This is a genomic window from Bradyrhizobium sp. MI1.7 (genome assembly GCF_055811795.1).
In genome coordinates, this window is record NZ_JBVVPO010000028.1 from 44,640 (window position 1) to 89,690 (window position 45,051).

Genomic DNA, 45,051 nt, shown 5'->3' on the forward strand with positions numbered 1-45,051 from the left:
CGCGCCAAAAAAACCCCCCCCGGGGGGGGGGGGGGGCGCCGCCCGCCCCCCCCCCCCCACGGGTGAGGGGTCTCTCTCCTCAACGTAGATTTAACGTGCGGATAGAGACCCCTCATCCGGCGCTTCGCGCCACCTTCTCCCACAAGGGGAGAAGGAAGTAAGCGCTAATTATTCGCGCTGGCGGAATCGTCCATCGCCTTGAACGCTTCCTCCAGCTGCAGGGAGATCGGCACGTTCAGGCGTTCGCCGGTGGGCAGCCGCGCGGTGAACCATTTGTTGTAGAGTGGAACGAGATCGCGATTGGAGCCGAGCTTGCGGAAGGTGCGGTCGACCACCGCCGTCAGCTGAGGCTCACCCTTCCTGAACATGATGCCGTAGGGGTCATAGGACAGGTAATCGCCGGTGACGCGGAACTTGTCCTGCGCCTTGTGGCGCGCGATCAGGCCGGAGAGCAGGATGTCGTCGGTCGCGAACGCATCGGCCTTGCCGTCGACGAGCATCTGGTACGACTGCTCGTGATCCGGCGACGTGACGATGTTGAGGCCGAGCGAAAGCTTCTTGTCGGCCGCCTGGATCGCCTGCTCGTTGGTGGTGCCCTTCGTCACCACCACGGTCTTGCCCTTCAGATCGGTCAACGACTGGACCTTTGACGCCTTCGGCACCATCAGCTTGGTGCCGGCGACGAACATCAAAGGCGAGAACGCGACGCGCTTGCCACGCTCGGCATTGGCCGTGGTCGAACCGCATTCCAGGTCGATCTTGTTCTGGAGCACGGCGTCGATGCGGTCGTCCGAGGTGACCTTGACGTAGTCGATCTTCAGATCGGGATCGTCGACCTCGACGCCGATCTCCTCGACGATGGCCTCGCAGAGTTCGAGGCTGTAGCCGATCGGGCGGCCTGACTGGTCGAGGAAGGAGAACGGCGGCGAGCTTTCGCGATAGCCGAGCCGCACGGTGTGCCTGTTCTTGATGGCCGACAGCGTCGGGCTAAGCCCTTCGCTGCCGCCGGTCTGGGCGGAGGCGCCGGTTGCCAGCAGGCACGCCGCCAGCAACAGGCCACCCGATATCGCCGTTGAAAGGCGCATGATGCACTCCCGTCAATGGCCGGCCATCGCGGGCAGTTCGCCCGGAACCATGTCCGGCGTCGTCGCTTCGCCGGGTCCGAGCTCGTGCTCGGGCCCGAGCTCACCTTCCCACTTCGCGACCACGGCGGTCGCGAGCGAATTGCCGATGACATTGGTGGCGCTGCGTCCCATGTCGAGGAACGTGTCAATGCCCATGATCATCAGCAGGCCTGCCTCGGGGATGCCGAACTGCGACAGCGTCGAGGCGATCACCACGAGGGATGCGCGCGGTACGCCGGCAACGCCCTTGGAGGTGATCATCAACGTCGCGAGCATCGCCAGCTGCGTCGCGAGCGACATCTCGATGTGGTAGGTCTGCGCGATGAAGATGCTCGCGAAGGTGCAGTACATCATCGTGCCGTCGAGATTGAAGGAGTAACCGAGCGGCAGCACGAAGCTCGAGATCCGCGACGACGCGCCGAACTTGGTCAGCCCCTCCAGCGTCTTCGGATAGGCCGCTTCCGAGCTCGCGGTGGAGAACGCGATCATCAGGGGTTCGCGGATCAGCTTCAGCAGATGGCTGTATCGCGGCCCGATCACCATAAAGCCGACGATCATCAGGATGACCCACAGGATCCCAAGCGCGAGATAGAAGCCACCCATGAAGACGATGAGCTTCCACAGCACGCCGAGGCCGTTCTTGGCGACAGTGGCCGTGATGGCGGCCCATACCGCGAGCGGGGCGAACAGCATCACATAGCTCGTCACCTTGAGCATGATGTGAGCGACGTCGTCGATCATTGCCAGGATCGGCTTCGACCGTTCGGGCATCGAGCCCATCGCCACCGAGAAGAACACGGCGAAGATCACGATCTGCAGGATCTCGTTCTGCGCCATGGCGTCGGCGATCGAGGTCGGGATCAGATGGGTCAGGAATTTTTCGATCGAGAAGGCCGAGACCGGCAAGCCGGTCGATTGCCCCGCCTGCGGCAGCGTGCCGGGGAAGTTCGCGCCGGGCTGGAGCAGATTGACCATGACGAGGCCGAGCAGCAGCGACACGAAGGACGCGCTGACGAACCAGCCCATGGTCTTGGCGAAGATGCGCCCGAGCCGCGAGCCGCTGCCCATATGCGCGATGCCACCGACCAGCGTCGCAAACACCAGCGGCGCGATGATCATCTTGATCAAGCGCAGGAACATCATGGCGATCAGGTTGATGGAGGAAGCCCATTCGGCTCTGGTGTCAGGCAGGAAGTTGAAGATCGCCGCCCCCATGACGATGCCCAGCACCATCGCGGCCAGAATGTATTGCGTAAACTTGTTCGACATCGCTTACCCCCACCTACACCGGCGCTTCATGATGTCGCAGATATGACGACGACGCAACACGCTTGGCGTGCTCGCGCGATGGCCTGATGTTCCCGTTGCGAAACGGGTCGGCGCGATCTAGCCTTCATGCAGCGCACAACGAATGCGGCTTGCACGTTTTCTTTGCGGCGGCTGCATCCATAATCGTCAAGCAAACGAAGAGGAAACGCCATGAGCAGCAGCATCAATCGCCAGATTCTTCTGGTCGAAAAGCCCAGCGGCAAGCTCGGTGCCGAGCACTTCAAGATGGTCGAGGGTGCGATGCCGGAGCCGAAGGACGGCGAGGCCTTGCTGCAGGTGCGTTACATCTCGCTCGACGCCGCCAACCGCGCCTGGATGCATGGCGCGACCTATCGCTCCGCGGTCGAGGCCAACAGCGTGATGGCCGGCGGCGGCATCGCTGAGGTCGTCAGCTCGAAGGCGCCGGGGCTGGCTGCCGGCGACATCGTGTTCGGCGACACCGGCTGGCAGGAGTTTGCCGCGGTGCCGGCAAAGCATCTCACGAAAATGCCGAAGCTCGAACCGATGACGCATCTGCTCAGCGTGTTCGGCATCGCCGGCCTCACCGCCTATTTCGGCCTGCTGGAGATCGGCAAGCCCAAAGAGGGCGAGACCGTCGTGGTGTCCGCGGCGGCCGGCTCCGTCGGCTCGATCGTCGGGCAGATCGCCAAGATCAGGGGATGTCGCGTGGTCGGCATCGCCGGCGGCGCAGACAAGTGCAACTGGCTGACCTCCGAGCTCGGCTTCGATGCCGCCGTCGACTACAAGGACGGCGCGGTGTTCAAGGCCCTGCGCGCGGCGGCGCCAAAAGGCATCGACGTCTATTTCGACAATGTCGGCGGCGACATTCTGGAAGCCTGCCTGCCGCAGATGAACAATTACGGCCGCATCGCCTGCTGCGGCGCGATCTCGCAATATGACGGCGCACCTGCCGCGCACGGCCCGCGCGGCGTGCCCGGCCTGATCGTGGTGAAGCGGCTCGTCATGCAGGGCTTCATCGTGATGGACTACATGAAGGAGAGCCAGCGCGCGCTCGCCGACCTCCAGGGCTGGGTCGCATCCGGCAAGCTGAAGGTGCAGGAGGACATCATCGACGGATTGGAGAATACGCCGAAGGCGCTGATCGGATTGCTGGCGGGAGAGAACCGCGGCAAGCGCATGGTCAAGCTCTGACGCCGTATTGTTTGAGCATGATCTCCGCGCCAACGCGTTCCGCGTTTGTCGCGAGGGAAAGCCGCGGCACACTTTTCCGGATCATGCTCTGGTTACGTCGCAATTGCGCCCGTATAATCTACTTGCGGTAGAGGCCGAGGCAGCCAATGATGCTGCACGCGGCATCACCCGCAATGATTGCTTGCATTACATTTAAAAATCGTCGGCGTGACCGACAGGGCAGGGAATTTACCCAAATGTTCAACACGTTGAAACACGCGTCAACGCGTCGCGCGCTGCTGGCGGCAACGCTCTTCGCAACTGCAACAGGCGCATTCGCGCAAGCGCCGACCGAGGCTCAGAAGAGCGCCATCCGTTCCGCATGCCGCTCGGACTTCATGGCACACTGCGCGAGCGTCACGCCCGGTGGCGCGGAGGCGTATCAATGTCTCCAGAAGAACATGTCCAGCCTGTCATCGGGATGCCAGACCGCGGTTCGCGCGGTCGAGCCCGCTGCGGCGCCGAAGACTGAAGCTGCGCCCGCCAAATCTGAACCGGCAAAGACCGAAGCGGCCCCCGCCGCCGGGGCGAAGCCCGCCGCCGCAGCCGCTCCGAAAGCGGCAGCGTCAAAGCAGCCGAGCAGCACGCAGATTGCCGCGGTCAAGAGCGCGTGCCGCGCCGATTATCCCAAGGTGTGCGCCAGCGTGCCGCCGGGCGGCGCCCCCGCCCTCGAATGCCTCGAGAAGAACAAGGCCAAGGTTTCGCCGGCCTGTGAGAAGGCGGTGAGCGCCGCAACCGGTGGCGGCAGCGCTGCTGCGACAGCAGCACCTGCGGGCGCAGCTCCTGCGGCAGCAGCACCGGCGGCGGCGCCGGCCGTGATCGTTCTGCGCCCGCTACGGCCGCGCGAAGAACTGTTCATCGTGCGCTCGGCCTGCGGTGCCGACATCCGCACGCTCTGCGCCGGCGTCGCGCCGGGCGGGGGCCGCATCGTGCAATGCATCTCCAGCAATGCCGCATCACTGTCGCCCGCCTGCAAGGAAGTGCTGGCGCCATTCGCGGCGCGATAAGCGGCGCGGGATTGCGCGCCAAGCGCGCGACCACGATCGGGCGCGCGCGAATGAATTTTCGCGCGCCGGCCGCGACAAACCCTTTGCAAGTAACCGATTTCGATCACGACAAGACCGGGAGAAAGACATGCGTTCATTTCTGCTTATTGCTGCCGCGCTCCTCGCCTTCGGCGCGAGCATGACCTTTGAGTCTACCGATGCCAACGCGGTGGTGTGCGCCCGGGGCGTCTACCGCGCCGGCTGTGCCGGGCCGAATGCGGCCGTCGTGGTGCGCAAGCCGGTTCCCGCGGTCCGCTGTACCAGGGTGCTGGTGAACGGCGTCTACGTGAAGCGCTGCGTCTGACCCCGGATGGCCAAGCCCGCGCGGTTTGGTTATGGTTCGCAACGTCACTGCTTCGGACACGCGCCAGACGCGTGTCCGGGAGTAAGCTTCGGCGCGCCTCGCCTTCGATAATTCCGCTGGCGTGGAAAGCCGGAGCACATTAGTCTACCCCTAGATAGTAAGTATACTGTCAATTAGGGAGGCAGACGTTGCGGATCGCCGTGATTGGCGGGGGGCCCGGTGGGCTCTATTTCGCCTATCTCTGGAAGAAGCGTCATCCCGAGGATCAAGTCGACCTGTTCGAACAGAACCCGGCCGACGCGACCTGGGGCTTTGGCGTCGTGTTCTCCGATCAGGCCCTGGAATTCCTGCGCGCCGACGACCCCGAAACGGTCGATGCGATCGCGCCGCATATGGAGAGCTGGGAGAACATCACGCTGAACCTTCACGGCGACAGCGTCGCCATCGACGGCGTCGGCTTCTCCTCGATCGGCAGGCTGGAGCTCCTGCAGTTCCTCCAGCAGCGCGCGCTCGACGCCGGCGTCACGCCGCGCTTCGACACGCAGATCCACGCCATCGACCAGCTCAACGGCCACGACCTGATCGTCGCGGCCGACGGGCTGAATTCGCTGGTGCGGCGCGCCTATGAGGGCGATTTCGGCACGTCGCTGTCCTACTCCTCCAACAAGTTCGTCTGGTACGGGACCTCGAAACGCTTCGACACGCTGTCGCAGACCTTCGTGAAGACGGACCGCGGCGCCTTCAATGCCCATCACTATCGCTACTCCCCGACCATGAGCACCTTCCTGGTCGAATGCGACCACGCGACATGGCAGGCCTATGGCTTCGCCTACAAGGATGCCGAGCAGTGCAAGGGCGTCTGCGAGGAGGTCTTTGCCGACACGCTGGGCGGCCACTGCCTGGTCTCCAACAAGTCGGTCTGGCGCAACTTTCCCTGGGTCTGGAACGAGCACTGGTCGTTCAAGAACATGGTGCTGCTCGGCGACGCCCTGCACTCGGCGCATTTCTCCATCGGCTCGGGGACGCGGCTCGCGATCGAGGACGCCATTGCGCTGGTCAAGGCGCTGGAGTCGGATGCGCATCTGTCGACCGCGCTGCACCGTTATCAGGCCGCGCGAAAACCGGTGGTGCAGAAGCTCGTCAATGCCGCGCGCACCTCGGCCTTCTGGTACGAGCACTTCGCCCAGCACATGCAGCTCGGCCTGATGGACTTCGCCTACAGCTACATCACCCGCTCCGGCCGTATCGACGACCCCCGGCTGCGCGCGATGTCGCCCGCCTTCATGACGCGCTACGAGGCCGAGAAGAACGGCGGAGATGCCGCATGAGCAGCGAGATCCGCGACCAGGTGCCCGCTGACGGCCCGGGCGCCCGTGAAATCGGCTTTGCCATTCCGCAAACCTACAATGCCAGCCGCGTGCTGTTCGACCAGCTCGCCAAGGGCCGCGGCGACAAGCCTGCGCTGATCGGACCCGCGGGGACCCGCAGCTATTCCGAGCTTTGCGCGGAAACTTGCCGCTGGGGCAACGGTTTCGCGTCGCTTGGCCTGAAGCGCGGCGACCGCGTGCTGCTGTTCCTCGACGATACCCCGGCCTATCCGGCCGCATTCTTCGGCGCGGTGCGCGCCGGCTTCGTGCCGCTCCTGATCAACACGCTGACGCCGCCGGACCTGCTGCAATTCTATCTCGCCGATTCCGGCGCCGCGGTCGCGGTGGCGGATGCCGAATTCGCGACGCGCTTCGATGCGGAGGCCTGCGCGGCGACCTGCCTGCGCACGCTGATCGTCGTCAACGGCGACGCGCGCGGCCACGCCGCGCCTGCTGCGATCGCGGCGCCAGGCTGGCTCGCGCAGTTCCCGGCCGAGCTCGCGGAAGCGGACACCCATCGCGACGAGATGGCGTTCTGGATGTACTCCTCCGGCTCGACCGGCCGGCCCAAGGGCATCGTGCATCTCCAGCACGACATGGCCTACAGCGATGCCGCCTTTGCGCAGAACGTGCTGAAGCTGACGCCCGGCGACATCTGCTTCTCGGTGCCGAAGATCTTCTTCGCCTACGGTTTCGGCAACTCCGTCACCTTCCCGTTCTCCGCGGGTGCCGCGACGCTGCTGCTGCCGGGCCAGCCGAAGCCTGCATCGATCTTTGCCGCGATCGAGCAATACAAGCCGACGGTCTTCTTCGGCCTGCCGACGCTGTACACCTCACTGACCAAGGCGGAGGGGGCAGACAAGACCAACTTCTCGTCGCTGCGCATGTCGCTTTCGGCGGCCGAGGTCCTGTCTGCGGACGTCTTCAACGGCTGGAAGACGCTCACCGGCCTCGAAATCGTCGAAGGCCTCGGCTCGACCGAGGTGCTGCACATCTACCTCTCCAACCGCCCCGAACAGAAGAAGCTCGGCGCCGCCGGCCTGCGCGTGCCAGGCTACGAGGTCGCACTGCGCGACAAGGACGGCCGCGACGTCGCCGACGACGAGGAAGGCATCTTGTGGGTGCGCGGCGGTTCCAACACGCCGCTGTACTGGAACCGGCCGGACAAATCCGCCGAGACCATCCGCGAGGGCGGCTGGATCTACACCGGCGACCGTTTCGTGCGCGATGCCGACGGCTTCCACTTCTTCCGCGGCCGTGCCGACGACCTCATCAAGATCTCAGGCCAGTGGGTCTACCCGCTCGAAGTCGAGCTGTGCCTCGCCGACCACCCCGACATCCGCGAATGCGCCGTGTTCGCCGCCGAGCTGCCGGACCGGCGCATGACGCTGAAGGCGGTCGTGGTGATGAACAACCGCGCGACCGATCAGAATGAGGCGACGCGGCGGCTGCAGGATTACGTCAAGGGCAAGCTGCTTCCCTACAAGTATCCGCGCGAGGTGATCTTCATCGACGAGCTGCCGAAGACGGGGACTGGGAAGATTGACCGGCAGGCGTTGTTGCGGATGTAGCAATCCCAAACTCGCTGTCATCGCCCGCGAATGCAGGCGATCCAGTATTCCGAGGCGGTTGTGATTGAACCGAGAAGCCGCGGCGTACTGGATTCCCCGCTTTCGCGGGGAATGACAGCGGAGATAAAGGCGACAGCGTCACCGCATCCGCCGACCATCCCGCTCACCCCGCCTTCCCCATATGCTCCAGCGCGTCCTCCGCGCGCAGCGGCACGCGCGAGGCCTCGTTGTTGAGGTCGACGAGCTGCACCAAAAGCCCCATCAGCGCCTTGCGGTCGGCGGGTTTCAGCGGCTCCAGCATCCGCGCCTGGGCGCGCTCGACGGCGGGGATGATCTCGCGCAGGATCGCGGCGCCCGATTTCGTCAGATAGAGCAGCTTGATCCGCTTGTCTTCGGGTGCCGGCTTGCGTTCGATAAAATCCTTGGCCTGCAGCCGCTCGATCACGCTGCCGAGGGTCGAGCGGTCGAAGGCGATCACCGCCGACAGCCGTGTCGCGTCGATGCCGGGGTGGGTGTGAATCGCGATCAGCGCCGCATATTGCACCGGCGTGAGATCGAACGCCTTGCACTCCTCCATGAAGATCGAGACTGCGATCTGCTGCATGCGCCGGAACAGATAGCCCGGCGCGGCATAGACCGCGTCGATCGTGATCGGAGGGGCGGGCTTACTCGGCATCGGGCTGCTTCTCCGGCGCGGCGTTTGCGAAGGCCGGCAGCGCCTTTGCCGCAGCCTCCGCCTTCAGCAGCCGCGGATAGGTCGACACATCGACGCCGAAGCGGCGGGCATTGGCGAGCTGCGGCACCAGGCAGAGATCGGCGAGCGTCGGCGCATCGCCGAAGCAGAACGGCCCCGGCTCGTCCCTGATCAGCGTCTCGCAGGCCGACAGCCCCTCGCGGTTGACCCACGCCGCCCAGTCCTGGACCTTCTCCTCGGCGAGCCCAAGCTCGCGCAGCCGCGCCAGCACCTTCAAATTCTGCACCGGGTGGGTGTCGCAGGCGATCGCCAGCGCGAACGCCCTCACCTTCGCGCGCCGCAGCGGATCCTTCGGCAGCAGCGGCGGATTGGGATGCGTCTCGTCGAGCCATTCGATGATGGCGACCGATTGGGTCAGCACCGCTCCCGCATCGTTCTCCAGCGTCGGCACCAGCCCTTGCGGATTGATGGCGAGATAGGCGGGCGCACATTGCTCGCCCTTGCGAAGATGATGCGGCAGGTGCTGGGCGCCGAGGCCCTTGAGGTTCAGCGCGATCCGCACCCGATAGGCGGCGCTGGAGCGGAAATAGCCGTGCAGCTTCATCGGAACCCTCCCTGTATTTTGTTCGTCATTCCGGGGCGACGCGTTAGCGTCGAGCCCGGAATCCATAACCACGATCGGGAGTATGGATTCAGGCCTCGCGCCTTTCGGCGCGCCCCGGAATGACAGCGGCTTTGTAGGCCGTTCGTCACGTTGACGCTACCTAGATCGTCAGTATACTGTCAATCAACAAAACGAACGGGAGCCGCACCATGGAAGCCGTGACCAAGACGCCGGAACGCGAGGCCTTCTACAAGAAGATTGACGGCGAAAACCTCACCGCGCTGTGGACGGTGATGAGCGATTTGATCACGCCGGAGCCGAGGAGCGCCTGCCGGCCGCATCTGTGGAAATTCGACGTCATCCGCGACTACATGACGGAAGCAGGCCGACTGATCACGGCCAAGGAAGCCGAGCGGCGCGTGCTGGTGCTGGAGAACCCCGGCCTGCGCGGCCAGTCGAAAATCACGACCTCGCTCTATGCCGGCGTGCAGATGGTGGTGCCCGGCGACGTCGCGCCCGCACACCGCCACAGCCAGTCGGCGCTGCGCTTCGTGCTCGAAGGCAAGGGCGCTCACACCGCGGTCGACGGCGAGCGCACGCGATGGAGCCCGGCGATTTCATCATCACGCCGTCGATGACCTGGCACGATCATTCCAACGAGACCGACCAGCCGATGTTCTGGCTCGACGGCCTCGACATCCCGCTGGTGCAGTTCTTCGACTGCTCCTTTGCGGAAGGTTCCAAGGACGACCAGCAGAGGATCACAAAGCCCGCCGGCGACAGCTTTGCGCGCTACGGCCACAATCTGCTACCGGTCGACGTGAAGCGATCGTCCAAGACCTCTCCGATCTTCAGCTATCCCTATGCCTACACCCGCGAGGCGCTGGAGAAGGCACGCGCGAGCCAGGAGTGGGACGCCTGCCACGGATTGAAGCTGAAATTCAGCAATCCCGAGACCGGCGATTTCGCAATGCCGACCATCGGCACCTTCATCCAGTTGCTGCCGAAGGGTTTCAAGACCGCACGCTACCGCGCGACCGATGCGACGGTGTTCTGTCCGATCGAGGGCAAAGGACGCAGCCGGATTGGCGATGCCGTTTTCGAATGGGGCCCGCGCGATCTGTTCGTGGTGCCGAGCTGGCAGTGGGTGACGCACGAAGCCGAAGACGACGCCGTGCTGTTCAGCTTCTCGGATCGCCCGGTGCAGCAGAAGCTGGATCTGTTTCGGGAAGATCGCGGGAATGCGTGAGCCGCCGGTTTCGTAGGGTGGGCAAAGGCGCCCTTGCGCCGTGCCCACCACACTTCAGCGACTGATGAAGAGATGGTGGGTACGCTTACGCTTTGCCCACCCTGCAGTCGCGCGGGTTGCGGCTACCGCCAGTGCAGCAACCGCGTCTCCAGCCAGCCGATCACCTTCCCCACCACAAGCCCGAACACCGACAGGATCACCACGCCCGCGAGCAGCTGGTCCGTCTGCATCAGATTGCCGGCCTGAAGCACGAAGGCGCCGATGCCATACTGGGCGCCGATCATCTCGGCACTGACGACGAGCAGCAGTGCGACAGACGCGGTGATGCGGAAGCCGGCGAGGATGGCGGGCAGCGCGCCGGGCCAGATCACCTTGCGCACGATGGTGGCGAAGGGAACGTTGAAACTCTGCGCCATGCGGATGAGGTTGCGCGGCACCGCATCGACGCCGCTATAGACCGAGATTGCGGTCGAGAAGAACACGCCGAGCGCAATGGTCGCGATCTTCGGCTCTTCGCCGATGCCGAGCCAGAGAATGAGCAATGGCAGAAGTGCGATCTTCGGGATCGGGAACAGCGCCGAGATGAAGGTGATGCCGACGCTGCGCGCAAGCCGCGACAGGCCGATGGCGAAGCCGACCGCGACGCCGGCCGCCGTTCCCAGCACCCAGCCGACGCCGATGCGCAGGATCGAGGCCGACAGATGCTGCCACAGCGCGCCTGACATCGCGAGCTCGTAGATCGCGCGCGCGATCGCAGCCGGCGCCGGCAGGAACAGCGGATTGACGAGCCCGGCGCTGCCGGCCGCCTGCCAGATCGCGATGACGAGGGCGAGCGCGATCCAGCCGCCGAAGCGGCTGCTGGCGGGCACGAAGCCGGCGCCGCGAAAACGGACGCGCCGCGTCGTGTCGTCCTTCGCAGACGTCCCCGCGCGATCAAGCATGCTGGACCTCGCGCTCGGCGTCGATCGCCTCGTTGCGGATCAGCGACCAGATCTGGTTCTGAAGCGCCAGCAGCTTTTCACGCGCAGCGATCTCGCCGCGCTCGGTGCGCGTCATCGGTACGGCCACGACTTCGCGAATACGGCCCGGCCGCCGCGACAGCACCACGATGCGGTCGGCGAGCCGTGCGGCTTCCTCGAGATTGTGGGTGACATAGACTGCGCCCATGCCGCCATCGGCGAGCAGGCGGACGAAGTCTTCCATCAAAAGTTCGCGGGTCTGCGAATCCAGCGCCGACAGCGGCTCGTCCATCAGCAGGATGGCGGGCTTGACCGCAAGCGCGCGCGAAATGCCGACGCGCTGGCGCATGCCGCCGGAAAGCTGCTTCGGATAGGTTGTGCGAAAATCGGTCAAGCCGGTGCGGCGCAGGGCATCGTCGACCAGCGCGCGGCGCTGCACGGCCGAGAGCTGGGTATGCAGCAGCGGGAATTCGACATTCTCCTCCACCGTCGCCCAGGGCAGCAGCGCGAAATCCTGGAACACGAAGGTCAGCGGATTGAGACTGTCCGCCGGCGGCGATCCGCGCAGCTCGGGCGCGCCCGACGATGGCTGCAACAGTCCGCCGAGAATCGACAGCAGCGTGCTTTTGCCACATCCCGAAGGCCCGACGATCGCCACCACCTCGCCGGCACCGACGGTGAAGGAAACGTCGTCGAGCACGGCGAGGTCACCGAAGCGATGGCTGATGTGGTTGGCGATCAGGTCCATAAGCTGCGTTCTACTCTCAATCCGCCTTCACAAAATCCTTGGCAATGATCGTGTTCACATCAAAGCCCTTGTCCGCGAATCCCTGCTCTTGGAGCCATTTGATCTGGTTGTCGACGTTCTTGACGTCCAGCTTGCCGTCGGGATCGATATAGGCGCAATTGCCGACCACCTGCTCGACCGGCAAATTGGTGTATTTGGCGATGATCTCCAGCAGCGGCCTGGTCTTGTCGTTGATGGGGGCGACGCCGTCCTTCATGGCTGCGAGGATGACGTCGTGATATTCGCGGTCGGCTTTCGCGAGCACGCCGAGAAATTTCGTCACCAGCACCTTGTTGGTCAGCGTCTTCGGCGAAGCGAACACTGCGCCGAGCTGCCACGGCGTCTCGTCGCCGACCCATCCCAAAAACTTCGCGCCGCCTTCGTCCATCAGCTTTCGCGCGGTGGAGATCGGCAGCAGCGCCGCATCGACCGTCTCGCCCTTCAAGGCGGCGGCCGCGTTCGACAGCGATTGCAGCGGCACGATCTTCACGTCGGCGAGCTTGAAACCGTATTTGTCGGCGAGCAGCCCCAGCGAATAGTGGAAGGACGAGCCAACCTGCGTCACGGCTACGCGCTTGCCCGCGAGGTCCTTCGGCGTCTTCAGCCCGGCGGCATAGGCGTTGTTGCTGGCGAAATAGCCGATCAGGGGATAACCGGCCTTCTCTCGGCTCATGCCGCCGATCACTTTCAGCGTGCCCTTGCCGGCGAGATTGTAGAGACCGGCGGTGAATGCGGTGACGCCGAAATCGACGTCGCCCGATGTGGTCGCCACCGCGATCGGCTGCGCCGCATCGAAGAACTTCAGCTCGACGTCGAGACCGGCCTCGCGGAAATAGCCCTTGTCCTGCGCAATGAAGACGGGCGCGGACGACGACAGGCGGAGCACGCCGACCCTGGCCTTCAGCGCGTCTTCGGCCCGGGCCGTGCCCATCGCTGTGATCGCCATCAGGCCAGCCAGTGCGAGCCGCGCAATCCCGATCATTCCGTCTCCTCCGTCGTCGTTCTCTCGGTCGTAATGTTACAACCGTCACAAACCTTCAGGCACGGGCTGGTCCCGCCCGATGAAGGCGCCCTGTTGTTTCAACGTTTCCTGTAATTTTTCAATGGGGATATCGCGCGGGATGCGGTTTCCTGAGAGCGCGAGCGCCGCGGCGGAACCGGCGGCCTCCCCCATCACGAAACAGGCACCGGACACCCGCGCCGCCGACTGGCCCTCATGGGTCATCGAGGCGCAGCGGCCGGCGACGAGGAGATTGTCGACGCCCTCGGGCACCAGCATCCGGTAAGGCAGCTCGTTATAGCCGCGCGATTCCGGGATTGGCGGGAACGTGAAGACGACGTCGCCGGGAACATGGGCCTCGATCGGCCAGCCATTGACGCCGATGGAATCCGCGAACGAGGCGCAGCCGAGCACATCCTCGCCGCTGAGCTGGTAGCCGCCCTTGATGCGGCGGGTCTCGCGGATACCGAGCTGCGGCGGCAAATCGACGATGTAGGACTTTTCGAAGCCCGGCACGGTGCTGCGCAGGAACTCGAATGCGGCCAGCGCCTGCTTGCGGCCCTCGATCTCGCCGCGGGTGAGGTCGTCGGGCTCGATGCCGTTGATGGCATGGCCGTCCTCACGCGCCACTTGGGTGAAATTCACCCGCCATTCGATGCCTGATTTCTGCGGCCGCACGATTGCGCTCTTGCGCGGGAATGTGTGGGTGCCGGCGGCGATCGCCTTCTCCATCAATTGCGGGATGGTGCGCCAGGCATCGCCAGCCTTCTCGGGATCGATGCCGTTGAGGCGGAGCATCATCGAGGGGTACATCGGATGGCCGTGCTCGTCACCGAGCTCGAAGGGCGCCCCGGCCCAGACCGCGAGGTCGCCGTCGCCGGAGCAGTCGATAAAGATCTCGGCGCGGACGGCCTGCCGTCCGGCCTTGGTCTCGACCATCAGCGCATCGATGCGGCAGTTGTCGCCCATCACGACGCCGGCACCGAGCGCATGGAAGAGGATGTGCACCTTGTGGCTGGCGAGCAGCTCGTCGGCCGCGATCTTGTAGGCCGCGGTGTCATAGGCCTGGGCGAAGACCTTGCCGAGGATCAGGTGCGGTGCGTTGAGGCCGTTCAAATGATCGATCCGCGCCAGCAGATCGGACGCCATGCCCTGTACCAGCCGGTGGGCCTGGCCGTAGACATTGCCATGCAGGCCGCAGAAATTGGTGACGCCGGCAGCCGTGCCCATGCCGCCGAGGAAGCCGTAGCGCTCGATCAGCAGCGTCTTTCGTCCCGCGCGCGCCGCTGACGCCGCCGCCACGATGCCGGCGGGTCCGCCGCCGAGAACGACGACTTCATATTCGCCGTAGAGCGGCACCTGGCGTGCCGGTTCTTCGATCATCATGGCCCGCATGCGCGTCCGCTCCCAAAATCTCTTGCTTGAAGCCGACTATGAATTAACGCAGGGCGAGCTACAATCCACCAAAATACGCGATCAGCTTTCTCGAATCGAGAAAGGTCGACATGGACATCCTGGTGAACCTTCAGGCCTTCCTCGCCACCGCGGATACGGCCGGATTCTCCGCCGCCGCGCGCAAGCTCAATGTCTCGACCTCGGTCGTGGCCAAGCGCGTCACGCAACTGGAGGCGCGGATCGGCGCGCCGCTGTTCCATCGCTCGACCCGGCAATTACGCCTGACGGAAGCCGGCCAGCGCTATGTGCATCGCGCCCGCAGTGTCGTCGCCGATGCCACCGACCTGCTCTCGCGGATGGGCGAGAAGGGACACGATCTCGTCGATCACCTCCGCATCAAGGCGCCGACCTCGCTCACCGTGGCGCGCCTTGCCGACGCCTTCAGCGCCTTCCAGACGCAGAACCCGCGATTGAAACTCGAGATCGTGCTGATCGACCGCCCGGTCGATCCCGTCACCGAAGGCTTTGACATCGCCATCGGCGCCTTCCCTCATTCCTTCGGCGGTGTGGTCGACGAGCCGCTGTGTCCGCTGAAGCGGCTGCTCTGCGCCTCACCGGCCTATTTGAAGAAGCACGGCGCGCCAAAGCACCCGCGCGACCTTGTCGACCATCGCTGCCTCAGCTTCCTGCCGACGGGACCGGAGTGGATCTTCGACGGCCCGCGCGGGCGCATCAGCATCCAGGTCAGCCCGCTGCTCTCCTCCAACGAGGGCCATGTGCTGGCGCGCAGCGCGATCGCCGGCAACGGCATCGCGCTGATCTCCCATTATCTCGTGGCGGATGCCCTGCGCGACGGTACGCTCAAGCCGGTGCTGCGCGACTTTCCAATTCCCGAGCTGTGGGTCAAGGCCGCGATCCCCGAGCGGCGGCGCAACGCCGCCGCGGTGCAGGCGCTCTTGCGCGAATTGAAGAGCGCGCTGCTACCGGTGCTGTAAGGCCGCCTCGTTCGCCCCCGTGGCGTCCCCGGTTTTCCCGGGGTTCAGGCCGCCGAGCGGATGGTGTGGAGGAAATCGTCGACGTTCGACCTCATCGAATCCGCCTGCTGCTTCAGGGCGGCTGCGACCGTCAGGGCGGCTTCGGCGCCGGCGTCGGTCTCGCCTGCCACGGCGCGCACCTGCCCGATTTCCTGCGTCACCGCCGAGGTGCCGTTGGCCGCCTCTTCGACGTTGCGCGCGATTTCGCCCGTGGCCGCGCCCTGCTCTTCGACGGCCGCGGCAATCGCCGTGGCGATGTCGGCCATTTCCTTGACGGTGGAGCCGAACTGCCTGATCGCCTGAACCGATTGGCCGGTCGCACTCTGGATCGTCGCGATCTGGCTGGCGATCTGCTCGGTCGCCTGCGCCGTTTGGGTGGCGAGACTCTTGACCTCGCTGGCGACGATCGCGAAGCCCCGGCCGGCGTCGCCGGCGCGCGCCGCTTCGATGGTCGCGTTCAGCGCCAGCAAATTGGTCTGGCTGGCGATGGCCTGAATCAGCTGAATGATGGTGCCGATCTTCTCAGCCGCATCCGACAGCCCATGCATCAATTCTGAGGTGCGGTTGGTCTCGTCGGTCGCCCTGTTCGAGACCGCGACGGAGCGGTGCACCTGGCTCGAGATTTCACGGATCGAGGCCGCGAGTTGCTGGGTGGCGGAGGCGACGGTCTGCACATTCATCGATGCCTGCTCGGCGCGGGTCGCGACCGCTTCGGCGAGCCCGCGTCCGCGTTCGGCGACCTTTGCCAACTCCTCGGCGCTGCGCCCCATGTCGTCGGCACGGCCGCCGACACCGGAAATGACTCCCTGCATGCCCTGCTCGAAGCGGCCGGCAAGATCCGACATCATGCGGGCGCGGTCAGCCTCGCTGGCTTCGCGCTGTGCCGTCGCCTCGCCTTCCATGCGGCGAACCGCCAGCGCGTTTTCGCGGAACACCTCGACGGCGCGCGCCATGCGGCCGATTTCGTCGCGCGAGTCGCCGCCGGGGATCGGCTCATCGAGCTCGCCCGCCGCCAGCGATTGCATCCGGTCGGTCATGCTGCGAATCGGACCGGACACGCTGGCGCCGATCAACCACGCCAGCACCGCTCCCAGCAGCAGCGCGCCGGTCGCGGTCGCGATGACGGTCTGCTTGGTCTGATCGACCGCTGCCGCGGTCTTGTCGCCCTGCTCGGCGCGCACAGTGCCGAGCTTCGCGTTGATCTTGTTGACGTGGTCGTCGATGGCCGCACTGGCCTTCTTCAATTCGGCCTGCCTGGCGCGCAGATCGGCGGCCACCTTGATGACCTCGTCCAGCGCGGCCGCGTCGGCAGTGATCGCGGTCTTGAGCGCGGCGACCAGCGCCTTCAGTTTGGCGTCGTTCGCCCCCGCCAGCTCAGCCTCGGTGTCCGCGATCGCCAGCTGGGCGTAGGACAAGGCCTGCTTGGCGTCGTCGGCATCGCCCGTCGACAAAGTGGAGCCATAGCGCATCACGGTGATCCGCAGTGCGTCAACGACGCCGGCCAGACGCATCGGGTTGACCAGCCGTTCCGCGTCTTCGGACCGGTTGGCGAGCGCAACCTGAATGCCGCTGACATTGAGGCCGGCGGCTGCACCCTGGGCGTCGGTTTTCGTGGTCGCGGCGCGCAGCCGATCCGCCGCCTCCGCTGCCGCGGTGAACGACGAGCGATAGGTTTCCAGCGCGGTCTTGACCGGGCCGATGCCTTCCGCGATCGCTTGCAGCTTGCCGAACTGCCGGTCGACCTGATCGGCCAGTTTGCCGACGCCGTCGATCGCCTTGGCCGCGGCATCCTTGTCGCCGACATTCCAGGTTCGGATGAATTTCTCGACCGCCGAGTTCGCCTCCAGAAGCGCGGCCCGCGCCTGTGACATGCCGGCGTCGCCGGCAGCGCTGGTCACGAGCTCATTGACCGTTCCGCCGATCCGCTCGACCTGGACCATGGCGAAGCCCCCGAGCAGGACCAGAAAGCTGAGAACCAGCGCGAAGCCGCCGAACACGCGCGGACGAACGCCGACGCGGGACATCATGTGCGATAATTTCATGGCAAATCCGAAATTCTTCAACGGGTGGAGCGGATGGCGGCGAGCAGATCCTTGCCGAACCGCTTCTCGAATTCCTGATCGAGCGGTTTGACCGCGTCGACGAACGGCTGGCGATCGAATGTCTCGATGACGTCCATGCCGCCGCTACGCACCTGCTCGAGCGACGCGGCATCGAGCTTCGCCTGCCAGGTCGCCTCCGCTCCCTCCTTCGCCAGCGCGATCAGCATGGCCTGGTCGGCCGGCGGAAGCTGTTCGAACATGGCACGGTTGGCGACGAATGCGATCGGCGCGAAGAAGTGACCGGTCAGCGTGAGGTATTTCTGGACTTCGTAGAGCCGGGAGCCGGCGATGGTCGGCACCGGATTTTCCTGCCCATCGAGCCGGCCGTCCTTCAGCGCGGTATAGACCAGCGGAAATTCCATCGGGACCACTTCGGCGCCGAGCGCCTTGAACGTCATCTGGTAGATCTCGTTCGGAATGACGCGAATCTTGAGCCCTTTGATATCCTCGGGCGAGCGAACCGGCCGTTTGGAATTCGTGACGTTGCGAAATCCCTGTCGGCCGATCGCCAGCAGCGTCAGCCCCTTGTCGGCGAATTTAGTGGCGATCGCCGCGCCGGCCGGACCTTGCGCCACGGCCTTCGCGTGGGCTGTGTCGCGGAACAGGAAGGGAATGTCGAACACGCCAAGTTCGGGGACGACCGAACTGACCACAGACCCCGACAGCACCGCCATATCGACCGAGCCGGCCCGGGTCGCCGCCAGGATGGCGTTCTCGCTGCCGAGCGCGTTGGTGGCCCGCTCGTCGATCACGATGCGCTTGCCGGCCGACGCCACCAGCTTCTGGCGAAACTCATCGGCTCCGATTTGCTGCGGGCTCCCCAGCTGGGAATTGAACGCCAGAGAGATCAATCGCGGTGAAGCGGCAGCCGATTGCAGAACCAGCAGCCCCGCCGCCGCGGCGACGATCGATCCGGCTTTCCAAAGTCCCAAAACTTGTCTGTGCATTCGACACCATGGCGTGACAATTGTCGTAACCCTAATGGCGGGGAATGATTGAACCCTTAAGGAAGGCCCCGCGGAATTACGGAGATTCGCCTCGATCCGCCGCCGACGAGATTTGGGACAGAGGTCCGATGCAGATGGTATCGGATTGCTATGTGATAATGAGTGGTTCGGGGGAATGACGATGGGATCAAGGATAAACGTGGCCGCCGCCATCGCGATCGGCATCATGGGCGGTACGGCCCCGGCCCGCGCCGAGGTCGCGCAATGCCGGCTCATACAGGCCAAGCCGGAGCGCGAAGCGTGTTACCAACGTCAGGAAGCCGCGCTGGCCGCCAAGCGCAAGCCGGAGCCGAGCGCGGAAAGCAAGACGCTCGAATCGATGCGCCAGATGCGGCAGGACGACGATGCCGTCTATCGCAGCATCAACAACATCTGCCGCGGCTGCTGAGATCGCAACCGAGCTCAAGGCGCCTAACGTTCCGACTGATTTCGATAGATCAGTGAGATCACGAAGGCCTCGATCGACCTGCTGCCGGGAGGCAATGGCGGGAACGGTTGTGCCTGCCTAAGGGTATTGAGCGCCGCCTCATCCAGCATGGCCGAGCCTGAGCTGGTTTTCACGCTGCTCGCCGCGAGCAATCCCCAGCGGGTGATGCTGAATGCAAGCTCCGCCACCCCTTCGACCCTGTCGCTGACGGCCTGCCGCGGATAGGACTTTTCGATTTGCAGCCGCGCAACCAACATGCGGCCGTATTCATCGATGGATTTCACACCTGCGCCCTTCGCCGCGCGCACATTGTCACGCGCCAGCGTGCTGCGGCCGTCGCTCGGGTCACGCTTGAGCAACCGGTCATAGTCCGCGATCGCGAGATCGAATGCCTTTTTCCGGCTGTAAGCCCATGCGCGATCCGCATAGGCGTCCCCGGAACGAGGATCGAGCTTGATCGCCCGTGTCATGTCGGCGATCCCAGCATCGAACTGTCGCAGCAAAACGTATCTCCGCCCCCGGGACAACAGGCGCGATGGCGCCGGATCAAGCCGGAGCGCCGCATCGAAATCCTTGAACGCGGCGTCATCTTCGAGACGGTACCAGTGCAGGAAACCGCGATGCATGAAGGCGTCAGCATTCCCCGGATGATTTGCAATCGCTTCGTCGAAATCGGTCAAGGCATGTGCGAAGTCGTCCTTGTCAAAATAGGCATCGGCGCGGCGGGCCAGCAGTCGGGATCGGCTCTCCTTGTTCTTCTCCTGATCGAGCAGTCTTGTGCAGATCTCGATGCGTATGTTGGAGGCAACCTTCTCGTCATTGCAGACGACGCTGTCATCGGAGCTTGCATGACCGGGCCAGATTGCGACGAGCAACGGCAGTGCAAGAATGAACTTCCGACGCATGACCTCTCAGCCCCCACACTCTCGATAGTGGTGGCCATCCAGCACATCGCCGGAGCAAAATCTACCCTTGGTTGCTCCAACGCCCCGCGCGCTTTTCGGCGAACGACGCTAGGCCCTCCGCCGCCTCCGCGCTCTGACGCTTGACCGAATGCAGGTGCACGAGCCGCTTGTACGCGGCATCGTCCACCGCCATCCCGCCAAACGAGCTCTCCAGCGCGAGCCGCTTGGTCTCGGCCATCGCCTCCGGTCCGTTGGCAAGGAGCTGCTCGACCACCTTGGCGCCGGCAGCCTCCAGCTCGGCGAGCGGGACGACCTCGTGGACGAGGCCGATGCGGCGGGCGTCTTCGGCGCCGAAGCGTTCGCCTGTCAGCGCGTAACGGCGGACTTGCCGTACACTAATGGCATCGCAAAGCTGCGGGATGATGATCGCGGCGGTCAGCCCCCAGCGCACCTCCGTGATCGAAAACAGCGCATTGTCCGCCGCGATCACGACGTCGCAAGCGGCAATCACGCCGGTGCCGCCGCCAAAACAGCCGCCCTGTACCAGCGCGATGGTCGGGATTGGCAAGGTATTGAGCCGCTGCACGGCCTCGAAGGTCGCCCGCGACGCCGCCTCGTTCGCCTCAGCCGATTGCGGCCGCACGCCGTTGATCCATTTGAGGTCGGCGCCGGCCTGGAAATGCTTGCCATTGCCCCGGAGCACGACGACGCGAAGGTTGGACTTCCTGCCGAGATCGTCCATGGCCGCGAGCACGCCTGCGATCAATGCGCCGTCATAGGCATTGTTCACTTCAGGCCGGTTCAACGTGACGGTCGCAACCCCACGCTCATCGAGGGTCCACAGGACGGGGTTGGCAGTCATCGGCGATCCTCCGGTCATCTTGTTTGCCGCCCACTATGGCTGAGGCAACTCATCCCGATCCATATCTTTCCGGCGTAGGGCGGCCGCGTCCATCGCATGGCGGCTTGTGTCATGCTGCTGCCGGGCGACATCACGGGATCAGGGACGGGACATCACACCATGCGCATCTGCATTTTCGGCGCGGGCGCCGTCGGCAGCCATATCGCGGTCAGGCTGGCCCGCGCCGGCCATGAGGTCTCGTGCGTGATGCGCGGCGCCCATCTGGAGGCGGTCCGCGCCAATGGCCTGAAGCTGCGCGTCGGCGATTCCGAGGTCACCGCCAAGGTGAACGCCTCCGGCGATGCGGCCCAGCTCGGCCCGCAGGACGTCGTGATCAGCACGCTCAAGGCGACCGCGCTGACGGGCCTGGTCGCCAGCATAAAACCGCTGCTCCATGACGACACCGCGATCGTCTTTGCGCAGAACGGTATTCCCTGGTGGTACGGCATCGGCCTGCCGCCGCGGCATCCGACGCCGCCCGACATTTCCTTCCTCGACCCCGGCGGGCGCTTGCGCGCTTGCATCCCGAAAGAGCGGATCGTCGGCGGCGTCGTCTTCTCCTCCAACGAGGTGACCGCGCCCGGTGTGGTGCAGAACCTGACGCCGGACCGCAACCGCCTGCTGATCGGCGAATGCGACGACCGCAATTGCGAGCGCATCACCAGGCTTCGCGGCGTTCTCAACGATGCTCGGCTGGAATCGCCGCCGGTGGCGGAGATCCGCGAGGCGATCTGGTCAAAGCTCCTGACCAACATGTCACTGTCGGTGCTGTGCCTGCTCACCGGCCAGACCGCGCGCGGAGTGCGCGACGACCCGGCCTTTGCCGAGGTCATTCCGCGCATGCTGAACGAGGCTAACGACATCGCGCAGCACTTCATCCCCGAGGTCAAGCGCGTGACGCGCAGCGGCCCCGCCCCCAACCACAAGCCGTCGCTGCTCCAGGATTACGAGCTCGGCCGCGCCATGGAGATCGACGTGCTGGTGAAGGCGCCCGCCGCCTTCGCCCGCACCGCCGGCCTGTCGACGCCGACGCTCGACCTGATCGCCACGCTCGCGATCCAGAAGGCGCGGGACAAGGGGCTTTATTCCGCTTGAGCCTTAAGCGAGCTCATCGATCCAGGCCGCCAGCGTATCGAGCACCTCTGTGAGGGCCTCTTCATTCGTCCGGCCGGACTTCTTCAGCACCGCGAAGGAATGATCGCCGCCGGCGACCTCGTGCAGCGTCGCCTTCGGGCCGAGCTGCGCGATCACGGGCTTGAGGAGGCCGAGATCGGCAAGCCCGTCACGCGTGCCTTGCAGGAACAGCATCGGGATCTCGACATGGACCAGGTGCTCGGCGCGCTCCGTCGACGGCTTTTTGTCGGCGTGCAGGGGAAAGCCGAGGAAGGCGAGCCCTTTGACGTCAGGTAGCGGCGCCTTGGACTGCGCCTGCGAGGTCATGCGCCCGCCGAACGACTTTCCGCCGGCAACGAGCTTCAAGCCGGGGCAGAGCCGCGCTGCCTCCTCGACGGCCGCACGGATGGCGGCATGCGCGACCGCAGGCTGATCGGGACGCCCCAGCCTCTTCTCCATGTAGGGGAAATTGAAGCGAAGCGTCGCAATGCCTCGACCGGCGAGCCCCTCCGCAATCTTGTCCATCGATGCATGGCGCATGTCGGTACCGGCGCCGTGCGCAAGGACGTAGCAGGCGCGCGCATTGTCCGGCTGCGTCAGGATCGCCGAGACCGTGCCGATGCGCTCGATGTCGAGCTTGAGCTCCTGCATTTTGACAGCCAAGATCAGACACCCCGACAGACGCGTTTTCCGGCCGCCTTGGTAGCGTCACCGGCGCAGCCTGAAAACACAATAATTGCCGCCGCCGACCAGCCTACCAAGGCCGGAAAGCCGCATTGACCGAGGTGACCATGTCCTACCGCTCCTCCTGGATGACCGAAGAGCTCGAAATCTTCCGCGACCAGTTCCGGAAATATCTGGCCAAGGATCTGGCGCCGCATGCCGAGAAATGGCGCGAGCAGAAGATGGTCGACCGCTTCGCCTGGCGCGGGCTCGGCGAGATGGGCGCCCTGCTGGCGAGCGTGCCGGAGGAATATGGCGGCCTCGGCGCCACCTTCGCCTATGACGCCGCCGTGCTCGACGATCTCGAAAGCACGGTGCCGGAGCTCACCACCGGCGTCTCCGTGCACAGCGCCATCGTCGCGCACTACATCCTCAACTACGGCTCGGAGGAGCAAAGGAAGCGCTGGCTGCCGAAGATGGCTTCCGGCGAGATGGTCGGTGCCATCGCCATGACCGAGCCCGGCACCGGCTCGGACCTGCAGGCCGTCAAGACCACCGCGAAGAAGCAGGGCAATTCCTACGTCATCAACGGCCAGAAGACTTTTATTACCAACGGCCAGGCCGCCGATCTCGTCGTCGTGGTCGCGCGCACCGGCGATGTGGGTGCCAAGGGCATTTCGCTGATCGTGGTCGAGACCGCGGGCGCGGACGGCTACAAGCGCGGGCGCAACCTCGACAAGATCGGCCTGCATGCCTCCGACACGTCAGAACTGTTCTTCGACAACGTCACGGTGCCGCCGGAAAACCTGCTCGGCAAGGAGGAAGGCCAGGGTTTTGTCCAGCTGATGCAGCAATTGCCGCAGGAGCGCCTCGCGCTTGCGGTTGGCGCGGTCGCCTCGATGGAGCGCGCGGTCAAGCTCACCACCGAATACACCAAGGAACGGAAGGCGTTCGGCAAGCCGCTGATGGATTTCCAGAACACCGCCTTCACGCTCGCCGAGCGCAAGACCGAAGCGATGATTGCGCGCGTCTTCGTCGACTGGTGCATTGAGCGCCTCGTCGCCGGGGATCTCGACACCGTCACGGCGTCGATGGCGAAATACTGGTGCTCGGACAAGCAGGTCCAGACCGCCGACGAATGCCTCCAGCTGTTCGGCGGCTACGGTTACATGCAGGAATACCCGATCTCCCGCATCTTCATCGATTCCCGCATCCAGAAGATCTATGGCGGCACCAACGAGATCATGAAGCTGCTGATCGCGAGGTCGCTGTAGCTCTGTTCATCGCGCACGCCAATCGCGTGGGCGGCAGCCGAAGCGCTGCTTGAAGCGCCGCGCGAAGTGGGAGAGATCGGAGAACCCCCAGTCGAAGGCGATAGCGCCGATCGCGCGGCCGCCCGATGCCGGATCCTTCAGGTCGGCCGCCGCGCCCACGAGGCGGCGATCGATCACGTAGTCCGAAAATGTCGTGCCGGAGCGTTCGAACAGCTTGTGGACATAGCGCTCGCTGATGCCGACGGAGCCGGCGACCGCCGCGACCGTCAGTCCCGGCTCGCGCAGCCGCTCGTGAATGGCGCGGCGCAGCGCCAGCACGGTCGCGTCTGCAAAGCTTGCGGCTTCCGCCGTCTGCGCCCGCGAGCGGCGCGACAGGCTGAGCGCAACGAGATCGAGCAGCACGTCGAACAGCCGAATGCTGTCCTCTTCCGCCATCCGCAATGCGCCGGCGTTGAGGGAGCGCGCGGTCTCGACGATGAGGTGACCGACATGGGGATCGTCGGAGACGCGCTCGGCCCTGAAATCGAACGACGGCGGCAGCCGGTCGCGCAGGGCGCGCGACGGCACCCAGAACGAAGCGACCCCCAGCATCGGACCGCGATCGTGCAGCAGCGTCACCTCGCGGTCGCTGTCGACGATGCCGACCTGGCCGCGCGACAGGCTGACCTCGCTGTCGCCCTGGAGCATGCGGCAGCGCCCGGCCAGCTTGAAGTTGAGATAGAAGCAGCTCTCGGTCGATGCTGCGATATCGGCGCGCGAGCGATTGACGGTATGCTCGGGAAACATCACCCGGTTGATTGCGCCGGCGCCGAGCCCGATCGTCTCCACCTTCGCAGGGAAGCGCGACGTCGTCGCCGATTCCGGCGTCAGGTTCATGAATGCCTGGCAGATCGCCTCGCGGTAATAGGAAAACTGCTCGTCCGGCCGCGTCACTGCGGTGTTCCAGACGACGTGCCGCGGCCGGCTTGTGACCTGCTCCATCAGTTCGCTCCGAGACCAATCCGGTTCAGCGCCAGCCAAGCGGAAAATGGCCGGCCGGTTCACACTTCGCACAACAAGAATTGTCCGCTGCGCCTCGCGAGCGCCGCAAAGGACCCACGTCATGCCGATCTAACCACACCCTCGGGAGCAGCTACAACATGTCGACCTACGTTCTCGTCCATGGCGCCTGGCACACCGGTGCCGAGTTCGAACCCGTCGCGGCCCCGATCCGCGCCGCCGGCCACAAGGTCTATACGCCGACAATCAAGGGCAATCGCCCCGGCGATGCCAAGACGACCGGGCTGAAGGACGCGATCCAGTCGATCGCCGACTATCTCGCCGAAAACAATCTGAAGGACATCGTCCTGCTCGGCCATTCCTATGGCGGCATGATCATCACCGGCGTCGCCGACCTCGCGCCCGAGCGCATTCGCCGCCTGGTGTATTGGAATGCCTTCGTGCCCAACAACGGCGAATGCCTCAACGACATGGTGCCGCCGCACTTTATCGGGCTGTTCGAAGCGATCGCGGCCGAACGCGGCGACAGCTCTGTGGTGTTGCCCTTCCCGATCTGGCGCGAAGCCTTCATCAACGATGCCGATCTCGAGACCGCGCAGCGCGCCTATGACGTGCTCAACCCGCATCCGTTCGCGACTTTCACCGACAAGATCGCGCTCAAGACCAATCCGGCGGAGATGCCGCTGGCAAAGTCCTACATCAACTGCACCGAGGACGTCGCGATGCCGCACAGCCATCCCTGGCATCCGCGGCTCTCGGAGAAGCTCGGCCTGTTCCGTCTGGTGCAGGTGCCGGGAAGCCACGAGCTGTGCTTCTCCGATCCGGCGCGGCTGGCCAAGGCGATCATGGAGGCGGGGCGCGACTGACGCGCGTCCGTCAAGAGCGCGACGACTTTCGACGATTGCTCCTACCGCCGGCTTCGGCGGCACAGCCCTTGCTTGTCCGCTAACGAATCCAGATCGGTAGAAGCAACCCCTGCTTGTCACGTGTGGCTCCCCGCCATACGCTGCCCGTGTTCGGCAACCGCCATCTGGTTTCGTTTTGCGTCAAGTCAGGAGAAGCGAATGGTTCACGTCTCGCGACGGAAACTGCTTCAGCTTGCGGCTGTTGCGCCATCGGCACTTCCTCTGGCCTGGACGTCGGTTGTATCTGCCGCGACCGGAAAGAAGACCCTGAGCGCGGTGATGCAATCGGACCTTCGCGTCACCGACCCTGGCTTCACGACAGCCATCATCACCCGCGACCATGGCTACATGGTCTACGATACGCTGCTCGGCATCGATTCCAGCTTCAAGGTGCAGCCGCAGATGGCCGACTGGACAGTGTCCGCGGACAAGCTGACCTACACCTTCACCTTGCGCGACGGCCTGAAGTGGCATGACGGTGCACCGGTGACGGCCGAGGATTGCGTGGCCTCCCTGAAGCGCTGGGGTACGAGCGTCGACGGCATGGCGCGCAAGCTGATGGACTTCACGGCCGGTATCGAAGCCGCGGACGCCAAAACAATCGTCTTCAAGCTGAAGGAGCCCTATGGCCTGGTGCTGGAGACGATCGCCAAGCCATCGTCGGTCTGCGCCTTCATGATGCCCAAGCGGCTTGCTGAAACCCCGATCACCAAGCAGATTCCCGAGCAGATCGGCTCCGGCCCGTTCAGATTCGTCGCGGCCGAATTCCAGCCCGGCGTGAAGGCCGTCTACGAAAAGAACACCGACTATGTGCCGCGCAAGGAGCCGGCCGAATGGACCTCGGGCGGCAAGGTGGCCAAGGTTGACCGGGTCGAGTGGATCACGATGCCGGACGCGCAGACCGCGCTCAACGCGCTGCAGTCAGGCGATGTCGATTTCGTCGAGACGCCGCCATTCGACATGCTGCCCGCGCTCGAGTCCAATCCGGACATCAACGTATCCATCCTGAACAAGTTCGGCTTCCAGTCGTTCGGCCGGATGAATTTTCTGCATCCGCCATTCGACAATGTGAAGATCCGCCGCGCCGCGATGCTGGCGATCAACCAGAAGGACGTGCTCGACGCGCAGATCGGCAATCCCAAATACTACAAGCTGTGCGGCGCGTTCTTCATCTGCGACACGCCGCTCGCCAGCGACGCCGGCGGCGAGACCCTGATAAAGGGCAACGGCATGGCGGACGCCAGGAAGGCGTTGGCCGAGGCCGGTTATGACGGCACGCCCGTGGTGATCCTGGCGCCGACCGATCAGATCCTGCTGAAGGCGCAGCCGGTCGTGGTCGCACAGCTGTTGCGCGACGCCGGCTTCAAGGTCGATCTGCAGGCGATGGACTGGCAGACCGTGGTCACCCGCCGGGCAATCCAGAAGCCGCCGAAGGAAGGTGGCTGGAACATGTTCTTTACCTACCAGGGCGCCGCCGACTCCTTGAACCCGCTGGTCAACGTCCCGATGGTCGGCAAGGGCACGAGTGGCGGCTGGTACGGCTGGTCCGAGGACCCCAAGCTCGAGGAGTTGCGCGATTCCTTTGCCCGCGCGACCTCGCCCGAGGAGCGCAAGAAGATCGCGCTTGAGGTGCAGAAGGAAGCCTACGACCAGGTGATCTACGTCCCGCTCGGCCAGTTCCAGGCGCCGAGCGCCTGGCGCAAATCGCTCACCGGCGTGATCGACGGCCCGGCGACGCCGATGTTCTGGAATGTAGACAAGAACGAGTAGCTTCCTCTCCCCGTTCTCACGGGAAGAGGCAAAGCCCTAATTCGGATGCCACCAGCGGCCGCCGATCACGACGCCCTCGGAGACGATCTTGCGATCCCCGATCAGGTGCTCGCCGACGACGTCCTCATAGTCGAACTGGCCCTGCCTGACCGTAACAAGCGTGGCGTCGCCGACGCTACCGGGCTTGAGGCTGCCGAGCTCGGGACGCCGCAGCGCCATGGCCGCGTTCACCGTCGAGGCGGCGACGACGTCCGACAGCTCCATGCCCATGCACAGGAATTTCGACATGGTCGTGACCTGGTCGAACGCCGGGCCGTCGATGCAGAGCTGATGGATGTCGGAAGAGATCGTGTCGGGATAGAAGCCGTTGGCGAGCATCGCGCGCGCGGTCTTGAAGGCGAACGAGCCCTTGCCGTGGCCGATATCGAACAGCACGCCGCGCTCGCGCGCGTCCAGCACCGCCCTCTTCACTGTGCCTTGCGCGGTCGCCGGCGTGTTGGGGAAGGGGCGGAACGCATGGGTCAGCACGTCGCCCGGACGCAGGCGGCCCAGCACCTCCTCGTAGCTCGGCGGCGGATGGTCGATATGCGCCATCAGCGGCATGCCGACCTCGTTCGCGACCTCGAGCGCGATGTCGAGCGGCACGATCCCCGACGTGCCCGAGGAGTGCAGCCCCACGCGCACCTTGATGCCGACGATGAGGTCGCGGTTGGCATCGGCCACCTTGGCCGCCTCGATCGGGTTCATCAGCCGCAACTCCTCGCTCTCGCCGACCATGATCCGGTGCGAGAAGCCGAAGATGCCGGCATGCGAGACGTGCAGATAGGCGAGGATGCGGACCTGGCTCGGCTCGATCACATGCTTGCGGAAGCCCGCGAAATTGCCGGGACCGGCACTGCCGGTATCGACCGCAGTGGTGACGCCGGAGAGGCGGCAGAATTCCTCGGCATCGATGCCGAGCGAGGTGCCGCCCCAATAGACATGGGTGTGCAGATCGATCAACCCCGGCGTCACGATGTAACGCGAGACGTCGCGCACATCGGTGCCCGGATCGGCCTTGAGCCCGGTCCCGACGGCGGCGACCTTGCCGCCGGCAAAGGCGATGTCCGTCACGGCATCGAGCTTCTGGGACGGGTCGACCACACGGCCGCCGCGCAGGATCAAGTCGAAAGGCATTGTTGTCTCCGGATGGGGTAGCGAGGCGTGGCCGGCACGTCGGCAAGGCCAGGAAGGACGTCTTTCGCTTCTAGCAAATTTTGCGCCGACGAGCGTGGCAAACTGCGACGATTGCCCATGACAAAATGGCGATCCCGGGACGACTCGAACTTTCAACCCATGTTTTACGAAACCGCTCTCAGGTCAACAATATCAGCGGCCTGTTCGCTCGGATTCCGGCTTCACGTGCGAAGCTGAAACATCCGCGGCCTATTGAAAAGACGGCGAGCGCGCATCCGGCAAACATGGAGTCGTCGGCAGGTCTCGGGCCAATGAGTGTCCGGCAAAGGTCGAGACGTGGCCGACATCATGTAGCTGGAGAAAAAACGATGGAACGACTGAAATTGCTTGGCGTGATCGCTCTTTGCGCAACCTTGGCGCCGGGAGCGGCCGCCTCTGCGCGCGGCGGCGGACATGGGGGCGGTGGACATGGGGCGGTGGCGGACATTTCGGAGGCGGCGGCGGATTTCACGGTGGTGGGCACTTCGGAGGCGGCGGAGGCTTCCACGGCGGAGTTGGTCACTTCCGGGCCGCCGGCGGCTTCCATGCGCCACGTCCCGTCGCGGCCGGCGCCGGCTTCCATGGCGGTCAATTCCATCATGCCGGATTCCGGCATCGCTACCGCCACGCATTTGCTTACGGCGGGGGTCTTGGCCTTGGCGGCGCCTTAGCGCTGGGCGCCTATTCGGGCTGGCCTTACTATGGCGGCTACGACGACGGCTACTACGGCGATTACGACGACTCCGCTGATGGCTCGTCCTATTGCGAACAAAAATATCGGTCGTACGACCCGGCTTCGGGAACGTATCTCGGCTACGATGGCAAGCGACACCCCTGCCCATAGCTCGATGTGGTGATGTCTTCGAGCCGTGCTCGCCGGCACCTTGGGAATCCCTGAGATCGCTGACGACGCACGGCTCGAATTGCCGGCGCGTTGCTGTTGCCAGTCTCCCCAAAGCAATATGGTTGTGACGAATGTCGTTGGGAGGCTGCTGATCAATCAGCTCATGATGCGTAGCGTTGCGAAACCACCACGCTCCGCCCCTGGCGGCATCAAGCTAAGTCATCGAAAAGCTGGCGATCCCGGCATGACTCGAACATGCGACCTACGGTTTAGGAAACCGCCGCTCTATCCGGCTGAGCTACGGGACCGCGGAACCCGCTGGTATGGGTTCGATCCCGTCATAGCAGAGCAAAATGCGGTTCGCCAGCCGCAAGGCGGGCCGGATCATCGTCAACCTGAACGGGGCGGCTATACAATCGCTTCCAGGCCCCTCTCGGCGGAGCAGCTCACATGATCGAAAGCATCAGTGCCATCACGCTCGGCACGCATGACATGGGGCGCGCCGTGCACTTCTACCGTTCGCTGGGGTTCGAGCTCCTGTATGGCGGCGAAGCCGCCGCATTCACCAGCTTTCGCGCCGGCACCGGCTATCTCAACCTGACGGCGCAGCCGGACGACAAGCGCTGGTCCTGGTGGGGCCGCATCATCTTCTACGTCGCCGATGTCGACGGGACCTACGAGCGCGCACGCGCCGCCGGATGGCAGCCGTCGACCACGCCGCGCGATGCAGAATGGGGTGAGCGCTACTTCCATCTCACCGACCCCGACGGCCATGAGCTCAGTTTCGCGCGGCCGTTGTCCTGACCGAATAAGTCACATCCGCTGACGTTCCCAACGCGCAGTAGCGCTGTCTCAGCCGCCGTGGCAAGCTCGGCGCGGTTGCCTCAAGCGAGAATTGGATCTGGGTTCTAACCAGGGAGGACGACCATGGTAACCTATGTCGTGCTGGGAAGCTTCACTGATCAGGGAGTCCGCAACGTCAAGGACTCGCCGAAGCGGGCCGACGCCTTCAAGGAGATGGCCAAAACGTTCGGCGTGACCGTGAAAGAGATCGTCTGGACGCAGGGACGATATGACGTTGTAACCGTTCTCGAGGCTCCAGATGAGGCTGCCGCGATGTCGCTCAGCCTTAGTCTCAGCGCACTCGGCAATGTCCGCACCGAAACGCTGCGCGCGTTTTCGGCGGCAGATATGACAAAGATCGTCGGCAAGATGCTCTGACGCTCAAGCCCGCGCGAGCGCACTGGACCCGGGATGGCAATCCCGGGAATAGGCCTCTCATGCCCTGATATTGTTCTCGCGCACCACCTTGCCCCAATAGGCGACCTGCTTGTCGAAGAAGCTCTTGAAGGCGGCGCCGTCCTGGAGCAGCAGCGTCATCTGCTGGGTCTCCTTGAGCTGGGCGGCGGTCGCGGGCTCGCTCAGGATCTCCCTGGACGCCGTCGCCATGGCCGCGACGATATCCGGCGGCGTGCCCGCGGGCGCGAAAACGCCCCACCACGCCAGCGTCTCAAAGTCCGGAAAGCCGGCCTCGATCGCGGTCGGCGTATCCGGTAAGCCCGGCAGCCGCTCGCGGCCGAGTTGCAGGATCGGCCGCAGCATGTTGGTGCCGAGTTGGGCCGAGACCAGCGCCGCCGATCCCGCGATCAGATCGACATGGCCGCCGAGCACGTCGTTCATCGCCGGGCCGCCGCCGCGATAGGGCACGTGCATGATCTCGACGCCGGCCTTGGTGCCGAGCACCGTCATGGCGAGATGGCCGAGCGTGCCGATGCCGACGGAGGCATATTTCACCGCGCCGGGCGTCGCCTTGCAGGCGGCGACCACGTCGGCAAAGCTCTTGTAGGGACGGCCGGCGCCGTCGGCGATCACGTAGGGCGCGGTGCCCACCAGCAGCACCGGCATCAGCTCGCGCTCGACATCGACCGGCGGCTTGTCGAGGATGGACGGGATCACCGCGTGGGAATCGAAGGTGACCAGGAACGTCGAGCCGTCCGGCGGGCTCTTGGCAACCTGCGCCGCGCCGAGCGCGCCGGCGGCGCCCGACTTGTTCTCGACCACGACGATGCGGTTGAGTTTTGTCTGTAGATTGGCCTGCAACAGCCGCGCCATCGCATCGGTCGATCCGCCCGGCGGAAACGGCACCACCAGAGTAATCTTGCCGGCCTGCGCCACCGCTGGCGCGATTGCGAGAATAGCGGGCGCTGCCAGCAGCGTGCGTCGTGTGATCGTCATAGTCCCCTCCCCTTTGGTTTTGCGCCTGGCTTTTTGCTCTTTGGCGCTTAAGTCGTGCCGAAGCCCGACCCCGCTTTTTTGTATTCTGGCCGTGGTGGACTGAAAATGTCCAGCACGCGGGCCCCATCGGGGCCGGCGCGCATCGTGTGCGGCACATTGCCGGGCGTGCGCCAGAAATCGCCCTTCTTTACCGGAATTTCCTCATCGCCCTGGACGCGGATGGCGGAGCCGTCGAGCAGCACGCCCCATTGCTCCTCGGGATGATGATGCAGCGTGCCCTGCGCATGCGGGGCCAGCGTCACCACCGACAGCATCGCCTGCTCGCCGGAAAAGATGCGCGTGGTCACCCCCGCCGCGAGCTCGCGGAAGAGGCCATCGCTGGGATCGTCGATGTTGTGAAATTCGTCCTTCTGGCTCAAGCCGCCCTCCCCTTCATTCTGATCCGATCAGGATTTGCCATAGGAGCCCTGGTAGCGGCCCTCGCGGATCGCCTTCATGGTCTCCTCCTCACGCGCGACCTGGGCGCGGACGGCTTCCAGCAGCGCCGCGGCGCCGGCGGCGGGGAACGACACCACGCCGTCCTCATCGCCGACGACGATGTCGCCGGGCGAGATGACGCTGCCGCCGATCGTAACAGGCACGTTGATCTCGCCGGGGCCGTTCTTGTAGGGGCCGCGATGGATCACCGCGCGGGCGTAGCAGGGAAAGTCGTCAGCGGCGAAGGCCGCGACATCTCGGATCGCGCCGTCGATGACATAGCCTTCGGCTTTGCGCCACTGCGCGATGTTCTTCATGATCTCGCCGACCAGCGCGCGCGTCTCGTCGCCACCGCCATCGACCACGATGACGTCGCCGGGACCGACCAGTTCAAGTGCGCGGTGGATGGCGAGATTGTCGCCGGGGCGGGTGCGCACGGTGAAGGCCGTCCCCACCAGCTTGCCGCCGCGATGATAGGGTTTCAGCCCGACCGCGCCCGGCAACCGGGCGAGATTGTCTGAAATGACCGAGGTCGGCGCGCCGCGAAAACCCTCGATGATCTCGGCCGGCGGCCTCGGCACGCTGTTCGCTGCGATGGTGATCGTCATGTCTCAATCCTTCTGTATTCTTCTTATTCGGCGTGCGCCCGCGCCTTCGCCGGCCGAATCCGGAAGGCGCGCCCTTCCTTCATCCACGCCGCGCGCTCGTCGCGCAACAGGGTGCGGCGAACTTTTCCGGAATCATCGCGCGGCGGGGCGCTGACGATCTCGAAACTCTCGGGGTGCTTGTAGCGGCTCAGCCTGTCTTTCAAGAAGTCCGCCATGCCGTCGGCGATGGCCTGGCCGTCCGCGCCAGGTTCGGGCTCGACGATGGCATGCACGCGCTGGCCCAATTCCGGATCGGGCAATCCCACCACCACGCAGGACCGCACACCGGGGCATTCGGAGACCGCGGCCTCGACCTCGGCCGGATAGATGTTGGCGCCGCCGCGCAGCACCATGTCGGCGAGACGGTCGCCGAGATAGAGATAGCCTTCGGCGTCCAGCCGGCCGATGTCGCCGAGCGACTCCCAGCCGTCCGCGCGGCGCTTCGGCTCGGCGCCGAGATAATGATAGGTGGCATCCCTGCCGTCATTGTTGAGGAAATAGATCTCGCCGGTCTCGCCGGGCGCGACGTCGTTGCCGTCCTTGCCGACGATGCGCAAGCGCGCCATCTCCCCGATCTTGCCGACCGAGCCCTTGTGGGTCAGCCATTCCGTGCCTGATATGATGCAGGAGCCCTGGCGCTCGGTGCCGCCATAGAGCTCCCAGACGCGCTCAGGGCCGAGCCAGGCGATCCAGTTCTCCTTCAGCCAGGGCGGCATCGGAGCCGCCATGTGGAAGACGGTCTGAAGGCTCGACATGTCGTAAGAGTTCCGCACGTTCTCCGGCAGCGCCCAGATTCGGTGCATCATGGTCGGCACGAAATTGACCCATTGCACGCGCTCGCGTGCGATCTGCCGCAACGTCTCCTCGGCGTCGAACTTGACGAGGCCGGTAAGCTGGCCGCCGGTGAACAGCGCGTAGTGCGACACGATGAACGGCGCATTGTGGTAGAGCGGACCGGGATTGAGCAGCGAAACCCCGAATGGAATGTTGAGCGGCGGCGCGGCGACGGTGTCGGTCACGGCCGGCTGATGATCGAGGATCACTTTCGGCCGGCCGGTCGAGCCGCCGCTGGTCATGGCTTTCCAGTAGCGAGCCACCGGCGGATCGAGCGGCTCGTCCGAAAAACCTTCCGGCACGAAATCCGCCGGCAGGCGGTTCGGCGCGTTCCAGTCGGCCTCGCCGCCGACCACCAGCGCGGGCTTCAGGATGTCGAGCACCGCGGCGGCTTCGCCGCGCGGCAGCCGCCACGACAGTGACGTCGGCGTCGCTCCGCACTTCCAGACCGCAAACGAGGTCTCGAAGAACGCGTTGCCGTTAGGCAAACCGATTGCGACAAAGTCGCCGGGCTTGACGCCCTTGGCCATGAACGCCCGTGCGCGCCGATTGGCGCCGCGTTCGAGCTCGTCCCATGTCAGCGTATCCTGCCCGTGACGGACGGCGATCGTGCCTTGCGGTTTGCGTTGAGCGTACCAGCGAGGCACGTCGGACAGGGGCAGCAGCATCAGGTGTTTCCACTTCGTCTTCTTGGCGTCGTCTCAGGATGAGGCGTCGCGAGACGAAGTGTAACAGCCGGAGCCAACGCTTCAAGGGATCTGCCTTCAAGGGATCTGGCTTCAAGGCATCTGCCTTCAAGAGATCTGCCTTCAAGACGTCCGCATCAGCGCTCCGCCCCGCAGCCCGGAATATCGAACAGCGCTGCGAGGCCGCATTTCGAGGTCAGCATCTTGTCGCCGTCGTGGCCGACCCCGGCGACGTCCCAGACCCGGTGATTGGGCGTGCCGCGGTCGCGCTTGGCCATCGCATCCGCATAAGCGTGGCCGCGGGCGTAGCGCGTGGGACCTTGCGCCTCGGCCATGCAGCTCTTGTCCAGCGCAGAATGCTTCGGATTGGTGTCGAGCGTGCCGAGCAGATAGATCACCTCGCGCTCGACATAGCGCTGCTCCAGCGCTACCGGCGTTGCGTTCGCAAGATAGGGCGGACGCCCGTCCATGCCGTATTTCCAATTGTTGTAGCCCGGGCAGGATGCGGCGATCGCCGGCACGGGCCGCGTGTTGCTGAAATAAGCGTAGGAGGAGGGATTGGCGACAACGTAGCGGACATCGATATGCTGGCGCGACAGCGCCGCCTCGCCTTTGCCGGCGATGGCATAGCGTTGCGCGACCTGGCCACCGCCGGAATGGCCGGCGACGACGACCTGCTTCAGATTCGGGAAGATGCGCCGGTCCGAGAGTTTTACGAGGATCGCATCGAGCGCATCGAAGGACGACACCGGATTCGGCGCCAGCGCGGCGTCGCCGCCCTCCCATCCCTCCAGCGACCAGCGCAACGTATCCGCGGGCAGCCTGTGCGCGTCGATATCGATCTCCGCCAGAAACTGCGGGACGATCATGAGCGCGCTCTTGCCGTCGTCGCCCGCGGCAACCTGCGCAGTATGGGCCGACATGTAATATTCGTCGGCATTGCGCAGGCGTCCGTGCAGCACGATGATGGCGCGCGAGATCGCCGGCAGCGGCAGCGACCAGTCGCTGGAGAGATAGAGCGGCAGCATTCCCTGGCCGCCGACCGAAAGCCGCGCGTCGGCGATCGCCCTCACCGGCTTGCGGTTGGGCGCTTCTTCGTCCGCCGCGAACGCATAGCTGGAAATGAACGCCAATGTGATTGCGGCGAGGCGGGCCAACGCTCTCATGACGGATATTCCCCTTCGAATTCAAACCAATAAAGTCTAAGCCGATCATGTGCCGCGCGGCTGTGACTCCCGCGCCACGTCAAGCAAAAAATGTCAGCATTGCAGCCATGAAATTCCCGAGTTCCACGGGTGACAAGCCGGCGATAAAGGGGCAAAAATCGGACCCGACTCAGTTCGGGTTGAGTTTTGCAAGGAATGCTCTCGTAGAATGTCGGACGTAGTTGCATCGCGTCGTGCGGCGCTAGTCGTTGCCGCAGCAGGATTTCTTCTGCTGACGCCGTTGCATGCCCACGCCCAATGGTGGAAGCGCGCGCCGGTCGATTTCGAGGAATGCGCCGACGCCGCCGAGAAGGCCGCGAACAAGACCGAGAAGACGGCTGCGCTTGCCGATTGCAACGCCAAGTTCGCGGGCCGCCGCAAGCCAGGCGGCGGCTATTCCTATTACGATTTCCTCCAGGACCGCACCTTCGACATCGCAGGTCCCAATCCGACGCCGGAGGAGCAGAAGAGGATCGACGAATCCTACACCTCCTACCTCGCCAATCAGCGCCGCAGCAATGAAGCCGCCCAAGCCGCCGCGCGTCAGCAGCGCGAGCAGCAGGAACAAGCGCGGCAACAGCAGGTCGCACTGCGAACCGAGGTCGAGCGCGTGTCCGTCCCGGTCGCGCGCGTGCCTGTCCCGGTCGAGCGGCCGAAGGTGCAGCAGTCCGTCAGCCCGCGACCGAAGGGCGCGCCCTGCACCAAGGGCTCGTTCTCCTGCGAATGGCCGCGGCTATCGGAAAGCTTGAGCGATCTGAAGAAGCTGTTCACCCCCGCGCCAAGCAAGCCGGCGAAGAAGGGGTAAGCTCATCGCGCGGCAAACTCCGCTGTCGTCCCGGACAAGCGGAGCGCTGATCCGGGACGACAGCGAGCGTGTGGCGTCAGTTCGGCTGCTTCTTCTTGCCGCGCTTCGGTTTGACCACCGGCGCACGCGTGGGCTCTGTTGTCGTTGGCGAATTGCCCAACTGCGACCTGCTCTCTTGCAACCGCCTGTCATAGCCGGGCGAGCTCACGACCGTTGGCGGCCTTGCGTAGGCCAGCGTCGACGTGCCGCAGAGCGCGGCCAGCGCGAGCCCAATCATCAAACAACGCCTCATCGTTGCTCCTCCCGCCGCCCGGCTCGCACTCAGGCCGCTCCGCGGATCTGCTGCGGCGTCAGCCGCGGCGGACCATTGCCTGCCGTCTCGGCCTGCTTGATCAGCGCAACAATACGGCGCATCAGCGGCACGTCGACGTTGTTCTGCTCGGCGAGCGCGATGACTGCGCCCTGGAGATAGTCGATCTCGGTCTTGCGGCCCTGCTTCAGGTCCTGCCACATCGAGGAGCGCGCCTCGGGATCGATCTTCATCGTGCGCCCCAGGATCGCATTGAAGATCACATCAGGCAGCCTCAGCAGGGTCGGCGTCCACCTCAGCGGGATCGGCGTCGCCGAGACCGGCGTGATGCCGGCGGCCTTCATCGCAGTCACGCCTTCGGCCATCTGGTCGGCGAACAGTCTTCGCCAGTCGCGGTTCGCCAGTTGCGCGGCGAGCGGCATGTCGGACAGCGCACTGAGCGCATTGTTCAAATTGATGATCAGCTTGCCCCATTGCACGCCGGTGATGTCGCGGCTTGCGCGCATGGCGAGGCCGGGCACCGACAGCGCTACGGCCGTATTCGCCTCATCCGCGCCGACATGGATGTCGCCGGACGTCGAGCGGTGGAAGCGTCCCTCGCCCATCGCGATCACGTTGAACGGCACCATGCCGGCGAGCACGTGCCGGCCGCCGAGCCGCTCGCGCAGAACCGCGACATTGCCGACGCCGTTCTGCAGGGAGACGATGACGGCGTCCTGCGGCGCGTGCCGGGCAATCTGGTCCGCGACATCGGCGGTGTCGGCGCTCTTCACCGTGACCAGCACGATGCCGGCGTTGTGAAAGATCGCGGGATCCTCCGACAGCGCCAGCTGGCCCGCGCCGAGCTTCTGCTCGGAGCCGTCGAAATCGGTCAGCCGCAGGCCGAACCGCTCGATCTCGGTTTTGACCCGCGGCCGCACCAGCAGCGCGACGCGGCGCCCTCCGGCCGCCAGCTGGCCTCCGACGAAACAGCCGATGGCGCCCGCGCCGGCCACCACGATCGGTCGATACGCAACCACCTGACCTTGCTCCCTTGAATGACCTGCCCTCGATAGCAGAGGCAACGCCGGCTGCCCATTGGTTGCGGTGCATTCGCCTTGTAACCGTCATGAGAGCCTCATATGTTTTTGCCCCGGGGGCTGTCACCGGCGAGAACTCGCCGACGAGAACGCCAAAGGAGAGCACCATGGGTCTACTCGACGTCCTCAACGGCATGCAGAACGGCCCCCGCGGCCCGAGCACGCCCAGCTCTGAGCAATCCTCCGGCGGCATGTCGCCAATGACCATGGCGCTGCTCGGCCTGATCGCCTGGAAGGCCTTCAAGCATCTGACGGCTGGCCAGCCCGACGCGGCGCCGGCGCCGCAGCAGCGCTCGCCGCTGCCGCCTCCGACGCCTGTCAATACGGGCAGCAGCGCTGTTCCCGGCGGCCCCGGTGGTAGCGGCGGCCTCAGCGATCTGCTCAAGGGTGGCCTCGGCGGCCTGCTCGCGGGCGGCGCGGCCGGCAGCGTGCTCAGCGGCGGCCTCGGCGATCTCCTCAACCAGCTCCAGCAGGGTGGCCACGGCGAGACCGCGAGCACCTGGGTCGGCAAGGGCGAGAACAAGGCGATCGCGCCCGGCGATCTCGCCAGCGCCCTCGGCGCCGACCAGATCCAAAGCCTGTCCGCCCAGAGCGGCCTGTCGCGCGACGAGCTGCTCTCCGGCCTCAGCCAGTATCTGCCACAGGTGATCGACCACCTGACGCCGGACGGACGGCTGCCGACCGAGAACGAGCTCTCGGGCAGACTTTAATCGAACTTTGATCTACGCATTCTCGGGAAGGGGAGCACTGACATGAGCATGGGCGGCCTGTTGTGGATCATCGTCGTCGGCTTCATCGCCGGCCTCATCGCGCGCTGGCTGGCGCCGGGACCGAACAACCCGAGCGGCTTTATCCTCACCACCATCCTCGGCATCGCCGGTGCGTTTCTTGCGACCTTCATCGGACAGGCGATCGGGCACTACAGCCCAGACCAGGGCGCCGGCTTCATCATGGCCACGATCGGCGCGGTGGTGGTGCTGTTCATCTGGCACCGGCTGGTCGCGAGCGGCGTGATAAAAGGGTAGTGGTGCCGGACGTCGGGCACGACGCCGCCCTCGCACTCCATCATCGCGAGGAGCCCTTGCGACGAAGCAATCCAGACTGTCCGCGCGGACGCTCTCTGGATTGCTTCGCTTCGCTCGCAATGACGAATTAAGTTATCAGATGCATCCCCGCATCCATCCGCACGACCTCGCCGGTCATGTTGCTCGACGCCGGCGTTGCCAGGAAGCAGACGAGCTGCGCGATGTCATTGGCGGATGAAGCGACCTTCAGCGGCACCTTCGCCACCACGCTGTCGCGCACCTGCTTGGCGCCGGCCTCGCCGCGGCCCTTGGTGAACCAGGGCGTGTCGATATAGCCGGGGCACACCGTGTTGACGCGGATCAGCGGCGCCAGTGCACGGGACAGCGACAACGTCATCGTGTTGAGCGCGCCCTTGCTCGCAGCATAGGCGATCGACGAGCCGACGCCGCTGATGCCGGCAACCGAGGACACGTTGACCACGGCGGACGGCCGTTCCGAAGCCTTCGCGCCGGCCTCGAGCAGGCTGCGTGCTGCGCGCACCATCTGGAACGGGCCGATCGTGTTGACGCCGTACAAGCGCTGGAAATCTTCAGCCGACAATCCATCGAGATCGGCATGCGCAACATGCTTGGTGATGCCGGCATTGTTGACGAGCACGTCGAGCCGGCCCCAGCCGCTGGCTGCCGCAACGATCTTGCGGCAATCGTCATCTTTTGAAACGTCGCCCTGCGCGACCAGCACTTCCGCCGCCCCCGCCTTGCGGCAGAGTTCGGCCGTGGCCTCGGCTTCCTTCTGGCTCGAGGAATAGTTGATGACGAGCCGCGCCCCGCTCCGCGCGAGAATTTCCGCAGTCGCTGCACCAAGTCCGGATGCGGACCCCGTCACGATTGCGCACAAGCCATCTTTTGCCATCCGGATTTCCTTCCCCTTGATTGAATACAAGCCTTAAGCAGCTGGCCCTGTTTAGCGAGTTTGCCGCGCCCTGCAAATCGACCAAACTCCGCTAAGCGGAATTAGTCCATAGCAGCTCTTGCGCCCATGCCGGAGCCGCAGATGGGCCTGCGGTCAACGCTTGTCAGGGCCATGGCTTTTTCGGATCATCGGGCGCAAGAAGAGACCGCGCGCCGCGCCGACCGGACGGAACGCGCCAATGGCAAAACACGGGGAACGCTGTGGCGGAGAGTGACAATATCGTCGTCGAGACCGCGGAGAAAATCTTCGCCGATCTCGCCGATCCGCAGACCATCAACAACGACAAGAAGGGTTCGTGGCAGGCGCCGCTGTGGCAGGCGCTGAGCGAAGCCGGCTTGCCATTGTCCTGGGTGCCTGACGATCTCGGCGGCTCCGGCGCCAGCCTTGCCGACGGTTTTGCGCTGCTGAACGCCGCCGGCCGCTTCGCAGTCGCGGTTCCTCTGGCCGAGACCATGCTGGCGGGCTGGCTGCTTGCGCAGGCGAAAATCGCCTCACCGGAAGGTGAGATGACGGTGCTGCCGGCCTCGCCGAAGGATCGCATTACCCTCGATGCCGACGGCGCGCTCTCCGGCCGCGCCCGCGGCGTGCCCTTTGCCAAGGCGGCGAAGCACTTTGCGGTGCTGGCGCACGGCAAGGATGGTATCTCGATTGCCTTGGTCGAAGCGAGCAAGGGCCGGATCGAATCCGGACTCAACGTCGGCTACGACCACAGCGATACCGTGACGCTCGACAAGGTCCAGCCCGTCACCGTCAAGCCCGCGAAGGGCTTTGACCAGACCACGCTCATGCTGATGGGCGGCGTCGCGCGCAGCCTTCAGATCGCGGGCGCGCTGGAAGCGATGCTCGACATCTCCGTGCGCTATTCCAACGAGCGCGTCGCGTTCGAGAAGAAGATCTCGAAGTTTCAGGCCGTGCAGCACAACCTCGCCCGTCTCGCCGGCGAATCCGCCGCGGCGCTTGCGGCCGCGACGTCGGCGGCCGACGCCATCGCGAACGCAAAGTCATTCGACGACGAGGTCTATCTCGAGGCTGCCTCGGCAAAGATCCGCTGCGCGGAAGCCGCGGAAAAAGGCGGCGCCATCGCGCATCAGGTGCACGGCGCCATCGGCTTCACCAGCGAGCACATCCTGCACCGCTTTTCGCTGCGGGCTCTGGCCTGGCGCGATGATTTCGGTTCGGAGAGCCATTGGGCCGTCGAGCTCGGCAAGCTGGTGGCAAACCGCGGCGCCGACGAATTGTGGCCGCTCGTGGCTTCGCGCTGATCAGAGGACGAGACAACAATGACCGCTGCCCTCCGTTTCGATCCGATCCGCCTGCCCGAGAAGTGCGAGCAATTGCGCAAGGAAGTGCGCGCCTTCCTCGCCGAGGAAATCGCGGCCGGCACCTTCGATCCGCACAAGCCCAACCGCGAAGACACCGACGCGCCGGAATTCTCCCGCCGGGTCGGCGCCAAGGGCTGGCTCGGCATGACCTGGCCGAAAAAATATGGCGGCCAGGAGCGCTCCTTCCTCGAGCGCTACGTGGTGACCGAGGAAATGCGCGTCGCCAACGCGCCGACGCGGCGTTTCTTCGTCGCCGACCGCCAGAGCGGGCCGGTGCTGATCAAATACGCGCCCGAGCATATCAAGATGGATATCCTGCCGCGCATCTGCCGCGGCGAGATCTGCTTTGCCATCGGCATGAGCGAGCCGAACTCCGGCTCCGACCTGTTCGCGGCCAAGACGCGCGCGACCAAGACCGACGGCGGCTACCTCATCAACGGCACAAAGATCTGGACCTCGTCGGCGCACATCGCCGACTACATGATCGCGATCTTCCGGACCTCGCAGCCGACCAAGGAAAACCGCCGTCACGGCCTGACGCAGTTTCTGGTCAAGATGAAGCAGCCGGGCATCCAGGTGAACCCGATCGGCCAGATCACCGGCCAGTACGAGTTCAACGAGGTCGTCTTCACCGATTTCTTCGTGCCCGATGATCACGTGCTCGGCGAAGTCGACGGCGCCTGGAAGCAGGCGACGAGCGAGCTCGCCTATGAGCGTTCGGGCCCTGAGCGTTTCCTCGAGACCTATTATGTGTTGACCGAGCTGGTGCGCGCGGTCGGCCCCAACCCGGATACCCGCAGCGCCGAAGGCATCGGCCGTCTCGTGGCGCAGCTCCACACCATGCGGCGCATGTCGGTCTCGGTTGCGGGCATGCTGCAGGCCGGCAAGGAGCCGGTGGTGGAAGCCTCCATCGTCAAGGACATCGGCACGGTCTGGGAGCAGCAGCTTCCGCACCGCGTGCGCGATCTCGCCGCCTTCGTCGAGGAGACCGCGACCAACCGCGAGACGCTGGAGCGGCAACTCGACTTCGCCATCAAGACCGCACCGAAACTCACCATCCAGGGCGGCACCACCGAGGTGCTGCGCGGCATCATCGCGCGCGGACTTGGCCTGCGCTAGTCGCGCGGACTTGGTTTGCGCTAATTCAATCGAGGATCGTCATGAGCACCTATAAAGATATCGGCGTCGAAAAAGTTGGCCACGTCGGCACCATCGAGATCCGCCGCCCGCCGCTGAACTTCTTCGATATCTCGCTGATCAACCAGATCGCGGATGCACTCGACGAGTTCGATCGCGACATCGAGATCCGCGCATCCGTGCTGTCGGCACAAGGCAAGGCATTCTGTGCCGGCGCCAATTTCGGCGATCCGGCGCGCCAGGCGCAGGAAGCGCGCGAGGCCGAGAAGAAGGGCGACCCGGCCGACAACCTCGGCCCGATCAACCATCTCTACATCCAGGCCGTGCGTATCTTCCGCGCCAAGAAGCCGATCGTCGCGGCCGTGCAGGGCGCAGCCATCGGCGGCGGGCTCGGTCTCGCAGTGTCGGCCGACTTCCGCGTCACCTGCCCGGAAGCGCGCTTCTCCGCCAATTTCACGAAGCTCGGTTTCCATCCCGGCTTCGGCCTGACCGTGACGCTGCCCGAGCTGATCGGCAAGAACAACGCTGAGCTGATGTTCTACACCAGCCGCCGCGTCACCGGCGAGGAGGCAGTGAAGTGGGGCCTCGCCAACGAGCTGGTGCCGCAGGACCAGGTGAAGGCCGGCGCGATGAAGCTCGCCGCCGAGATCGCCGAATGCTCGCCGCTCGGCCTCCTCTCCACCCGCGCCACGATGCGCGCCAACCTCGCCGACCGCGTGATGGCCGCGACCAACCACGAGCTCGCCGAGCAGACGCGGCTGCGTGCGACGGAAGACTTCAAGGAGGGCGTCAAGGCGACGGAAGAGCGCCGCGCGGCGAATTTTAAGGGAAGGTGATTGCGGCGACGTCTCGCCGTATCACACCAGCGTCACCATAATCTCCCTGTCGTCCCTGCGAAAGCAGGGACCCATAACCACAGGAAGGGGTTTGGCGGAGACGCGGAGTTATCATCCCGCATCATAACCACTCCCTGTGGTTATGGGTCCCGGATCTGCGCTTCGCTTGTCCGGGACGACAGCGGTGTGTGAGGCAACCGCTCAAGCCGCAAGCCGGAACGTCACCCCGCCGAGCAAAAACTCGTTCCCCGCAATCGCGAGCCCCTTCGCCTTCGCGGCATGCAGCACGCTTGCGGCATCCGCCACCTGAAACTCCAGCGCGCTCATGATCTCGCTGGCGCCCTTCACGAAATGGAAGGTGGCATTGGGCAGTTTCAATTCGGCGCCGCCACTCGGTACGACCCCGATGATCTTCCCCCAATGTTCCGCGAGCCCCTGAGGATCCGGGCTCTGCATCTCCACGCCCGTCAGCGCCTGCGTCACATCCTTGCGGATGAACTTTTGCCAGTCCGGCCCTGCGGGCGGGTACGGCCCCAGAATATCGTCGCTGCCTTTGGTATGGTTGAATTCGATGAAGGCGGCGCGGCAGTCGCGGGGGTGGAGCTGCACGCCGTGATAGGGCGCGTGGTCGATCACGTTGGCGGTGCGCACGCCCATCGCATTGGCGTTGCGGCCGCGTTCGTCCGGATCGTTGCAGCAGAAGATCGCCATATAGCCGCCGCGGCCGCCGGTCTTCTCGATGAAGCGGCCGGCGGTGGTGCCGCCCTTGAACGGCGCGACCACCTCCAGCAGGATCGTGTCGACCGGGAGCAGCGCGTTCTCCAGGCCGTATTTGGCGACATTGCCATCGCGGTAGCAGACGTCGAGGCCCATGATCCCGGCGATGTCGGAGACCACAGGCACGAGCTGCGGCGCGACGAGGCAGATCTGCCGGAGCCGCATATAGGGCGCCATCGTCATGCGCCCTTGAAGGTCGGCTTGCGCTTCTCGACAAAGGCCTTCGCGGCTTCCTTGTGATCCTCGGTGTCGCTGCAACGGGTGTGATGGATCGCCTCGCCGTCGAAGCAATCTTCCAGCGCCAGATGCTCGGCGTTGTTGATGTTGCGCTTGATGAAGCCGAGCGCGATCGATGGCCCCTGCGCCAGCGACAGCGCGAGCTCGTGTGCGGCGGCATCGATCTCGGCGTCGGGAACGACTTTCGTCACCATGCCGATCGCATACGCCTCCTTCGCCGAGAGCACCGGCGACATCAGATAAAGCTCGCGCGCCCGCGCGCTGCCGAGCAGCTGCGTCAGGAAATAGGTGCCGCCATAATCGCCTGAGAAGCCGACCTTGGCGAAGGCGGTCGTGATCTTGCAGGATTCGCTCGCGATGCGCAGGTCGCAGGACAGTGCCATCGAAAGGCCGGCGCCGGCTGCCGCGCCGTCGAGCTGCGCCACCACGGGCTTTGGCATCTGGTGCAGGATGCGCGACACTTCCATGCCGCGGCGCAGGTTCGCCATTTTCACTTCGAACGGCAGCGGCGCACGGCCTGCCGCCATCGACTTGACGTCCCCGCCGACGCAGAACGAGCCGCCTGCGCCTTTGAACAGCACCGCGCGCACCTCGGGATCGTCGGGCCCCCCCCCCCCCGGCGCCGCCAGCCCCCCCCCCCGGTGGGGGGTTGGCCGGGGGGTGCCGGCCCGGGGGATGATAGGGGTG

The 45,051-nt window shown here is 65.0% G+C and carries 46 protein-coding genes, 1 tRNA gene and 1 pseudogene; 21 read left to right on the plus strand and 27 right to left on the minus strand.

The features are described from left to right. Positions 1-164: 164 nt before the first annotated feature. Positions 165-1,085, minus strand: a complete 921-nt coding sequence (locus AC0L3X_RS24165; protein WP_354131633.1) for an amino acid ABC transporter substrate-binding protein — start codon at positions 1,083-1,085, stop codon at positions 165-167. A gap of 12 nt (positions 1,086-1,097) precedes the next feature. Next, positions 1,098-2,393, minus strand: a complete 1,296-nt coding sequence (locus AC0L3X_RS24170; protein WP_166074360.1) for a dicarboxylate/amino acid:cation symporter — start codon at positions 2,391-2,393, stop codon at positions 1,098-1,100. A 210-nt stretch (positions 2,394-2,603) separates the two neighbouring features. On the opposite strand from AC0L3X_RS24170, the gene AC0L3X_RS24175 reads away from it, so the two are divergent. The 5 genes from AC0L3X_RS24175 (at position 2,604) to AC0L3X_RS24195 (ending at position 7,932) form a co-directional block, all read left to right on the plus strand. Beyond that, on the plus strand, positions 2,604-3,605 hold the full coding sequence (locus tag AC0L3X_RS24175; protein WP_063980688.1) for an NADP-dependent oxidoreductase: 1,002 nt from the start codon (positions 2,604-2,606) through the stop codon (positions 3,603-3,605). A 236-nt stretch (positions 3,606-3,841) separates the two neighbouring features. Beyond that, positions 3,842-4,651 (plus strand): cysteine rich repeat-containing protein, encoded by an 810-nt coding sequence (locus tag AC0L3X_RS24180; protein ID WP_063980687.1) that lies wholly within the window; start codon positions 3,842-3,844, stop codon positions 4,649-4,651. Positions 4,652-4,778: 127 nt separating this feature from the next. Continuing rightward, positions 4,779-4,994, plus strand: a complete 216-nt coding sequence (locus AC0L3X_RS24185) for a hypothetical protein (RefSeq protein ID WP_028148322.1) — start codon at positions 4,779-4,781, stop codon at positions 4,992-4,994. A 188-nt stretch (positions 4,995-5,182) separates the two neighbouring features. Continuing rightward, on the plus strand, positions 5,183-6,322 hold the full coding sequence (locus AC0L3X_RS24190; protein WP_063980686.1) for an FAD-dependent monooxygenase: 1,140 nt from the start codon (positions 5,183-5,185) through the stop codon (positions 6,320-6,322). Further along, complete coding sequence (locus AC0L3X_RS24195) at positions 6,319-7,932, plus strand: benzoate-CoA ligase family protein (protein WP_473316883.1); 1,614 nt, start codon at positions 6,319-6,321, stop codon at positions 7,930-7,932. Before AC0L3X_RS24190 ends, AC0L3X_RS24195 begins: the two co-directional genes overlap by 4 nt. Before the next feature lie 163 nt (positions 7,933-8,095). Here the strand turns inward: AC0L3X_RS24195 and AC0L3X_RS24200 are convergent, their stop codons facing one another. Continuing rightward, positions 8,096-8,608, minus strand: a complete 513-nt coding sequence (locus tag AC0L3X_RS24200; protein ID WP_063980684.1) for a MarR family winged helix-turn-helix transcriptional regulator — start codon at positions 8,606-8,608, stop codon at positions 8,096-8,098. Next, positions 8,598-9,230, minus strand: a complete 633-nt coding sequence (gene maiA, locus AC0L3X_RS24205; RefSeq protein ID WP_063980683.1) for a maleylacetoacetate isomerase — start codon at positions 9,228-9,230, stop codon at positions 8,598-8,600. Before maiA ends, AC0L3X_RS24200 begins: the two co-directional genes overlap by 11 nt. Positions 9,231-9,439: 209 nt before the next feature. On the opposite strand from maiA, the pseudogene gtdA reads away from it, so the two are divergent. Beyond that, positions 9,440-10,479, plus strand: a pseudogene (gtdA, locus tag AC0L3X_RS24210) (gentisate 1,2-dioxygenase). 122 nt (positions 10,480-10,601) lie between these two features. Here gtdA and AC0L3X_RS24215 read toward each other — a convergent pair. Genes AC0L3X_RS24215 through AC0L3X_RS24230 form a run of 4 tightly spaced genes read right to left on the minus strand, consistent with a single transcriptional unit; the run spans position 10,602 to position 14,620 of the window. Then, positions 10,602-11,420, minus strand: a complete 819-nt coding sequence (locus AC0L3X_RS24215) for an ABC transporter permease (RefSeq protein WP_063980681.1) — start codon at positions 11,418-11,420, stop codon at positions 10,602-10,604. Then, on the minus strand, positions 11,413-12,186 hold the full coding sequence (locus AC0L3X_RS24220) for an ABC transporter ATP-binding protein (protein ID WP_063980680.1): 774 nt from the start codon (positions 12,184-12,186) through the stop codon (positions 11,413-11,415). Before AC0L3X_RS24220 ends, AC0L3X_RS24215 begins: the two co-directional genes overlap by 8 nt. A gap of 16 nt (positions 12,187-12,202) precedes the next feature. Continuing rightward, positions 12,203-13,207, minus strand: coding sequence for an ABC transporter substrate-binding protein (locus tag AC0L3X_RS24225; RefSeq protein ID WP_063980679.1), 1,005 nt, complete (start codon positions 13,205-13,207; stop codon positions 12,203-12,205). Between the two features lie 45 nt (positions 13,208-13,252). Beyond that, the gene (locus AC0L3X_RS24230; RefSeq protein ID WP_063980678.1) at positions 13,253-14,620 is read right to left on the minus strand and encodes an FAD-dependent oxidoreductase; all 1,368 of its coding nucleotides are present in this window, start codon (positions 14,618-14,620) and stop codon (positions 13,253-13,255) included. Positions 14,621-14,730: 110 nt separating this feature from the next. Here AC0L3X_RS24230 and AC0L3X_RS24235 point away from each other — a divergent pair, with 110 nt between their 5' ends. After that, the gene (locus tag AC0L3X_RS24235; RefSeq protein WP_063980677.1) at positions 14,731-15,615 is read left to right on the plus strand and encodes a LysR family transcriptional regulator; all 885 of its coding nucleotides are present in this window, start codon (positions 14,731-14,733) and stop codon (positions 15,613-15,615) included. Between the two features lie 44 nt (positions 15,616-15,659). On the opposite strand, the gene AC0L3X_RS24240 is transcribed toward AC0L3X_RS24235, so the two are convergent. Together AC0L3X_RS24240 and AC0L3X_RS24245 are read right to left on the minus strand one after the other, a co-directional pair. Next, the gene (locus tag AC0L3X_RS24240) at positions 15,660-17,696 is read right to left on the minus strand and encodes a methyl-accepting chemotaxis protein (protein ID WP_231143802.1); all 2,037 of its coding nucleotides are present in this window, start codon (positions 17,694-17,696) and stop codon (positions 15,660-15,662) included. Positions 17,697-17,713: 17 nt separating this feature from the next. Beyond that, positions 17,714-18,703, minus strand: a complete 990-nt coding sequence (locus AC0L3X_RS24245; RefSeq protein ID WP_231145451.1) for a TRAP transporter substrate-binding protein — start codon at positions 18,701-18,703, stop codon at positions 17,714-17,716. A gap of 199 nt (positions 18,704-18,902) precedes the next feature. On the opposite strand from AC0L3X_RS24245, the gene AC0L3X_RS24250 reads away from it, so the two are divergent. Further along, a complete protein-coding gene (locus AC0L3X_RS24250) occupies positions 18,903-19,151 on the plus strand; it encodes a hypothetical protein (protein WP_231143801.1) in 249 nt (82 codons plus the stop codon). Positions 19,152-19,174: 23 nt separating this feature from the next. On the opposite strand, the gene AC0L3X_RS24255 is transcribed toward AC0L3X_RS24250, so the two are convergent. Beyond that, positions 19,175-20,095 (minus strand): TonB family protein, encoded by a 921-nt coding sequence (locus AC0L3X_RS24255; protein ID WP_063980675.1) that lies wholly within the window; start codon positions 20,093-20,095, stop codon positions 19,175-19,177. A 61-nt stretch (positions 20,096-20,156) separates the two neighbouring features. Beyond that, positions 20,157-20,957, minus strand: a complete 801-nt coding sequence (locus AC0L3X_RS24260; protein ID WP_063980674.1) for an enoyl-CoA hydratase-related protein — start codon at positions 20,955-20,957, stop codon at positions 20,157-20,159. A gap of 159 nt (positions 20,958-21,116) precedes the next feature. On the opposite strand from AC0L3X_RS24260, the gene AC0L3X_RS24265 reads away from it, so the two are divergent. Then, positions 21,117-22,091, plus strand: coding sequence for a ketopantoate reductase family protein (locus AC0L3X_RS24265; protein ID WP_473316905.1), 975 nt, complete (start codon positions 21,117-21,119; stop codon positions 22,089-22,091). 3 nt (positions 22,092-22,094) lie between these two features. Here AC0L3X_RS24265 and AC0L3X_RS24270 read toward each other — a convergent pair whose 3' ends face one another. Then, entirely contained in the window at positions 22,095-22,772 is a 678-nt protein-coding gene (locus tag AC0L3X_RS24270) for an alpha/beta hydrolase family protein (protein ID WP_063980673.1), read from the minus strand. Positions 22,773-22,900: 128 nt separating this feature from the next. Here AC0L3X_RS24270 and AC0L3X_RS24275 point away from each other — a divergent pair, with 128 nt between their 5' ends. Continuing rightward, on the plus strand, positions 22,901-24,046 hold the full coding sequence (locus AC0L3X_RS24275) for an acyl-CoA dehydrogenase family protein (protein WP_063980672.1): 1,146 nt from the start codon (positions 22,901-22,903) through the stop codon (positions 24,044-24,046). Between the two features lie 6 nt (positions 24,047-24,052). Here AC0L3X_RS24275 and AC0L3X_RS24280 read toward each other — a convergent pair whose 3' ends face one another. Beyond that, the gene (locus AC0L3X_RS24280) at positions 24,053-25,027 is read right to left on the minus strand and encodes a helix-turn-helix domain-containing protein (protein WP_063980671.1); all 975 of its coding nucleotides are present in this window, start codon (positions 25,025-25,027) and stop codon (positions 24,053-24,055) included. Between the two features lie 158 nt (positions 25,028-25,185). On the opposite strand from AC0L3X_RS24280, the gene AC0L3X_RS24285 reads away from it, so the two are divergent. Together AC0L3X_RS24285 and AC0L3X_RS24290 are read left to right on the plus strand one after the other, a co-directional pair. Beyond that, complete coding sequence (locus AC0L3X_RS24285) at positions 25,186-25,911, plus strand: alpha/beta fold hydrolase (protein ID WP_063980670.1); 726 nt, start codon at positions 25,186-25,188, stop codon at positions 25,909-25,911. Between the two features lie 198 nt (positions 25,912-26,109). Continuing rightward, entirely contained in the window at positions 26,110-27,720 is a 1,611-nt protein-coding gene (locus tag AC0L3X_RS24290; protein ID WP_063980669.1) for an ABC transporter substrate-binding protein, read from the plus strand. A 36-nt stretch (positions 27,721-27,756) separates the two neighbouring features. On the opposite strand, the gene AC0L3X_RS24295 is transcribed toward AC0L3X_RS24290, so the two are convergent. Both AC0L3X_RS24295 and AC0L3X_RS24300 read right to left on the minus strand, forming a co-directional pair. Then, positions 27,757-28,896, minus strand: a complete 1,140-nt coding sequence (locus tag AC0L3X_RS24295; RefSeq protein WP_063980668.1) for an amidohydrolase/deacetylase family metallohydrolase — start codon at positions 28,894-28,896, stop codon at positions 27,757-27,759. A gap of 346 nt (positions 28,897-29,242) precedes the next feature. After that, positions 29,243-29,536 carry a hypothetical protein gene (locus AC0L3X_RS24300; protein WP_473316908.1) on the minus strand — a complete coding sequence of 98 codons (294 nt, stop codon included), beginning with the start codon at positions 29,534-29,536 and terminating at the stop codon, positions 29,243-29,245. Between the two features lie 72 nt (positions 29,537-29,608). On the opposite strand from AC0L3X_RS24300, the gene AC0L3X_RS24305 reads away from it, so the two are divergent. Next, a complete protein-coding gene (locus tag AC0L3X_RS24305) occupies positions 29,609-29,779 on the plus strand; it encodes a BA14K family protein (protein ID WP_231145450.1) in 171 nt (56 codons plus the stop codon). A gap of 231 nt (positions 29,780-30,010) precedes the next feature. On the opposite strand, the gene AC0L3X_RS24310 is transcribed toward AC0L3X_RS24305, so the two are convergent. After that, positions 30,011-30,087: transfer RNA gene (locus AC0L3X_RS24310), tRNA-Arg, on the minus strand. Between the two features lie 142 nt (positions 30,088-30,229). Between AC0L3X_RS24310 and AC0L3X_RS24315 the strand changes: the two genes are divergently transcribed. After that, entirely contained in the window at positions 30,230-30,583 is a 354-nt protein-coding gene (locus tag AC0L3X_RS24315; protein WP_063980666.1) for a VOC family protein, read from the plus strand. Positions 30,584-30,706: 123 nt separating this feature from the next. Further along, positions 30,707-31,000: a GYD domain-containing protein gene (locus AC0L3X_RS24320; protein ID WP_063980665.1), complete on the plus strand. Its 294-nt coding sequence runs from the start codon at positions 30,707-30,709 to the stop codon at positions 30,998-31,000. A gap of 57 nt (positions 31,001-31,057) precedes the next feature. On the opposite strand, the gene AC0L3X_RS24325 is transcribed toward AC0L3X_RS24320, so the two are convergent. The 5 genes from AC0L3X_RS24325 to AC0L3X_RS24345 all read right to left on the minus strand — a co-directional run bounded on the left by AC0L3X_RS24325 (position 31,058) and on the right by AC0L3X_RS24345 (position 35,824). Then, positions 31,058-32,014: a tripartite tricarboxylate transporter substrate-binding protein gene (locus tag AC0L3X_RS24325; RefSeq protein WP_354131635.1), complete on the minus strand. Its 957-nt coding sequence runs from the start codon at positions 32,012-32,014 to the stop codon at positions 31,058-31,060. A gap of 47 nt (positions 32,015-32,061) precedes the next feature. Beyond that, positions 32,062-32,433 (minus strand): dimethylsulfonioproprionate lyase family protein, encoded by a 372-nt coding sequence (locus tag AC0L3X_RS24330; protein ID WP_028159929.1) that lies wholly within the window; start codon positions 32,431-32,433, stop codon positions 32,062-32,064. Between the two features lie 27 nt (positions 32,434-32,460). After that, the gene (locus AC0L3X_RS24335) at positions 32,461-33,099 is read right to left on the minus strand and encodes an RraA family protein (protein WP_063980662.1); all 639 of its coding nucleotides are present in this window, start codon (positions 33,097-33,099) and stop codon (positions 32,461-32,463) included. Positions 33,100-33,122: 23 nt separating this feature from the next. Next, a complete protein-coding gene (locus AC0L3X_RS24340; RefSeq protein ID WP_231143797.1) occupies positions 33,123-34,640 on the minus strand; it encodes an AMP-binding protein in 1,518 nt (505 codons plus the stop codon). Between the two features lie 155 nt (positions 34,641-34,795). Beyond that, positions 34,796-35,824, minus strand: a complete 1,029-nt coding sequence (locus tag AC0L3X_RS24345; RefSeq protein WP_063980661.1) for an alpha/beta hydrolase — start codon at positions 35,822-35,824, stop codon at positions 34,796-34,798. Between the two features lie 208 nt (positions 35,825-36,032). Between AC0L3X_RS24345 and AC0L3X_RS24350 the strand changes: the two genes are divergently transcribed. Next, positions 36,033-36,668: a hypothetical protein gene (locus AC0L3X_RS24350; protein WP_063980660.1), complete on the plus strand. Its 636-nt coding sequence runs from the start codon at positions 36,033-36,035 to the stop codon at positions 36,666-36,668. A gap of 76 nt (positions 36,669-36,744) precedes the next feature. On the opposite strand, the gene AC0L3X_RS24355 is transcribed toward AC0L3X_RS24350, so the two are convergent. Next, a complete protein-coding gene (locus AC0L3X_RS24355; protein ID WP_063980659.1) occupies positions 36,745-36,960 on the minus strand; it encodes a hypothetical protein in 216 nt (71 codons plus the stop codon). Between the two features lie 29 nt (positions 36,961-36,989). After that, positions 36,990-37,997: a 2-dehydropantoate 2-reductase gene (locus AC0L3X_RS24360; protein WP_354131636.1), complete on the minus strand. Its 1,008-nt coding sequence runs from the start codon at positions 37,995-37,997 to the stop codon at positions 36,990-36,992. A gap of 167 nt (positions 37,998-38,164) precedes the next feature. Here AC0L3X_RS24360 and AC0L3X_RS24365 point away from each other — a divergent pair, with 167 nt between their 5' ends. Beyond that, complete coding sequence (locus AC0L3X_RS24365; protein ID WP_063980657.1) at positions 38,165-38,767, plus strand: YidB family protein; 603 nt, start codon at positions 38,165-38,167, stop codon at positions 38,765-38,767. A 42-nt stretch (positions 38,768-38,809) separates the two neighbouring features. After that, entirely contained in the window at positions 38,810-39,082 is a 273-nt protein-coding gene (locus AC0L3X_RS24370; protein ID WP_080586664.1) for a GlsB/YeaQ/YmgE family stress response membrane protein, read from the plus strand. Positions 39,083-39,209: 127 nt separating this feature from the next. Here the strand turns inward: AC0L3X_RS24370 and AC0L3X_RS24375 are convergent, their stop codons facing one another. After that, on the minus strand, positions 39,210-39,995 hold the full coding sequence (locus AC0L3X_RS24375; RefSeq protein ID WP_063980656.1) for an SDR family NAD(P)-dependent oxidoreductase: 786 nt from the start codon (positions 39,993-39,995) through the stop codon (positions 39,210-39,212). Between the two features lie 260 nt (positions 39,996-40,255). Here AC0L3X_RS24375 and AC0L3X_RS24380 point away from each other — a divergent pair, with 260 nt between their 5' ends. Genes AC0L3X_RS24380 through AC0L3X_RS24390 form a run of 3 tightly spaced genes read left to right on the plus strand, consistent with a single transcriptional unit; the run spans position 40,256 to position 43,350 of the window. Continuing rightward, positions 40,256-41,317 carry an acyl-CoA dehydrogenase family protein gene (locus AC0L3X_RS24380; protein ID WP_063980655.1) on the plus strand — a complete coding sequence of 354 codons (1,062 nt, stop codon included), beginning with the start codon at positions 40,256-40,258 and terminating at the stop codon, positions 41,315-41,317. Between the two features lie 18 nt (positions 41,318-41,335). Then, a complete protein-coding gene (locus tag AC0L3X_RS24385) occupies positions 41,336-42,496 on the plus strand; it encodes an acyl-CoA dehydrogenase family protein (protein ID WP_008133127.1) in 1,161 nt (386 codons plus the stop codon). Positions 42,497-42,537: 41 nt separating this feature from the next. Then, positions 42,538-43,350: an enoyl-CoA hydratase/isomerase family protein gene (locus AC0L3X_RS24390; RefSeq protein ID WP_063980654.1), complete on the plus strand. Its 813-nt coding sequence runs from the start codon at positions 42,538-42,540 to the stop codon at positions 43,348-43,350. A 201-nt stretch (positions 43,351-43,551) separates the two neighbouring features. On the opposite strand, the gene AC0L3X_RS24395 is transcribed toward AC0L3X_RS24390, so the two are convergent. Together AC0L3X_RS24395 and AC0L3X_RS24400 are read right to left on the minus strand one after the other, a co-directional pair. Beyond that, positions 43,552-44,304: a hypothetical protein gene (locus AC0L3X_RS24395; protein WP_063986030.1), complete on the minus strand. Its 753-nt coding sequence runs from the start codon at positions 44,302-44,304 to the stop codon at positions 43,552-43,554. Between the two features lie 2 nt (positions 44,305-44,306). After that, the gene (locus AC0L3X_RS24400; protein WP_473316907.1) at positions 44,307-45,044 is read right to left on the minus strand and encodes an enoyl-CoA hydratase; all 738 of its coding nucleotides are present in this window, start codon (positions 45,042-45,044) and stop codon (positions 44,307-44,309) included. Positions 45,045-45,051: the final 7 nt, after the last annotated feature.

Coding starts and splice junctions, on each gene's coding strand:
- AC0L3X_RS24165 (WP_354131633.1), bottom strand. CDS start 1,085: ATGCGCCTTTCAACGGCGATATCGGGTGGCCTGTTGCTGGCGGCGTGC.
- AC0L3X_RS24170 (WP_166074360.1), bottom strand. CDS start 2,393: ATGTCGAACAAGTTTACGCAATACATTCTGGCCGCGATGGTGCTGGGC.
- AC0L3X_RS24175 (WP_063980688.1), top strand. CDS start 2,604: ATGAGCAGCAGCATCAATCGCCAGATTCTTCTGGTCGAAAAGCCCAGC.
- AC0L3X_RS24180 (WP_063980687.1), top strand. CDS start 3,842: ATGTTCAACACGTTGAAACACGCGTCAACGCGTCGCGCGCTGCTGGCG.
- AC0L3X_RS24185 (WP_028148322.1), top strand. CDS start 4,779: ATGCGTTCATTTCTGCTTATTGCTGCCGCGCTCCTCGCCTTCGGCGCG.
- AC0L3X_RS24195 (WP_473316883.1), top strand. CDS start 6,319: ATGAGCAGCGAGATCCGCGACCAGGTGCCCGCTGACGGCCCGGGCGCC.
- AC0L3X_RS24200 (WP_063980684.1), bottom strand. CDS start 8,608: ATGCCGAGTAAGCCCGCCCCTCCGATCACGATCGACGCGGTCTATGCC.
- maiA (WP_063980683.1), bottom strand. CDS start 9,230: ATGAAGCTGCACGGCTATTTCCGCTCCAGCGCCGCCTATCGGGTGCGG.
- AC0L3X_RS24215 (WP_063980681.1), bottom strand. CDS start 11,420: ATGCTTGATCGCGCGGGGACGTCTGCGAAGGACGACACGACGCGGCGC.
- AC0L3X_RS24220 (WP_063980680.1), bottom strand. CDS start 12,186: ATGGACCTGATCGCCAACCACATCAGCCATCGCTTCGGTGACCTCGCC.
- AC0L3X_RS24225 (WP_063980679.1), bottom strand. CDS start 13,207: ATGATCGGGATTGCGCGGCTCGCACTGGCTGGCCTGATGGCGATCACA.
- AC0L3X_RS24230 (WP_063980678.1), bottom strand. CDS start 14,620: ATGCGGGCCATGATGATCGAAGAACCGGCACGCCAGGTGCCGCTCTAC.
- AC0L3X_RS24235 (WP_063980677.1), top strand. CDS start 14,731: ATGGACATCCTGGTGAACCTTCAGGCCTTCCTCGCCACCGCGGATACG.
- AC0L3X_RS24240 (WP_231143802.1), bottom strand. CDS start 17,696: ATGAAATTATCGCACATGATGTCCCGCGTCGGCGTTCGTCCGCGCGTG.
- AC0L3X_RS24245 (WP_231145451.1), bottom strand. CDS start 18,703: ATGCACAGACAAGTTTTGGGACTTTGGAAAGCCGGATCGATCGTCGCC.
- AC0L3X_RS24255 (WP_063980675.1), bottom strand. CDS start 20,095: ATGCGTCGGAAGTTCATTCTTGCACTGCCGTTGCTCGTCGCAATCTGG.
- AC0L3X_RS24260 (WP_063980674.1), bottom strand. CDS start 20,957: ATGACTGCCAACCCCGTCCTGTGGACCCTCGATGAGCGTGGGGTTGCG.
- AC0L3X_RS24265 (WP_473316905.1), top strand. CDS start 21,117: ATGCGCATCTGCATTTTCGGCGCGGGCGCCGTCGGCAGCCATATCGCG.
- AC0L3X_RS24275 (WP_063980672.1), top strand. CDS start 22,901: ATGTCCTACCGCTCCTCCTGGATGACCGAAGAGCTCGAAATCTTCCGC.
- AC0L3X_RS24280 (WP_063980671.1), bottom strand. CDS start 25,027: ATGGAGCAGGTCACAAGCCGGCCGCGGCACGTCGTCTGGAACACCGCA.
- AC0L3X_RS24285 (WP_063980670.1), top strand. CDS start 25,186: ATGTCGACCTACGTTCTCGTCCATGGCGCCTGGCACACCGGTGCCGAG.
- AC0L3X_RS24290 (WP_063980669.1), top strand. CDS start 26,110: ATGGTTCACGTCTCGCGACGGAAACTGCTTCAGCTTGCGGCTGTTGCG.
- AC0L3X_RS24295 (WP_063980668.1), bottom strand. CDS start 28,896: ATGCCTTTCGACTTGATCCTGCGCGGCGGCCGTGTGGTCGACCCGTCC.
- AC0L3X_RS24300 (WP_473316908.1), bottom strand. CDS start 29,536: ATGATGGAATTGACCGCCATGGAAGCCGGCGCCGGCCGCGACGGGACG.
- AC0L3X_RS24315 (WP_063980666.1), top strand. CDS start 30,230: ATGATCGAAAGCATCAGTGCCATCACGCTCGGCACGCATGACATGGGG.
- AC0L3X_RS24320 (WP_063980665.1), top strand. CDS start 30,707: ATGGTAACCTATGTCGTGCTGGGAAGCTTCACTGATCAGGGAGTCCGC.
- AC0L3X_RS24325 (WP_354131635.1), bottom strand. CDS start 32,014: ATGACGATCACACGACGCACGCTGCTGGCAGCGCCCGCTATTCTCGCA.
- AC0L3X_RS24335 (WP_063980662.1), bottom strand. CDS start 33,099: ATGACGATCACCATCGCAGCGAACAGCGTGCCGAGGCCGCCGGCCGAG.
- AC0L3X_RS24340 (WP_231143797.1), bottom strand. CDS start 34,640: ATGCTGCTGCCCCTGTCCGACGTGCCTCGCTGGTACGCTCAACGCAAA.
- AC0L3X_RS24345 (WP_063980661.1), bottom strand. CDS start 35,824: ATGAGAGCGTTGGCCCGCCTCGCCGCAATCACATTGGCGTTCATTTCC.
- AC0L3X_RS24350 (WP_063980660.1), top strand. CDS start 36,033: ATGTCGGACGTAGTTGCATCGCGTCGTGCGGCGCTAGTCGTTGCCGCA.
- AC0L3X_RS24355 (WP_063980659.1), bottom strand. CDS start 36,960: ATGAGGCGTTGTTTGATGATTGGGCTCGCGCTGGCCGCGCTCTGCGGC.
- AC0L3X_RS24365 (WP_063980657.1), top strand. CDS start 38,165: ATGGGTCTACTCGACGTCCTCAACGGCATGCAGAACGGCCCCCGCGGC.
- AC0L3X_RS24370 (WP_080586664.1), top strand. CDS start 38,810: ATGAGCATGGGCGGCCTGTTGTGGATCATCGTCGTCGGCTTCATCGCC.
- AC0L3X_RS24375 (WP_063980656.1), bottom strand. CDS start 39,995: ATGGCAAAAGATGGCTTGTGCGCAATCGTGACGGGGTCCGCATCCGGA.
- AC0L3X_RS24385 (WP_008133127.1), top strand. CDS start 41,336: ATGACCGCTGCCCTCCGTTTCGATCCGATCCGCCTGCCCGAGAAGTGC.
- AC0L3X_RS24390 (WP_063980654.1), top strand. CDS start 42,538: ATGAGCACCTATAAAGATATCGGCGTCGAAAAAGTTGGCCACGTCGGC.
- AC0L3X_RS24395 (WP_063986030.1), bottom strand. CDS start 44,304: ATGGCGCCCTATATGCGGCTCCGGCAGATCTGCCTCGTCGCGCCGCAG.